General features: G+C 64.4%; 59 protein-coding genes, 1 tRNA gene and 3 pseudogenes (1 of these 63 running past the window's edge). 43 read left to right on the forward strand and 20 right to left on the reverse strand.

Annotated elements, in window-relative coordinates; genetic code table 11:
- Positions 1-125 (forward strand): NAD(P)(+) transhydrogenase (Re/Si-specific) subunit beta (locus ACYCUK_RS06915; protein WP_461594130.1); only part of this gene is annotated, 125 nt, incomplete at its 5' end.
- A gap of 130 nt (positions 126-255) precedes the next feature.
- Entirely contained in the window at positions 256-558 is a 303-nt protein-coding gene (locus ACYCUK_RS06920; protein WP_461594131.1) for an H-NS histone family protein, read from the forward strand.
- Between the two features lie 426 nt (positions 559-984).
- Here ACYCUK_RS06920 and ACYCUK_RS06925 read toward each other — a convergent pair whose 3' ends face one another.
- The gene (locus tag ACYCUK_RS06925) at positions 985-1,263 is read right to left on the reverse strand and encodes a hypothetical protein (protein WP_461594071.1); all 279 of its coding nucleotides are present in this window, start codon (positions 1,261-1,263) and stop codon (positions 985-987) included.
- A 91-nt stretch (positions 1,264-1,354) separates the two neighbouring features.
- Between ACYCUK_RS06925 and ACYCUK_RS06930 the strand changes: the two genes are divergently transcribed.
- A complete protein-coding gene (locus ACYCUK_RS06930) occupies positions 1,355-1,633 on the forward strand; it encodes a hypothetical protein (RefSeq protein WP_461594072.1) in 279 nt (92 codons plus the stop codon).
- Between the two features lie 121 nt (positions 1,634-1,754).
- On the opposite strand, the gene ACYCUK_RS06935 is transcribed toward ACYCUK_RS06930, so the two are convergent.
- The 6 genes from ACYCUK_RS06935 to ACYCUK_RS06960 form a co-directional block, all read right to left on the reverse strand.
- Positions 1,755-2,600: an ABC transporter ATP-binding protein gene (locus tag ACYCUK_RS06935; protein ID WP_461594073.1), complete on the reverse strand. Its 846-nt coding sequence runs from the start codon at positions 2,598-2,600 to the stop codon at positions 1,755-1,757.
- A gap of 135 nt (positions 2,601-2,735) precedes the next feature.
- A complete protein-coding gene (locus ACYCUK_RS06940) occupies positions 2,736-4,076 on the reverse strand; it encodes an ABC transporter substrate-binding protein (protein WP_461594074.1) in 1,341 nt (446 codons plus the stop codon).
- Between the two features lie 66 nt (positions 4,077-4,142).
- Positions 4,143-5,207 carry a branched-chain amino acid ABC transporter permease gene (locus ACYCUK_RS06945; protein ID WP_461594075.1) on the reverse strand — a complete coding sequence of 355 codons (1,065 nt, stop codon included), beginning with the start codon at positions 5,205-5,207 and terminating at the stop codon, positions 4,143-4,145.
- Between the two features lie 12 nt (positions 5,208-5,219).
- Positions 5,220-6,116 (reverse strand): branched-chain amino acid ABC transporter permease, encoded by an 897-nt coding sequence (locus ACYCUK_RS06950; protein ID WP_461594076.1) that lies wholly within the window; start codon positions 6,114-6,116, stop codon positions 5,220-5,222.
- 24 nt (positions 6,117-6,140) lie between these two features.
- Positions 6,141-7,001, reverse strand: coding sequence for an ABC transporter ATP-binding protein (locus ACYCUK_RS06955; RefSeq protein WP_461594077.1), 861 nt, complete (start codon positions 6,999-7,001; stop codon positions 6,141-6,143).
- A gap of 26 nt (positions 7,002-7,027) precedes the next feature.
- Entirely contained in the window at positions 7,028-8,995 is a 1,968-nt protein-coding gene (locus ACYCUK_RS06960) for an AMP-dependent synthetase/ligase (RefSeq protein ID WP_461594078.1), read from the reverse strand.
- A gap of 166 nt (positions 8,996-9,161) precedes the next feature.
- Between ACYCUK_RS06960 and ACYCUK_RS06965 the strand changes: the two genes are divergently transcribed.
- Positions 9,162-9,905 carry a Crp/Fnr family transcriptional regulator gene (locus tag ACYCUK_RS06965; protein WP_461594079.1) on the forward strand — a complete coding sequence of 248 codons (744 nt, stop codon included), beginning with the start codon at positions 9,162-9,164 and terminating at the stop codon, positions 9,903-9,905.
- A gap of 34 nt (positions 9,906-9,939) precedes the next feature.
- On the opposite strand, the gene ACYCUK_RS06970 is transcribed toward ACYCUK_RS06965, so the two are convergent.
- Positions 9,940-10,560 (reverse strand): methyltransferase domain-containing protein, encoded by a 621-nt coding sequence (locus tag ACYCUK_RS06970; protein ID WP_461594080.1) that lies wholly within the window; start codon positions 10,558-10,560, stop codon positions 9,940-9,942.
- A 213-nt stretch (positions 10,561-10,773) separates the two neighbouring features.
- On the opposite strand from ACYCUK_RS06970, the gene ACYCUK_RS06975 reads away from it, so the two are divergent.
- The 23 genes from ACYCUK_RS06975 (at position 10,774) to tatC (ending at position 27,472) form a co-directional block, all read left to right on the forward strand.
- Positions 10,774-11,598 (forward strand): ABC transporter ATP-binding protein, encoded by an 825-nt coding sequence (locus ACYCUK_RS06975; protein ID WP_461594081.1) that lies wholly within the window; start codon positions 10,774-10,776, stop codon positions 11,596-11,598.
- A complete protein-coding gene (mlaE, locus tag ACYCUK_RS06980) occupies positions 11,595-12,383 on the forward strand; it encodes a lipid asymmetry maintenance ABC transporter permease subunit MlaE (RefSeq protein ID WP_461594082.1) in 789 nt (262 codons plus the stop codon). Before ACYCUK_RS06975 ends, mlaE begins: the two co-directional genes overlap by 4 nt.
- Before the next feature lie 57 nt (positions 12,384-12,440).
- A complete protein-coding gene (gene mlaD, locus ACYCUK_RS06985; protein ID WP_112487623.1) occupies positions 12,441-12,929 on the forward strand; it encodes an outer membrane lipid asymmetry maintenance protein MlaD in 489 nt (162 codons plus the stop codon).
- A gap of 4 nt (positions 12,930-12,933) precedes the next feature.
- A complete protein-coding gene (locus ACYCUK_RS06990) occupies positions 12,934-13,896 on the forward strand; it encodes an MlaA family lipoprotein (protein ID WP_461594083.1) in 963 nt (320 codons plus the stop codon).
- Positions 13,897-13,959: 63 nt separating this feature from the next.
- The gene (locus ACYCUK_RS06995) at positions 13,960-14,601 is read left to right on the forward strand and encodes an MlaC/ttg2D family ABC transporter substrate-binding protein (protein WP_461594084.1); all 642 of its coding nucleotides are present in this window, start codon (positions 13,960-13,962) and stop codon (positions 14,599-14,601) included.
- A gap of 4 nt (positions 14,602-14,605) precedes the next feature.
- Positions 14,606-14,911 carry an STAS domain-containing protein gene (locus tag ACYCUK_RS07000; protein WP_461594085.1) on the forward strand — a complete coding sequence of 102 codons (306 nt, stop codon included), beginning with the start codon at positions 14,606-14,608 and terminating at the stop codon, positions 14,909-14,911.
- 41 nt (positions 14,912-14,952) lie between these two features.
- Positions 14,953-15,897: an ABC transporter ATP-binding protein gene (locus ACYCUK_RS07005; RefSeq protein ID WP_461594086.1), complete on the forward strand. Its 945-nt coding sequence runs from the start codon at positions 14,953-14,955 to the stop codon at positions 15,895-15,897.
- Positions 15,894-16,649, forward strand: a complete 756-nt coding sequence (locus ACYCUK_RS07010) for an ABC transporter permease (protein WP_461594087.1) — start codon at positions 15,894-15,896, stop codon at positions 16,647-16,649. The genes ACYCUK_RS07005 and ACYCUK_RS07010 overlap by 4 nt, the downstream gene beginning before the upstream one ends.
- Before the next feature lie 45 nt (positions 16,650-16,694).
- The gene (locus ACYCUK_RS07015; protein WP_112488499.1) at positions 16,695-16,937 is read left to right on the forward strand and encodes a BolA family protein; all 243 of its coding nucleotides are present in this window, start codon (positions 16,695-16,697) and stop codon (positions 16,935-16,937) included.
- Positions 16,938-17,017: 80 nt separating this feature from the next.
- Positions 17,018-18,286, forward strand: coding sequence for a UDP-N-acetylglucosamine 1-carboxyvinyltransferase (gene murA, locus ACYCUK_RS07020; protein ID WP_461594088.1), 1,269 nt, complete (start codon positions 17,018-17,020; stop codon positions 18,284-18,286).
- 74 nt (positions 18,287-18,360) lie between these two features.
- Entirely contained in the window at positions 18,361-19,029 is a 669-nt protein-coding gene (gene hisG, locus ACYCUK_RS07025; RefSeq protein WP_461594089.1) for an ATP phosphoribosyltransferase, read from the forward strand.
- Positions 19,026-20,366, forward strand: a complete 1,341-nt coding sequence (gene hisD / locus ACYCUK_RS07030; protein WP_461594090.1) for a histidinol dehydrogenase — start codon at positions 19,026-19,028, stop codon at positions 20,364-20,366. The genes hisG and hisD overlap by 4 nt, the downstream gene beginning before the upstream one ends.
- A gap of 76 nt (positions 20,367-20,442) precedes the next feature.
- Entirely contained in the window at positions 20,443-21,537 is a 1,095-nt protein-coding gene (hisC, locus tag ACYCUK_RS07035) for a histidinol-phosphate transaminase (RefSeq protein WP_461594091.1), read from the forward strand.
- A 65-nt stretch (positions 21,538-21,602) separates the two neighbouring features.
- Positions 21,603-22,190, forward strand: a complete 588-nt coding sequence (hisB, locus tag ACYCUK_RS07040; protein WP_461594092.1) for an imidazoleglycerol-phosphate dehydratase HisB — start codon at positions 21,603-21,605, stop codon at positions 22,188-22,190.
- A 69-nt stretch (positions 22,191-22,259) separates the two neighbouring features.
- Positions 22,260-22,931 carry an imidazole glycerol phosphate synthase subunit HisH gene (gene hisH, locus ACYCUK_RS07045; protein WP_461594093.1) on the forward strand — a complete coding sequence of 224 codons (672 nt, stop codon included), beginning with the start codon at positions 22,260-22,262 and terminating at the stop codon, positions 22,929-22,931.
- Positions 22,932-22,977: 46 nt separating this feature from the next.
- Entirely contained in the window at positions 22,978-23,727 is a 750-nt protein-coding gene (gene hisA, locus ACYCUK_RS07050; RefSeq protein ID WP_112487607.1) for a 1-(5-phosphoribosyl)-5-[(5-phosphoribosylamino)methylideneamino]imidazole-4-carboxamide isomerase, read from the forward strand.
- A 32-nt stretch (positions 23,728-23,759) separates the two neighbouring features.
- A complete protein-coding gene (gene hisF, locus ACYCUK_RS07055; protein ID WP_461594094.1) occupies positions 23,760-24,545 on the forward strand; it encodes an imidazole glycerol phosphate synthase subunit HisF in 786 nt (261 codons plus the stop codon).
- Between the two features lie 70 nt (positions 24,546-24,615).
- On the forward strand, positions 24,616-25,005 hold the full coding sequence (gene hisI, locus ACYCUK_RS07060; protein ID WP_461594095.1) for a phosphoribosyl-AMP cyclohydrolase: 390 nt from the start codon (positions 24,616-24,618) through the stop codon (positions 25,003-25,005).
- Positions 25,002-25,364 carry a phosphoribosyl-ATP diphosphatase gene (locus ACYCUK_RS07065; protein WP_461594096.1) on the forward strand — a complete coding sequence of 121 codons (363 nt, stop codon included), beginning with the start codon at positions 25,002-25,004 and terminating at the stop codon, positions 25,362-25,364. Before hisI ends, ACYCUK_RS07065 begins: the two co-directional genes overlap by 4 nt.
- 81 nt (positions 25,365-25,445) lie before the next feature.
- The gene (locus ACYCUK_RS07070; protein ID WP_461594097.1) at positions 25,446-25,796 is read left to right on the forward strand and encodes a histidine triad nucleotide-binding protein; all 351 of its coding nucleotides are present in this window, start codon (positions 25,446-25,448) and stop codon (positions 25,794-25,796) included.
- 21 nt (positions 25,797-25,817) lie between these two features.
- Entirely contained in the window at positions 25,818-26,063 is a 246-nt protein-coding gene (gene tatA, locus ACYCUK_RS07075; protein ID WP_112487600.1) for a Sec-independent protein translocase subunit TatA, read from the forward strand.
- A gap of 77 nt (positions 26,064-26,140) precedes the next feature.
- Positions 26,141-26,635, forward strand: a complete 495-nt coding sequence (gene tatB, locus ACYCUK_RS07080) for a Sec-independent protein translocase protein TatB (protein WP_461594098.1) — start codon at positions 26,141-26,143, stop codon at positions 26,633-26,635.
- Positions 26,636-26,662: 27 nt separating this feature from the next.
- Positions 26,663-27,472, forward strand: coding sequence for a twin-arginine translocase subunit TatC (gene tatC / locus ACYCUK_RS07085; protein WP_112487596.1), 810 nt, complete (start codon positions 26,663-26,665; stop codon positions 27,470-27,472).
- Between the two features lie 111 nt (positions 27,473-27,583).
- On the opposite strand, the gene ACYCUK_RS07090 is transcribed toward tatC, so the two are convergent.
- The gene (locus ACYCUK_RS07090) at positions 27,584-28,765 is read right to left on the reverse strand and encodes a S1C family serine protease (protein WP_461594099.1); all 1,182 of its coding nucleotides are present in this window, start codon (positions 28,763-28,765) and stop codon (positions 27,584-27,586) included.
- 17 nt (positions 28,766-28,782) lie between these two features.
- Here ACYCUK_RS07090 and ACYCUK_RS07095 point away from each other — a divergent pair, with 17 nt between their 5' ends.
- Both ACYCUK_RS07095 and pdxA read left to right on the forward strand, forming a co-directional pair.
- The gene (locus tag ACYCUK_RS07095) at positions 28,783-29,532 is read left to right on the forward strand and encodes a Nif3-like dinuclear metal center hexameric protein (RefSeq protein ID WP_461594100.1); all 750 of its coding nucleotides are present in this window, start codon (positions 28,783-28,785) and stop codon (positions 29,530-29,532) included.
- Positions 29,529-30,554 (forward strand): 4-hydroxythreonine-4-phosphate dehydrogenase PdxA, encoded by a 1,026-nt coding sequence (gene pdxA / locus ACYCUK_RS07100; protein WP_461594101.1) that lies wholly within the window; start codon positions 29,529-29,531, stop codon positions 30,552-30,554. Before ACYCUK_RS07095 ends, pdxA begins: the two co-directional genes overlap by 4 nt.
- Positions 30,555-30,561: 7 nt before the next feature.
- On the opposite strand, the gene mscL is transcribed toward pdxA, so the two are convergent.
- A complete protein-coding gene (gene mscL, locus ACYCUK_RS07105) occupies positions 30,562-30,984 on the reverse strand; it encodes a large conductance mechanosensitive channel protein MscL (protein ID WP_461594132.1) in 423 nt (140 codons plus the stop codon).
- 287 nt (positions 30,985-31,271) lie between these two features.
- Between mscL and petA the strand changes: the two genes are divergently transcribed.
- The 12 genes and pseudogenes from petA to ACYCUK_RS07165 form a co-directional block, all read left to right on the forward strand.
- Positions 31,272-31,850: a ubiquinol-cytochrome c reductase iron-sulfur subunit gene (gene petA / locus ACYCUK_RS07110; protein WP_461594102.1), complete on the forward strand. Its 579-nt coding sequence runs from the start codon at positions 31,272-31,274 to the stop codon at positions 31,848-31,850.
- Positions 31,851-31,873: 23 nt separating this feature from the next.
- Complete coding sequence (locus ACYCUK_RS07115; protein ID WP_461594103.1) at positions 31,874-33,283, forward strand: cytochrome b; 1,410 nt, start codon at positions 31,874-31,876, stop codon at positions 33,281-33,283.
- A gap of 8 nt (positions 33,284-33,291) precedes the next feature.
- Positions 33,292-34,080, forward strand: a complete 789-nt coding sequence (locus ACYCUK_RS07120; protein ID WP_461594104.1) for a cytochrome c1 — start codon at positions 33,292-33,294, stop codon at positions 34,078-34,080.
- A 114-nt stretch (positions 34,081-34,194) separates the two neighbouring features.
- Entirely contained in the window at positions 34,195-34,806 is a 612-nt protein-coding gene (locus ACYCUK_RS07125) for a glutathione S-transferase N-terminal domain-containing protein (RefSeq protein ID WP_461594105.1), read from the forward strand.
- Positions 34,807-34,826: 20 nt separating this feature from the next.
- Positions 34,827-35,381, forward strand: coding sequence for a ClpXP protease specificity-enhancing factor (locus tag ACYCUK_RS07130; protein ID WP_461594106.1), 555 nt, complete (start codon positions 34,827-34,829; stop codon positions 35,379-35,381).
- Between the two features lie 48 nt (positions 35,382-35,429).
- Positions 35,430-35,505 (forward strand) — tRNA-Thr (locus ACYCUK_RS07135).
- Between the two features lie 342 nt (positions 35,506-35,847).
- A complete protein-coding gene (locus ACYCUK_RS07140; protein WP_461594107.1) occupies positions 35,848-36,276 on the forward strand; it encodes a gamma-butyrobetaine hydroxylase family protein in 429 nt (142 codons plus the stop codon).
- Entirely contained in the window at positions 36,266-37,015 is a 750-nt protein-coding gene (locus ACYCUK_RS07145) for a class I SAM-dependent methyltransferase (protein WP_461594108.1), read from the forward strand. The genes ACYCUK_RS07140 and ACYCUK_RS07145 overlap by 11 nt, the downstream gene beginning before the upstream one ends.
- An 82-nt stretch (positions 37,016-37,097) precedes the next feature.
- Entirely contained in the window at positions 37,098-37,997 is a 900-nt protein-coding gene (locus ACYCUK_RS07150; RefSeq protein WP_461594109.1) for a Tim44 domain-containing protein, read from the forward strand.
- Positions 37,998-38,344: 347 nt separating this feature from the next.
- Positions 38,345-38,959, forward strand: a complete 615-nt coding sequence (locus ACYCUK_RS07155; protein WP_461594110.1) for a ubiquinone biosynthesis accessory factor UbiJ — start codon at positions 38,345-38,347, stop codon at positions 38,957-38,959.
- Between the two features lie 3 nt (positions 38,960-38,962).
- Positions 38,963-40,534 carry a ubiquinone biosynthesis regulatory protein kinase UbiB gene (gene ubiB, locus ACYCUK_RS07160; protein WP_461594111.1) on the forward strand — a complete coding sequence of 524 codons (1,572 nt, stop codon included), beginning with the start codon at positions 38,963-38,965 and terminating at the stop codon, positions 40,532-40,534.
- A gap of 4 nt (positions 40,535-40,538) precedes the next feature.
- Positions 40,539-40,964 (forward strand): annotated as a pseudogene (locus tag ACYCUK_RS07165) (aldo/keto reductase); the annotation flags it as partial.
- Between the two features lie 193 nt (positions 40,965-41,157).
- Here the strand turns inward: ACYCUK_RS07165 and istB are convergent.
- Positions 41,158-41,922: an IS21-like element helper ATPase IstB gene (gene istB, locus ACYCUK_RS07170; RefSeq protein ID WP_461594112.1), complete on the reverse strand. Its 765-nt coding sequence runs from the start codon at positions 41,920-41,922 to the stop codon at positions 41,158-41,160.
- 64 nt (positions 41,923-41,986) lie between these two features.
- Positions 41,987-43,525 carry an IS21 family transposase gene (istA, locus tag ACYCUK_RS07175; RefSeq protein ID WP_461594113.1) on the reverse strand — a complete coding sequence of 513 codons (1,539 nt, stop codon included), beginning with the start codon at positions 43,523-43,525 and terminating at the stop codon, positions 41,987-41,989.
- A 182-nt stretch (positions 43,526-43,707) separates the two neighbouring features.
- Between istA and ACYCUK_RS07180 the strand changes: the two genes are divergently transcribed.
- The gene (locus tag ACYCUK_RS07180; RefSeq protein ID WP_461594133.1) at positions 43,708-44,142 is read left to right on the forward strand and encodes an aldo/keto reductase; all 435 of its coding nucleotides are present in this window, start codon (positions 43,708-43,710) and stop codon (positions 44,140-44,142) included.
- A gap of 25 nt (positions 44,143-44,167) precedes the next feature.
- Here ACYCUK_RS07180 and ACYCUK_RS07185 read toward each other — a convergent pair whose 3' ends face one another.
- The 4 genes and pseudogenes from ACYCUK_RS07185 to ACYCUK_RS07200 all read right to left on the reverse strand — a co-directional run.
- Positions 44,168-44,425 carry a putative quinol monooxygenase gene (locus ACYCUK_RS07185; RefSeq protein ID WP_461594114.1) on the reverse strand — a complete coding sequence of 86 codons (258 nt, stop codon included), beginning with the start codon at positions 44,423-44,425 and terminating at the stop codon, positions 44,168-44,170.
- A 29-nt stretch (positions 44,426-44,454) separates the two neighbouring features.
- Positions 44,455-47,751 carry a fused isobutyryl-CoA mutase/GTPase IcmF gene (gene icmF, locus ACYCUK_RS07190; protein WP_461594134.1) on the reverse strand — a complete coding sequence of 1,099 codons (3,297 nt, stop codon included), beginning with the start codon at positions 47,749-47,751 and terminating at the stop codon, positions 44,455-44,457.
- Between the two features lie 353 nt (positions 47,752-48,104).
- Positions 48,105-48,491, reverse strand: a pseudogene (locus ACYCUK_RS07195) (aspartate/glutamate racemase family protein); the annotation flags it as partial.
- 76 nt (positions 48,492-48,567) lie between these two features.
- Positions 48,568-48,828 (reverse strand): annotated as a pseudogene (locus ACYCUK_RS07200) (cytosine permease); the annotation flags it as partial.
- A 143-nt stretch (positions 48,829-48,971) separates the two neighbouring features.
- On the opposite strand from ACYCUK_RS07200, the gene ACYCUK_RS07205 reads away from it, so the two are divergent.
- Positions 48,972-49,757, forward strand: a complete 786-nt coding sequence (locus ACYCUK_RS07205; protein ID WP_461594115.1) for a type III pantothenate kinase — start codon at positions 48,972-48,974, stop codon at positions 49,755-49,757.
- Positions 49,758-50,012: 255 nt separating this feature from the next.
- Here the strand turns inward: ACYCUK_RS07205 and hslU are convergent, their stop codons facing one another.
- From hslU to dksA, 4 genes are all read right to left on the reverse strand, one after another.
- The gene (hslU, locus tag ACYCUK_RS07210) at positions 50,013-51,338 is read right to left on the reverse strand and encodes an ATP-dependent protease ATPase subunit HslU (RefSeq protein ID WP_461594116.1); all 1,326 of its coding nucleotides are present in this window, start codon (positions 51,336-51,338) and stop codon (positions 50,013-50,015) included.
- 93 nt (positions 51,339-51,431) lie between these two features.
- Positions 51,432-51,971, reverse strand: a complete 540-nt coding sequence (gene hslV / locus ACYCUK_RS07215; RefSeq protein ID WP_461594117.1) for an ATP-dependent protease subunit HslV — start codon at positions 51,969-51,971, stop codon at positions 51,432-51,434.
- 59 nt (positions 51,972-52,030) lie between these two features.
- Positions 52,031-53,881, reverse strand: coding sequence for an STAS domain-containing protein (locus ACYCUK_RS07220; RefSeq protein ID WP_461594118.1), 1,851 nt, complete (start codon positions 53,879-53,881; stop codon positions 52,031-52,033).
- A 37-nt stretch (positions 53,882-53,918) separates the two neighbouring features.
- Positions 53,919-54,245, reverse strand: the 3' portion of a protein-coding gene (gene dksA, locus ACYCUK_RS07225; RefSeq protein ID WP_461594119.1) for an RNA polymerase-binding protein DksA. 162 nt of this gene lie beyond the right edge of the window; the window shows 327 of its 489 coding nt (coding positions 163-489); the start codon falls outside the window, past its right edge — the gene reads right to left on this strand; its stop codon occupies positions 53,919-53,921.

Raw genomic sequence — 54,245 nt, forward strand, 5'->3', positions numbered from 1 at the left:
ACAAGCGCTCCATGGCCACCGGCTATGCCGGCCTGGATAATGACCTGTTCTACCTCGATAAAACCATGATGGTCTTCGGCGACGCCAAAAAGGTCATCGAGGACATTACTCGGGCTATCGAATAGGCGCCGCAGTCGTGCCCCGTATCAAGCCACCTCCGGGTGGCTTTTTTCATTTTCTGGAATATCGATTATTATGCGGACATTGCGTATGAAGATTCTTGTTCGTTTTTTGTTCACACCCAAGGAGGTTCTGATGTCGTCCTATAAAGATTTGCTCTCCCAGATTGAAACCCTCAAGCAGCAGGCTGAATTGCAGCGCAAGTCGGAAATCTCCCATGTCGTAGCTGATATTCGCAGAAAAATGCAGGAATACGGTATCAGCCTGTCGGATCTTGGCGCTACCGGCCGTGGTTCGCGCAGCAAGGGCACGACGGTTGCGGCCAAATACCGCAACCCCAAGACTGGCGACACCTGGACCGGTCGCGGCAAGATGCCGAAATGGCTGCAAGCCGAAGTGGGCATGGGCAAGCGCAAGGAAGATTTCCTGATCGCTTGAGATCCGCAGTGATGCTCGGCGACAAGCTTCTGCCTGTATCACCGTGCTATTTCGCCGCGCTATTGCTCTCTGCAACAGCGCGGCGGCGCCCTGGAGCTTGTTGATCTGGGGCACTCGATGAACGGATATGCAGGCCTGTTGCAAGCGGGCCCACAGCAAGGAAAGGCAGGCTTGTTCCCAAGCTTCCTTGACCCCGGTGGAGGCAGGCACATACCACACCAGGGGTGCTCAGTTCAGTTGTCCTTGCCGTGCAAGGCGGCAGGTGCTGCGTAAGCAGCCATGGACTTTCGCATGGCGCGGAGATTTCAGTCGGCACGTCCGCATCGATACTGATTCTCGGCGATATTCAACCCGTATCGCCAATTCCATTCGAGCGCGGTTGCGCTCGACGATCCATACGACGATCGCCAATGCGCGCGGCGCTGATCAGCCGGATATGAATGGGCGCTGATCGATGATGAGTTTGCCGTCATCGGGCAGCGTTGCCGGTGTGAACCATTGCACTTGCGCGCGCAATTTTGTGCATTCGCGCACGCTGCTTCGAATCGCCTGCTCCAGTGCATGACTTGGCTGCTCGCATTCGCATTGCAAGGTCATTTGACCTTCGCCTGCGTGCTGCGAAATTTGCCAACGCGCACGCTGAATCTGCGCATGTCGTTTCACAATATCTCGCACCTGCTGCGGATGGACGAAAAGCCCGCGCACCTTGGGGTTCGAACAGCGGCCCGGGCGAACAGAACACCCGCAGCGGGGCCGCAGAGCCCAGCGGCCGTGCCGTGCCCCAGCCGATCGCGGCGTGACCGCCGAACACATCGCCGCCTTGCTCACGGCTGTCGCGCTGCGATTGCGGCAACTGGGCTTTGCGCAGCACCGGGAGTTGCGCCAGCGCTTCGGGGTGGTTCAGGCTGTCGGGGTCGATGTCGCGCAAGCGTTCGCGCCAGGCCGGCGCGTGTGTTTTGGCATGTGCCGCGATGCGTGGCAGAGCGGACCAGAAGTCCGCCGTGCGCGACTGCGGGCTGCGGGTTTCCAGGGCGTCGTAGGGGGCTTCATGAATTGCGTTGAAGCCGGCGTCTGAATGGGCCATGTCGATGGGACGACGATGCGGTGGAATGTGTATGCGGGCGCGTGGCGAGTGGTTCGAGCGCGTTCTATAGATGGCCGGATGGGAGGTCACAACACCGCAGCGTGAGCGCCGCTCAGCTTAGCCAGCGCTTGCGCCGGCGGTAGCTGCGGACGTCGCGGAAGGATTTCTGCTCCTTGCCGGAAAGGCCGAGGTAGAACTCGCGCACGTCGTCGTTCTCGGCCAGGGCCGAGGCCGCGCCATCGAGCACGACACGCCCGTTTTCCAGGATGTAGCCATGGTCGGCGTAGCGCAAGGCCATGCGCGTGTTCTGTTCGGCCAGCACGAAGGTCGTGCCTTCGCGCTGGTTGAGTTCACGCACGATGCCGAAAACCTCGTCCACGACTTGCGGTGCCAGGCCCATCGAAGGCTCGTCCAGCAGGATGAGTTTCGGGCTGGCCATCAGCGCACGGCCGATGGCGCACATCTGTTGTTCGCCGCCCGAGGTGTAGGCCGCCTGCGTGCGCCTGAGGGTTTTGAGTCGCGGGAAAAAGGTGTAGACCTTCTCCAGCGAGTTCTGGATTGCAGCCCGGCCGTCGCGCCGGCTGTAGGCGCCCGCCAGCAGGTTGTCCTCGACGCTCAGATGGGCGAAGCAATGCCGGCCTTCCATCACCTGCACCACGCCACGCCGAACCAGCGCCGGAGCATCGTCCTGGTCGATGCGCCGGCCGTCGAAATGGATGCTGCCTTTGGTGACCTGGCCGCGCTCGGCGCGCAGCAGGCAGGAGATGGCGCGCAAGGTGGTGGTCTTGCCCGCGCCGTTGCCGCCCAGCAGGGCGACGATGCGCCCGGCGGGCACGCTCAGCGACACGCCTTTGAGCACCAGGATGACATGGTTGTAGATGACTTCGATGCCGTTGACGTGCAACAAGGCGGCCTGCGTGGCCACGGACTGTGCCGTGCTGGGGAGGGTCGGTGTCATGGCGGAGGGGAGAGGAGTGGAGGCCAGCGGGAATGAACGTTTCGGACACTGCGGAGACGGCTGCCGGGGCCTGGTGCGGCAGCTGCCGGGCGATGCCGGCAAGCGCCTTGTTCAGGCCCTGCAGGGCTTGCGTTTTCAGGTGCCCGAGGTTTCCTTGGCGCAGTCACGCGGCGTGATGTCGCGCTCCTTCGCATACTTGGCCGCTGCCTGCCGCACCATGGGCTTGATGATCTGCATGTCGGCATCCAACCACTCGGGCGACATCACCCACTTGGCGCCGTCCCAGGTCTGCACCCGCGCCCAGCTCGAACCCAGATGGTTCTCGCAGGTGGTGCGCAGGGCGCGCAACTGGCCGTCCACGCCCAGGCGCTTGAGCGCGGCGTCGTTCAGGTCGAGGTTTTCCAGGCCCCAGCGCACCTGCTCGCCGGTCATGGGCTTCTTGCCGTATTGCTCCTGCGCGCGGCGCACGCCCTCCACCGCCAGGATGGCCGAATACACGCCGCGGTTGTAGAGCACCTGGCCCACCAGGTCGCGCGGACCGGTGCCCTGGTTCTTGTCGTACACCTGCTTGAGGATGTCCTGCTGCACCCGGCCGATGCCCGAGCCGTATTGCATCGCCAGCGCGCGGTAGCCCTTGGCGTCGGCGCCCACGTCTTTCACGTCAGGCTCGGCCCCCGACCACCACACGCCGTACAGGTGATCCAGCGGGTAGGCGGTGGCGATGGCTTCCTTCAAGGCGGTGGAGTTCATCACCCCCCAGCCCCACAGCAGCACATAGTCGGGGCGGTCGCGCCGCACCTGCAGCCAGGTGGATTTCTGCTCGACCCCGGGCGCCGTCACCGGCAACTTGTCCAGCGTGAAACTGTGCATCTTGGCGCGCTCTTCCAACAGCGCGATGGGCTCCTTGCCGTAGGGCGAGTCGTGGTAGACGAGGGCGATTTTCTTGCCCTTGAGCTTGGCCGCGCCGCCTTCGCGCTTGATGATGTCCTGCATGATGATGTCGGCCGCCGTCCAGTAACTGCCCAGCAGCGGGAAGTTCCACTTGAACACCGCGCCGTCCTGCGATTCGGAGCGGCCGTAGCCGGCGGTGATCAGCGGAATCTTGTCTTTCGGTGCCTTTTCCGTGAGGGCGAACGTCACACCGGTGGACAGCGGCTGGAATACGGCTGCGCCCGTCGGGCCCTTGCCCTTGAGGCGTTCGTAGCACTCCACGCCGCGATCGGTGGCGTAGCCGGTTTCGCACTCCTCGAACGTGATTTTCACGCCGTTGATGCCGCCATCGCGGGCGTTGATCATCTTCAGGTAATCCACATAACCGTTGGCCCAGGGCACGCCGTTCGGGCCGTAAGGGCCGGAGCGGTAGACCAGCACCGGGAAAAATTGCTCGGCTGGCGTTGCCTGTACTGGGGGTGCGAGCAGTGCGCCGGACAGAGCCAGGACCAGTGCGGCATAGCGCAGGGATGGATGAGGTTTCATGGTGTCTCCTTCGTGGTGTGGGTGAAAAAATTCTTGGGGTCGGGCAAGGGTCAGACAAACCCGCGCTCAATGCGGGAAGGGCCAGATGCGCAGTTTGTTCTTGGCCGTGATCCACAGCCGCGCCAGGCCATGCGGCTCGACGATCAGAAAGAACACGATCAGCGCGCCGAACACCATCAGTTCCAGGTGCGACACCAGGCTGGTCGAGAGTTGCAGCCCGACCATGGCCGGCAGGCGGTTGAGGGCGATGGGCAGCAGCACGATGAAGGCAGCGCCGAAAAAACTGCCCATGACCGAGCCCAGGCCGCCGATGATGATCATGAACAGCAGCTTGAACGACATGTCGATGTTGAACGCCGCCGGCTCCCACGAGCCCAGGTGGACGAAGGCCCACAGCACGCCCGCGATGCCGGCGATGAAGCTGCTGACGCCAAAGGCCGAGAGCTTGGCGCGCACTGGTGAAATGCCGATGACGCTGGCAGCCACGTCCATGTCGCGCGTGGCCATCCACTCGCGGCCCTTGCGTCCGCGCACCAGGTTTTTCACCGCCAGCGCGACGACGCACAGCAGGGTCAGGCACAGCAGGTATTTGCGTACCGGCCCCTCGATCGCCAAACCGAAAACGTCAAGGTGTGGCGCCGTGACCGAACCCGAGGCGGAGCCGTGGGTCAGCCAGGCCACATGCGAGAACACCCAGTCGGCCAGGAACTGTGCCGCCAGCGTCGCCACCGCCAGGTACAAGCCACGGATGCGCAGGCTGGGCAGACCGAACACCATGCCCACGGCGGCGGCGATCAGCCCGGCGAGCAGCAGCGCCAGCAGCAGGGGCATGCCGGGCAGGCGCGCCATGAGGTTGAAGGCGGCGTAAGCGCCCACCGCCATGAAAGCGCCGGTGCCCAGTGAAATTTGGCCGCAATAGCCCACCAGCACGTTCAGCCCCAGGGCGGCCAGCGCCAGGATGAGAAAGGGGATGAGCAGGGCGCGCAGCAAATAGTCCGAGCCCCAGGCCGGCACCAGCACGAAGGCCGCGAGCAGCAAAGCCAGGATGAACAGCCGGTCTTGCAGGATGGGGAAGAGCTGTGCATCGGCGGCGTAGCTGGTTTTGAACTGGCCGTTTTCGCGGTAGAACATGGTTTGCCTTCCTCAGACGCGGTCGATGATGCGTTCGCCGAACAGGCCCTGCGGCCGCAGCAGCAGGAAGCCCAGCGCCAGCAGATAGGCGAACCAGCTCTCGATGCCGCCACCCAGCATCGGGCCTAGGTGGACCTCCGCCAGCTTCTCGCCGACGCCGACGATCAGCCCGCCGACGATGGCGCCCGGCACCGAGGTGAGCCCGCCGAGGATGACCACCGGCAGGCCTTTGAGGGCGATGAGCGAGAGCGAGAACTGCACCCCCAGCTTGGAGCCCCAGATCATGCCCGTGACCAGGGCCACCAAGCCGGCGATGGACCAGACGATGACCCACATGCGCGACAGCGGAATGCCGATGGATTGCGCCGCCTGATGGTCGTCGGCCACCGCCCGCAGCGCGCGGCCGACGTCGGACTTCTGGAAGAACAGGGTCAGCAGCGCCACCAGCAGGGCCGCTGCCAGCGTGGCGATCAGGTCTTCGCGGCTCAGCAGCAGGCCGCCTGGAATCAGTCCGCCCAGAACCACCGTGGGCTGCTTGGGCAGGCCCAGGTCGATGCGGTAGATGTCGCCGCCCCACACCATTTGCCCCAGGCCTTCGAGAAAGTAGGCAACGCCCAGCGTCGCCATCAGCAGGGTCACGCCTTCCTGGTTCACCAGATGGCGCAGCACCAGGCGCTCGATCAGCCAGGCCAGCGCCACCATCACGCCGAAAGCCAGCAAAAACGCCAGCGGCCAGGGCATGTGTTCCTGCAGCCGCGCCATGGCCAGCGCGGCGAACAGCACCATCGCACCCTGGGCGAAATTGAACACGCCGCTGGCTTTGTAGATGAGCACGAAGCCAAGGGCGATGAGGGCGTAGAGCACCCCGGCCATCAGTCCGGCGATCAGGGTTTCGAGCAAAAATCCCATCGTGGGCTCCGGTCGGGTCTTGGATCAGGCGGCATCGCTGCCGAGATAGGCGCGAATGACTTCGGGATCGGCGCGCACGGCATCGGGCGTGCCATCGGCGATGAGGCGGCCGTAGTCCAGCACGACGACGCGGTCCGACAGGTCCATCACCACCCCCATGTCATGCTCGATCAGCACGACGGTGGTGCCGAACTCCTCGCGCACGTCGAGGATGAAGCGGCACATGTCCTCCTTCTCCTCCAGGTTCATGCCGGCCATGGGCTCGTCGAGCAGCAGCAATTGGGGTTGCATCGCCAGCGCCCGCCCCAGGTCCACCCGCTTTTGCAGGCCATAGGGCAGACGCCCCACCGGCTGCTTGCGCCAGGCCTGGATTTCGAGGAAGTCGATCAGGCGCTCGACCACCTCGCGCTGGGCGATTTCCTCACGCAGCGCCGGCCCCAGGCGCAGCGCCTGCGCCAGCAGTCCGCAGCGCATATGCAGGCTGCGCCCGGCCATGATGTTGTCGAGCACGCTCATGCCCGAAAACAGCGCCAGGTTCTGGAAGGTGCGGGCGATGCCCAAGCGCGCGGCCAGGGCCGGCTGCATGCGGGCGGGGCTGCGGCCGTCGAAACGCACCCTCCCCCGCTGCGGCTGGTAGACGCCCCCGACCACATTGAGCAGCGAACTCTTGCCCGCGCCGTTGGGCCCGATAATGGCGCGAATCTCGCCGCGCCGCACATCGAAGCCCACGCCCTGCAGCGCCTTGATGCCACCGAATGCCAGGTGAATGTCGGCCAGTTCGAGCAGCACGTCGGCGCGGCCCGCTGATGTTGTGGCGGCTTGCGTGCCAGCCGTGGGGGCAGGTGATTGCTGCGTGGGATTGGACAGACGCAGGGCGAGGTTCATCGCGTGGGCTCTTGGCGGGGATGGGTTCAGGCGGCTTGGCGCAGCGCGGGGTGAACGGTGGCGTCAACCAGGGGCAGATCCGCCTGCACCGAGCCGGTGCGGCCATCGTCGAAACGCACCTGCACGTGGATGTGCTGCTGCTGGCGGCTCGGGTCGTACAGGGCTGCCACCAGTGCGGCGTATTTCTGCGCGACGAAGCGCCGCCGCACCTTGCGGGTGCGGGTGAGTTCTTCGTCGTCCGGGTCCAGTTCCTTGTGCAGCACGGCGAAGCGGTGCACCTGCACCCCGGCCGTGTGCGGGTCGGCGGCGAGGTCGGCGTTCACACGCGCCACGCAATCCGCCAGCAGCGCCAGCACCTCGGGCTTGGCGGCGAGGTCGGCGTAGCCGCTGTACGGCAGGGCGCGCTTTTCCGCCCAGTTGCCCACGGCCGCGAAGTCGATGTTCAGCAGCGCCACCACATGCGCGCGTTCGGCACCGAAGGCCACCGCTTCCTTGATCGCCGGGTAGAACTTGAGCTTGTTCTCGATCAGCTTGGGCGCGAACAGGGTGCCGTCCGCCAGCCGCGACACGTCCTTGGCGCGGTCGATGATGCGCAACTGGCCGTCGGGCTCGATCCAGCCGGCGTCCCCCGTGTGATACCAGCCGTCGGCGTCGAGCACCTCGGCGGTGGCCTCCGGATTGCGGTAGTACTCGCGCAGCAGCCCCGCGCTGCGCAACACGATCTCGCCGCTGTCACTCACGCGCAATTCCACTCCCGGCGCGGGCAGGCCGACGCTGTCGCTGCGCGCGCCGGAATCGGGCTGCATGCAGACGAACACCGCGGTTTCGGTCGAGCCGTAGAGCTGCTTGAGATTGATGCCGATGCCGCGGTAGAAGCGGAACAGCTCGGGGCCGATGGCCTCGCCCGCGGTGTAGGCCACGCGCACCCGGCTCAGGCCGAGCCCATTGCGCAGCGGCGCCAGCATCAGTGCGTTGACCAGGGGCAGCAGCAGGCGGTCGCGCAGCGCCGGGTGGCCGCCCGCGTCGCGTGCCCCCTGCACCCGTTCGGCCAGGGCGATGCTGGCGCGATACAGCCAGCGCTTGAAGCCTGCGGCGTCGTCCATGCGCACCTGCACCTTGGTGAGCAGGGCCTCGAACACGCGTGGCGGGGCGAAGTAGTAGGTCGGGCCGATTTCGCCCAGGTCGATGGCCACGGTGGATGGCGACTCCGGGCAGTTCACCGTGTAGCCGCAGACCAGATGCTGGGCGTAGGAAAAGATGTTCTGCCCGATCCATGCCGGAGGGAGGTAAGCCAGCACGTCCTCACGCGCGGTGAGCCGGTCGAACGCGGCGCCGGCGCGGGCGCGGTCGATCAGGCTGGCGTGGGTGTGCACCACGCCCTTGGGGTGGCCGGTGGTGCCGGAGGTGAAGAACAGCGCCGCCACATCCTCCGGCCGGCCTTGTGCCACCACTTGCTCGAACAGATCGGGGTGCAAAGCGTGGTGCTGCCGGCCCAGCGCCTCGACCTCGTCCAGGCTGAGCAAACCTCGGGCCGTGTTCTGGCGCAGGCCTCGCGGGTTGTGGAACAAAATATGGTCGAGCAGCGGCAGCGCCCCGCGCATGTCCAGCAACTTGTCCACCTGCTCCTGGTCTTCAACGATGGCAAAACGCATCGCCGCCAGTTCCAGTGGATAGGCCAGTTCGGCCGCAACGGCGTCTTGATAGAGCGGGGCTGGAATGGCGCCGAGGGTTTGCGCCGCCAGCATCACCGCGTACAAGCGTGGCCGGTTTTCGCCGACGATGGCCACATGCTCGCCGCGCTGCAGGCCCAGGGCCGCCAGGCCACAGGCCAGGCGCCGCACCCAGTCCAGTCCCTGCGCCCAGGTGATGGATTGCCAGACGCCGAGGTCTTTTTCGCGCCAGGCCACGCCGCTGGGTTGCCGCCTTGCATGCTGCAGCAGCAACCGGGGAAAGGTTGATGCGTCCTCGGATCGACCTGCTTGCAACTCGCCCATGTCTCCTCCTGGCGCTGCGTGTTGCGGGTTGGTATTAGCCCGCAATCGTCATGCTTGGCTGCCCATCTCGTCGTTTTGGTGGGTTTGCTCGAAGCGTTTACATTTTGTCATGGAGTTTAGGCTGGAATTTGGCGCATATTTGTCCCCAAAACGACAATCAAGCGCCATGAAGCCTAGGGATTACACCGAATTCACCCAGTCCTGCCCGTGGATGGCCGAGCTGCAGGACAGCGAACGCCTGCGCGTGCACCACGATTTGCGCGTGCAGGTGTTCGAGCCCGGCGCCCCCGTCTGCCAACGCGGCCAGAGCGCCGAGCATTGGGTGGGCGTGCTCAGCGGCCTGGTCAAGGTATCTTCGGTCTCGCTCTCGGGCAAGACCATCACCTACACGGGCGTGGCGCCAGGAGGCTGGTTCGGCGAGGGCACGCTGCTCAAGCGCGACGTCTGGAAGTACGACGTGATCGCCCTGCGCAAAAGCCGTATCGGCCTGCTGCCGGCCGAGACCTTTTTTTGGCTGCTCGACCGGAGCCTGGCGTTCAACCACACCATCGTCAACCAGCTCAACGAGCGTCTGGGCCAGTTCATCGGGCAGTTGCAGATCGACCGGCTTGCCGGTTCGGACGAGCGCGTGGCGCACACCCTGGCCGCCATGTTCCATCCGGTGCTGTATCCGGGCGTGGGGCAGCTGCTGCGCGTGACGCAGGAGGAATTGGGCTATCTCTGCGGCCTGTCGCGCCAGCGCGTGAACCAGGCCTTGCAGCGCCTCTCCAGTCTCGGCCTGCTGCGGCTGCGCTACGGCGGCATCGAGGTCCCCGACGCCGCCCGGCTGCGAGCCTTCGAGTCGTCCCACGTCGAGGTTCATGAAGCGGCGCGTGGGGTGCAGCGCGTGACGCAGCACGAAGCTGGTTGAGCCGGCTTGGGCAGCGCCGGCACCCCAGGCGCTGCTATGCGGCTGGCTTGGGCTGCAGCAGGATGCCGATTTCGAAGATCCCCAAAGGGTGGGGAACATGGGCGAAGGGCGGCGCCGGCCAGTCCCAGCGCGACGCGGGAAACAGCGCGCGCATGGCGTGAATGTCGCAGTGATAGGGCGGCCCCTGGATCAGGCCCTGGGCCGCGCCATCCTTGAGCGTTTGCATGAAGAGAGCGAACAGCCGCCCTCCAGGCCGGAGCCAGGCATGCAGCCGCGCGGCATAGCTCATCCAGTCGTCCGGATGCAGCGCACACAAACAGGTTTGCTCGTAAATCGCATCGAACAGGCCATCATCCGGCGTCCATTCGCGCACATCAGCCTGCAAAACGCTCCCACGTAGGTCTGCTGCCCGGAGCTGCGCAGCAACCCGTTCGACCGCAGCCGGGGCGTAATCCAGCGCCGTGACCTCGAAACCCGCTGCAGCCAGGGCCAGAACTTCGTACCCGTTGCCACAGCCGGGAACCAGAATGCGGCAAGGGCTGAGCGTGCCGCTTTCCAGCCACGCCAGCAGTTGCGGACTGGCCGAACCGCGATCCCAGGGGGTGATGTTTTGCTCGAACAAGCGCTGCCAAAAAGGACGATCGGGTCCGGTCATGGCAATGGTTTCCAGTGTGGTGTGGCATGCGGGAGCGAACCTGAGAGCTGCAATCATAGGTTTTGATTGGGAAATATTGCCCAGAGCACAGCACATTCAACGACTTTGGCGTCGAAGAACCCGGTGTTGGCAGGCCGCCAACGGCACATTGATGCAGTCTCAATAGAATGCAGGACTTCCTTCGGGGCAACCCGGATACCCAACTTCCAACGTATGACCCATACGCCCAAGCAGCCGCTGGTCGAATTCGACGCCGTCGAGTTTGGCTACGACGCGCGCCCTGTGCTTACGCAGGCTTCGCTGCGGGTGATGCCTGGCCAGGTGGTGGCGGTCATGGGCGCCTCCGGAGGCGGCAAGACCACGACCCTGCGCCTGATCGGCGGCCAGATCCGGGCCACTGCCGGCACGGTGCGCTTTGACGGCCAGGACGTGGGCGCGATGCGGCATGCCGAGTTGTACGCCGCGCGCCGGCGCATGGGCATGTTGTTCCAGATGGGCGCGCTGTTCACCGATCAGACGGTGTTCGAGAACGTGGCTTTCGCCTTGCGCGAGCACACCCGCCTGCCCGAAAGCATGATTCGCGACCTGGTGCTGATGAAGCTCAACGCCGTGGGCCTGCGCGGCGCGCGCGACCTCTATCCCGCCCAGCTCTCCGGTGGCATGGCCCGGCGCGTGGCACTGGCGCGTGCCATCGCGCTCGATCCCGCGCTGGTGATGTACGACGAGCCGTTCGCCGGGCTCGACCCCATTTCGCTGGGCATTTCCGCGCGGCTGATCCGCACCCTGAACGACGCACTGGGCCTCACCAGCATCGTCGTCTCGCACGACGTGGATGAAACCTTCGCCATCGCCGATCGCGTGTTCATTCTGGGCAACGGCACCCTCATCGCCGAGGGCACGCCGGCCGAGTTGCGCGCCAGCGCCGATCCGCTGGTGCACCAGTTCGTGCGCGGCGAGCCTGACGGGCCAGTCGGCTTCCACTACCCGGCTGCGCCGCTGCAGGCCGACTTTCTCGACACACCGGCAGCACGGCCATGAACGCCATCCTCGGTTTCGTCGCATCCATCGGCTTCGGCACCCGTCGCCTGCTGGCCAACCTCGGCTACGGCCTGCGTCTGTTCCTGCGTCTGTTGGCGCTGCTGCCAAGCGCATTGCGCCGCCCGCAGCTCATCGCCCAACAGGTGTTTTTCCTGGGCAACTACTCGCTGTCCATCATCGCCGTGTCGGGCCTGTTCGTCGGCTTCGTGCTCGGGCTTCAGGGCTACTACACGCTGTCGCGCTACGGCGCAGCCAACTCGCTCGGCCTGGTCGTGGCGCTCAGCCTGGTGCGTGAACTCGGCCCGGTGGTCACGGCCTTGCTGTTCGCCGGACGCGCCGGCACTTCGCTGACCGCCGAGATCGGGCTGATGAAGGCGGGCGAGCAAATTTCGGCGATGGAGATGATGGCGGTCGATCCCATGGCGCGCATCCTGGCGCCGCGCTTCGTCGGTGGCCTGATCGCCATGCCCTTCCTGGCCGCCGTGTTCAGCGCCGTGGGCATCGTCGGCGGCTATGTCGTCGGCGTGCTGATGATCGGCGTCGATTCGGGGGCCTTCTGGTCGCAGATGCAAAGCGGCGTGGACGTGTTCAAGGACGTTGGCAACGGCGTCATCAAGAGCCTGGTGTTCGGCGTGGCCGTCACCTTCGTCGCGCTTTACCAGGGCTGGCGCGCCCAGCCCACGCCCGAGGGCGTGTCGCGCGCGACCACCCGCACCGTGGTGGTGGCATCGCTGGCCGTGCTGGGGCTGGATTTCATTTTGACGGCGCTGATGTTCAGCACTTGAACGCACAGGCTCGGCGCCGCCACTGCAAAGCGTGGCGCCGAGCGACAAGGAGCAGGCATGGAAAGCAAGAAAATCGACGTCTGGGTGGGGCTGTTCGTGCTGATCGGCGCGGCGGCCCTGCTGTTTCTGGCACTGAAGGCCGGCAATCTGCTGAGCCTGAATTTCGGCCCGACCTACGACGTCACCGCCCAGTTCGACAATATCGGCGGCCTCAAGTCCGATGCCCCCGTGAAAAGCGCAGGCGTGGTGGTCGGTCGTGTCGCCGGTATCCAGTTCGACAACCAGACTTTTCAGGCCAAGGTCACGCTGGCCTTGGATCAGCGCTATAAATTCCCCACCGACACATCGGCCAAGATTCTCACCTCGGGCCTGCTTGGCGACCAATATCTCAGCCTCGACCCCGGCGCTTCCCAGAAGAACCTTCAAAATGGTGGCGTGATTCAAAACACGCAATCAGCCGTGGTTCTGGAGAATCTGATTGGCCAGTTCCTCTACAACAAGGCCGCATCGAGCAATAGCGGCCATAGCAACGCGGCCGCGAAATAAACCCATGGAGCGCATATTGTCCTCAGGCTTGTCTGTCCAACCCGCCCAAGCTGCTTCAGGGCGGCCGCTCAAGTATGCCGCCATTGGCCTTGCACTGGCCACGAGTCTGTTGGCCGGGTGCGCCACCAACAACCCGCAAGACCCGCTGGAGCCTTACAACCGCGCGATGTTCAAGATCAACCAGAACGTCGACAAAGCCGTGCTCAAGCCGGTGGCCACGGGCTATAAGGACGTGGTGCCGATTCCCATGCGCAAGGGCGTGACCAATTTCTTCGGCAATCTCGGCGATGTCTGGTCGATGGCCAACGACTTCGCCCAGGGCCACGTCGTGGAGGGTTTGAACGGTTTCATGCGCGTGGGCGTCAACACCGTGTTCGGCGTGCTCGGCGTGCTCGACATTTCCTCGGAGATGGGCTTGTACAAGCAGCCGAATGACTTTGGCCTCACACTGGCACGTTACGGCATCGGCTCCAGCCCGTATTTCGTCATACCCCTGCTTGGCCCCAGCACCATCCGCGACGCTGCCGGTACCGGAGTGGCCATTTTTTACGCGCCCTTCAACTACACCACCAACAACGCGGCCGTGCGCAACTCGGCGGCCGTGCTGCAACTCGTCAATACCCGCGCCAACATGTTGAGCACCACGGCCTTGCTCGAACAAATCGCGCTCGACCCCTACGTTTTCACGCGCGATGCTTTCATGCAGCAGCGCAAGTCGCAAGTCAAGGCCGTGCGCAGCGAAGGCATTTTGTCTCCCGGACCGCTGGATTCGGGCGGCAACTATTCAGATGCCGACGCTGCCGGCGACGTCAGCGACACGATGGACAGCGGGGCTCAAGCGCAGCCGGCCCCAGCCCCAGCCCCTGCGATCAGTCCCGCCAATACCCCTCAACAGGCGCCATCATCTCCAGCGGCGCCCTCGGTTTCGCCCACGGCAAGCCCGGCCGCTTCGGCCGCACGCCCCTGACCCTGTCATCTGTCGCGCTTGCTGCCCGTTAAGGCAGGGAGCCGAACACCTTTGGAGAACTCCATGTTCCGAACATTCAAAACCGCTTTACTGCTGCCCGCTCTGGCCCTGGGCTTGTTGGCTGCCGCGCCCGCTGCGCGGGCCGATACGCCAGCCCCGGTGCAGGTCATCCAGAAGCTGACGGATTCCGTCATGGACGCAGTCAACAACGACCCGGCGCTGAAGTCTGGCGACCCCCAGAAGGTCATGCAACTGGTCGAGACCAAGGTCCTGCCTTTCGTCGACTTCCAGCACATGACGGCCTCGGCCGTCGGCCGCTACTGGCGCCAGGCCACCCCCGCGCAACAGAAGGAATTGCAGCAGCAGTTCAAACTCCTGCTCATCCACACCTACTCGGGCGCGGTGAGCCAGATCAAGAATCAAAAGGTGGAATACCTGCCATTTCGCGCCGCGCCGAATGCGACCAACGTCGTGGTTCGCACCCGCGTGCTCAATAACGGCGAGCCCATCCAGCTTGACTACCGTTTGGTGAAAATGGACAACGACTGGAAGATCGCCGACGTCAACGTCATGGGCATCTGGCTGGTGGACAACTACCGCGGCGTGTTCGCTCAGGAAATCGGTCAAAAAGGCGTTGAAGGCCTGATCCAGACCCTCACCACGCGCAACAAGGAACTGGCTCACGCCAGCAGCGCCAAGGGTTGAGGCGATGGCGCACTTCGTTCTGCCTGCCAGCGTGACTGTCGCCGAAGCCGGGGCGGTGGTGCGGCAGGCGCTCGGCGCACTGCGCGCCGAGCCCACCGCGCAGCTGTGGGAGGTGGATGCCGCAGCGCTGCGCGATTTCGACTCGGCCTGCCTGGCATTGCTTCTGGAGCTGCGCAGGCAGGCGGGTGACCGTGCGCTGCGCGTGCTCTCAGCGCCGCCGCGCCTGGCCCATCTGGCCACCGCCTACGGGCTGGATTTCGCCCTCGGCGAGGCCGCCGCAGCTCCACCTGGGCCAGAGCTGCATTCCTGAGCCTTTGCGGCTGGTGGTCCAACACCCTGGCCGACTTTTGCATGACCGCTTCCAGCACACACCCCGCAGTTCGATTCGAGGCCATCGTCAAGCGCTACGGCGGTCGCGCCGTGGTCGACGGCGTCGATCTCGACATTGCGCAGGGCGAATTCTTCGCCCTTCTCGGTGCCAATGGCGCGGGCAAAACCACCCTCATCAGCATGCTGGCCGGGCTGACGCGCGCCAGTGGCGGCCGAGTGCAGGTGCTTGGGCGCGACGTCGCCACCGACCCCATCGCCACCCGCCGCCTGCTCGGCGTCGTGCCGCAGGAATTGGTGTTCGATCCCTTTTTCACGGTGCGCGAAACCTTGCGTCTGCAGTCCGGTTACTTCGGCCTGGGCAAGAACGACGCCTGGATCGACGAATTGCTGCACCACCTCGGCCTCGCATCCCAGGCCGAACAAAACACCCGCACTCTTTCCGGCGGCATGAAGCGCCGCGTCATGGTGGCGCAGGCGCTGGTGCACAGGCCGCCGGTCATCGTGCTCGATGAACCCACCGCGGGGGTGGACGTGGAGCTGCGTCAAAGCCTGTGGGCGTTCATCACCGGCCTGAACCACCAGGGCCACACGGTGTTGTTGACCACCCACTACCTGGAGGAGGCGCAGGCTCTCTGTAGCCGCATCGGCATGCTCAAGCTCGGCCGCCTCGTGGCGCTGGACTCCACCCATGCATTGTTGTCGCGCTTTGCCTCGACGCAAATGCTGTTTCGCGTTGCAACCGGTATTTTGCCGGCGGAGCTTGCCGCACGCTGCAAGCCGGAAGGGCACCGCATCGTCTGCGTGGTGCGCGATGCGGCCGAGGTCGAGCACATCCTCGCCGCGCTACGCGCTGCGGGCTGTGTGGTGGACGAACTGGAAGTTCGCCGTGCCGACCTGGAAGACGCGTTCATGCAGGTCATGAATGGCAGCGAACATGTGGCTGAACGCGTCAGGCAAGCCGCATGACCGGCCTGTCCACCCTGTTTCGCAAGGAGTTGCTGCGTTTCTGGAAAGTCAGCCTGCAGACCGTGGCCGCGCCCGTGCTCAGCAGCCTGCTCTACCTGCTGATCTTCTCGCACGCCATGACCGCGCACATCAAGGTGTTCGGCAGCGTGCCTTACACCGCTTTTCTCATTCCCGGCCTGGCGATGATGAGCGTGCTGCAAAACGCGTTCGCCAACACCTCCTCGTCGCTGATCCAGTCCAAGATCACCGGCAATCTGGTGTTCGTGCTGCTGTCGCCTCTCAAGTCCTGGGAACTGCTCGCCGCCTATGTCGGCGCCTCGGTGGTGCGGGGTTTGAGCGTGGGGCTTGGGCTGACGCTGGTGGCGCTGTGGTTCGTGCCGCTGGAGTATCGCCATCCCATGTGGATTCTGGTGTTCGCCGTGCTGGGGGCATCCATGCTGGCGTCGCTGGGCGTCGTCGCCGGCATCTGGGCCGAGAAGTTCGATCAGATGGCGGCGTTCCAGAACTTCATCATCGTGCCGGCCACGTTTTTGTCGGGCGTGTTCTATTCGGTCAAGAGTTTGCCGCCGTTCTGGATGGCGGTGTCGCATTTCAACCCGTTTTTCTACCTGGTCGACGGATTTCGCTACGGTTTTTTTGGCGTCTCCGACATCTCGCCCTGGACCTGCCTCCTCGCAGCCCTGATCGGCAATGCCGTCTGCGGCGGGTTGGCCTGGTCCTGGCTGCATCGCGGCTATAAATTGCGCAACTGACCATTGCGCCGCGCCCATCGTCATCTCTCGTTTTCGCCCACCATCATGGCTCTCCCCACCCCCGAACATCTGCGCGACCTCATCGCCGCCGGTCTGGATTGCACCCATTTGGAGGTGCAGGGTGACGGCCAGCATTTCTACGCCACCATCGTCAGCCCCGCTTTCACCGGGCAGTCGCGCCTGGCCCGGCATCGCTTGGTCTACGCTGCCCTGGGAGACCGCATGCGCGCTGAAATTCACGCGCTGTCGATGCGCACCGTCGCCCCCGGCGAGCCCATGCCCGACTAGAGCGCGCCTTCAGGGCGCACCAGGGCGGCGCCTAGAATCCACAAGTCTTTCTCCGGCACGGCCGGATCACATCATTCCCCATGGACAAACTCCGCATTCAGGGCGAGCGCCCGCTGCATGGCGACGTGCAGATCAGTGGCGCGAAAAACGCTGCGCTGCCGCTGATGGCGGCCTGCCTGCTCACCGACCAGCCCGTCGTGCTGTCCAACGCGCCCGAGTTGATGGACGTGCGCACCCTCGGCCAGTTGCTGGCCGGCATGGGCACGCAGGTGGCGCAAGAAGGCGCCAGCATCCGCCTGCAGGCCGACGCCATCACCGCCTGCGTCGCGCCTTACGAGCGGGTGAAAACCATGCGCGCCAGCGTGCTGGTGCTGGGGCCGCTGGTGGCGCGCTTCGGCCATGCCCGCGTCAGCTTGCCCGGTGGTTGCGCCATTGGCGCGCGGCCGGTGGATCAGCACATCAAGGGCTTGCAGCAGCTCGGCGCCGAGGTGCATGTGGAGCATGGCGACATCGTCGCCGGCGTGCCGGGCGGGCGGCTCAAGGGCGCGCGCATCAGCACCGACATGATCACCGTCACCGGCACCGAGAACCTGATGATGGCCGCCTGCCTGGCCGAGGGCGAGTCGGTGATCGAGAACGCCGCGCAGGAGCCCGAGGTGGCCGACCTGGCGGCGATGCTGCTGAAGATGGGCGCGCGCATCGACGGCGCCGGCAGCTCGCGCATCCGCATTCAGGGCGTGGAGCGCCTGCATGGGGCCGAGCACGCCATCGTGCCAGACCGCATCGAGGCCGGCACCTTCTTGTGCGCGGCGGTGGCCACGCGTGGCGACGTCACGCTGCGCGGCTGCGTGCCCGAACATCTCGACAGCCTGCTGGACAAATTGCGCGAGGCCGGCGCCACGCTCACCAGCGGCACGGACTGGATCCGCGTGCAGGCCGACGCCATGCCCGGCGGCCGGCCCCGTGCGGTGTCGGTGCGCACCTCCGAGTACCCCGGTTTCGCCACCGACATGCAGGCCCAGTTCATGGCCGTGAACTGCCTGGCGCAAGGCGCTGCGCATCTGACTGAGACCATTTTCGAGAACCGCTTCATGCATGTGCAGGAGCTGGTGCGCCTGGGGGCGAATATCGCCATCGAGGGCAATACGTGCGTGGTGCAAGGCGTGGAGCGCTTGTCGGGCGCCACCGTCATGGCCACCGATCTGCGCGCGTCCGCCGGGCTGGTGATTGCCGGGCTGGCGGCCGAGGGCGAAACCCTGGTGGAACGCATCTATCACCTCGACCGCGGTTATGCCGGCATGGAGCACAAGCTCGCCGCGCTGGGCGCCAGCATCGCGCGGGTGCGTTGAGCTGGCCGCAACCGACCCCGCCCTTCACCCCGCGTCCTGCAAGTCTCTACGCATCCGGTAATCTTTCGTCCACCATGCTCACTCTCGCGCTGTCCAAAGGCCGCATCTTCGACGACACCCTGCCGCTGCTGGCACGGGCCGGCATCACCGTGGCGGAAGATCCCGAAGCCACGCGCAAACTCATCCTGCCGACCAACCGGCCGGACCTGCGCGTGGTGCTGGTGCGCGCCAGCGACGTGCCCACCTATGTGCGCTACGGCGGCGCCGATTTCGGCGTGGCCGGCCTCGACGTGCTGCTCGAAGCCGACGCCGCGCTCGGCGGCGACGGCCTGTACCGCCCGGTGGACCTCGGCATCGCCCGCTGCCGCCTGAGCGTGGCCACGCCGCAGGGCTTCGACTACGCCCACGCCGTGCGCCAGGGCGCGCGCCTGCGCGTGGCCACCAAGTATGTGCATCTGGCGCGCGAGCACTTCGCCGCCAAGGGGGTGCATGTCGATCTCGTCAAGCTCTACGGCTCGATGGAACTCGCGCCCCTCATCGGCCTGGCCGATGCCATCGTCGACCTGGTCTCCAGCGGCGGCACGCTCAAGGCCAACGGCCTGGTCGAGGTCGAATCCATCATGGACATTTCGGCGCGGCTCATCGTCAACCAGGCTGCGTTCAAGACCAAGACCGCCGCGCTCAAACCTTTGGTCGACGGCCTGCGCGCCGCCGCTGCATCCAACGCATCCATTCCCGCATGAACGCCCCCGCTTCCGACTTGCTGCTGCGCCGTCTCGACACCGCAAGCCCTGACTTCGAGGCGCAGTACGCCCAGCTCTTCGCCCGCATGGCCGAGGAGAATGCCGAGATCGACGCCCGCGCCGCCGACATCCTGGCCGATGTGCGCGCCCGTGGCGACGCCGCCGTGCTGGACTACACCCGCCGCTTCGACCATCTCGACGCACCGAACATGGCCGCGCTCGAAATCTCCCAGGCCGAGCTGCGTGCCGCGCTGGCGCAGATTCCCGCCGAGCAGCGCCACGCGCTGGAGCAGGCCGCCGAGCGCGTGCGCGACTACCACCAGCGCCAGATGCAGCAGGTTGGCCAGAGCTGGGAGTATGTCGACGCCGACGGCACCCTGCTGGGGCAGAAGGTGACGCCGCTGGACCGCGTCGGCATCTACGTGCCGGGCGGCAAGGCGGCCTATCCGTCCTCGGTGCTGATGAATGCCGTTCCTGCCCATGTGGCCGGCGTGGTCGAGATCATCATGGTCGTGCCCACGCCCGGTGGCGAGCGCAATCCCCTGGTGCTGGCCGCAGCGGCCGTGGCCGGTGTCAGCCGCGCCTTCGCCATTGGCGGCGCCCAGGCCGTGGGTGCCTTGGCATTTGGGACAGCCACCGTGCCCAAGGTGGACAAGATCACCGGCCCCGGCAACGCCTATGTGGCCGCCGCCAAGCGTCGCGTGTTCGGCATTTGCGGCATCGACATGATCGCCGGGCCTTCGGAAATCCTGGTCATCGCCGATGGCACCACCCCGCCGGAATGGGTGGCGATGGATTTGTTCTCCCAGGCCGAGCACGACGAACTCGCGCAGAGCATTCTGCTGTGCCCGGACGCTGCATATATTGACGCCGTGGCCGCCGAAATCCGCCGCCTGCTGCCGGGCATGAGTCGGCAGCCCATCATCGCCGCATCGCTGTCCGGCCGTGGTGCCCTCATCCAGGTGCGCAATCTGGACGAGGCCTGCGAACTGGCCGACCGCATCGCCCCCGAGCACCTGGAAGTGTCGGCCGCGCAGCCGCGTCCCATCGCCGATCGCCTGCGTCATGCCGGCGCCATCTTCCTCGGCGCCTACACCTCCGAGTCGCTCGGCGACTATTGCGCCGGCCCCAACCATGTGCTGCCCACCTCGGGCACGGCGCGCTTCTCCTCGCCGCTCGGGGTGTACGACTTCATCAAGCGCACCAGCTTGATCGAGGTCAGCCACGCCGGCGCGCAGCGCCTGGGCCGCATCGCCTCGGTGCTGGCACATGGCGAGCGCCTGCAGGCGCATGCGCTGGCGGCCGAAATGCGCCTGGATCACGACCTCAAGGCCTAGGCATGAGCCTGCAGAGCCGCCTCAAAGGCGCATACCCTCTCGGAGGGATGGCGCGCAGCGCCTGGGGAGCCAATTCATGAGCCGATACTGGAGCGAGGTCGTGCACGGCCTCACACCCTATGTGCCGGGCGAGCAGCCGAAGATCGCCGGCCTGATCAAGCTCAACACCAACGAGTGCCCCTACGGCCCCAGCTTGCGCGTGCTGCAGGCCATCCGCGAGGCGGCAACGGAAGACCTGCGCCTGTATCCCGACCCCGAGGCGCGGGCGCTGAAAGACGCCATCGCCGTCCATCATGGCCTGCAGGCCGAGCAGGTGTTCGTCGGCAATGGTTCGGACGAAGTGCTGGCCCATGTGTTTCAGGCGCTGCTCAAGCACGACGCGCCGCTGCTGTTCCCCGACATCAGCTACAGCTTCTATCCGGTCTATGCCCGGCTGTACGACATGGCCACGCGCCTGATGCCCTTGCGCGACGACTTCAGCCTCGGCGTGGACGACTATTTGCAAGCCGGACGCGACGGTCGCGTCGGCGGCATCATCTTTCCCAACCCCAACGCGCCCACCGGCATGGCGCTGGCCCTGGCCGAAGTCCAGCGCCTGCTGACAGGCTTTCCCGACGCGGTGGTGGTGGTCGACGAGGCGTATGTCGATTTCGGCGCGCAGACCGCCGCCGCGCTGATCGACCGCCATCCCAACCTGCTGGTGGTGCGCACCTTGTCGAAAGCCCGCGCCCTGGCTGGTTTGCGGGTGGGTTACGCGCTGGGCCATGTCGATTTGATCGAAGCCCTGGTGCGGGTGAAGGACAGCTTCAATTCCTACCCGCTGGACCGGCTGGCCATTGCCGGCGGCGTGGCCGCCATGCAGGACGAAGCCTGGTTCGAGCGCACCCGCGCACTCATCACCGCCAGCCGCGACAAGCTTGTCGCCGGTTTGCAGCAACACGGCTTCGAGGTGTTGCCATCGGCCGCCAACTTCGTTTTTGCGCGCCACCCACGGCATGCTGGCACCGAGTTGGCTGCCAAGCTGCGCGAACAGCGCATCCTGGTACGCCATTTCCGTCAGCCCGAGCGCATTGCGCCGTTCCTGCGCATCACCGTCGGGACCGAGGCGCAGTGCGAGGCCTTGCTGCTGGCGCTGGCCGACATCCTGCAGCCAGCGTCTGCGCTTCGGTAACATCGCGTCATACCGCTTTCTTCGCGGTTCCATCACGGCCAAACCCGTTTTCCCAGCCTCCAAGCATGCGCACCGCCCAGGTCACCCGCCAAACCGCTGAAACCCGCATCAGCGTCGAACTCAATCTCGACGGCAGCGGGGTGTCCAAGCTTGCCACCGGCATCGGTTTTTTCGACCACATGCTCGATCAGATCGCGCGTCATGGCCTGGTCGATCTCACGGTGCAGGCCGAGGGCGATCTGCACATCGACGGCCACCACACGGTGGAGGACGTCGGCATCACCATCGGCCAGGCCCTGGCCAAGGCGATTGGCGACAAAAAAGGCGTGCGCCGTTACGGCCACGCCTATGTGCCGCTGGACGAAGCGCTGTCGCGCGTGGTGATCGATTTTTCCGGCCGTCCAGGGCTCGAATGGCATGTGCCTTTCACCCGCGCCATGATCGGCGAGTTCGACGTCGATCTCGCCCACGAATTTTTCCAGGGCCTGGTCAACCATGCCTTCATCTCGATGCATGTCGACAATCTGCGCGGCGACAACGCCCACCACCAGTGCGAAACGGTGTTCAAGGCTTTCGGCCGCGCGCTGCGTGCGGCGGCCGAAATCGACCCGCGCATGGGCCAGGCCATCCCCTCGACCAAGGGCTCGCTGTGACCACGCCTGCGGCGCGGATCGTCCGCACCTGATTCGCCACACCACACCACCGTTCCTTCCGACGCCCGCATGAAAACGGTCGCCATCGTCGATTACGGCATGGGCAATCTGCGCTCCGTGTCGCAGGCCGTGCAGCATGTCGCCAAGGGTCTTCCCTGGCAGGTGGTGGTCACGTCCGACGCTCGGGTGGTGCGCGATGCCGACCGCATCGTGCTGCCCGGCCAGGGCGCCATGCCGGACTGCATGCGCGAGCTGCGCGACTCCGGCCTGCAAGCACCGGTGCTTGAAGCCGCAGGCGGGCAGGCGCGCAGCGGCAAGCCACTCTTTGGCGTCTGCGTCGGCATGCATATGCTGCTCGACCGCAGCGAGGAAGGCCCGACACAAGGTCTGGGGCTGATCGCCGGCGAGGTGCGCCGCTTCCAGCTCGCTGGCCAGAACCAGCCCGACGGCAGCCGCTACAAGGTGCCGCATATGGGCTGGAACGCGGTGCACCCGGTGGCGCACGACGGCCGGGCTCACCCTTTGTGGGCGGGCGTGGACGATGGCGCGGCGTTCTACTTCGTGCATAGTTTCTATGCGCAGCCGACAGCGGAGCGCAGTATTGCGGGCCGCTCCGAGTATGGCGTGACCTTTGCCAGCGCCATCGCCCGCGATACGATTTTCGCCACCCAGTTTCACCCTGAAAAAAGCGCCGCGGCAGGCCTTGCGCTCTACCGCAATTTCCTCGACTGGAATCCCTGACCCGGCTACCCGGCAGGATGTCCCGAACTCGTTGTCGACCCGTCCCATGTTGCTGATTCCCGCGATCGATCTCAAGAACGGCCAGTGCGTTCGCCTGGAGCAAGGCGAAATGCAGGCCGCCACCGTGTTTTCCACCGAGCCCGCCGCCATGGCCCGGCACTGGGTGGAGCAGGGCGCGCAGCGCCTGCATCTGGTGGACCTGAATGGCGCCTTCGCCGGCCGGCCGGAAAACGAGCCCGCCATCCGCGCCATCCTGCGCGAGGTGGGCGAAGACATTCCGGTGCAACTCGGCGGTGGCATTCGCGACCTCGAGACCATCGAGCGCTATCTGGACGATGGCCTGAGCTTCGTCGTCATCGGCACCGCCGCGGTGAAAAACCCCGGCTTCCTGAAAGAGGCTTGCAGCGCCTTCGGCGGCCACATCATCGTCGGCCTGGACGCGCGCGACGGCAAGGTCGCCACCGATGGCTGGAGCAAGCTCACCGGCCATGAGGTGGTCGATCTGGCGCGCAAGTTCGAGGACTATGGCGTCGAGGGCGTGATCTACACCGACATCGGCCGCGACGGCATGCTCACCGGCCTGAACATCGACGCCACCGTGCGCCTGGCCGAGGCGCTGTCCATCCCCGTCATCGCCTCCGGCGGCCTGGCCGGCATGGCCGACATCGAACGCCTGATTGCGGTGGAAAGCAGTGGCGTCGAAGGCGTGATCTGCGGCCGGGCCATTTACACCGGCGCGCTCGACTTCAAGGCGGCGCAGCAGCGCGTCGCGGCCGCGGCCGCCGGCTCGGCCTGATCACGGCGCAAGGCCCAAGCTCTCCCACTTCCATGCTATTCAAACGCATCATCCCCTGCCTGGACGTGACCGGCGGCCGTGTGGTCAAGGGCGTGAACTTCGTCGGTCTGCGCGACGCCGGTGATCCGGTGGACATTGCCGCGCGCTACAACGAACAGGGCGCCGACGAACTCACCTTCCTCGACATCACCGCCACGTCCGACGGCCGCGACCTGCTGCTGCACATGATCGAGGCGGTGGCGTCGCAGGTGTTCATTCCACTCACGGTCGGCGGCGGCGTGCGCACGGTGGACGACGTGCGCCGTCTGCTCAACGCCGGCGCCGACAAGGTCAGCTTCAATTCCGCCGCCGTCGCCAACCCGCAGGTGATTGCCGACGCTTCCGCCAAATACGGTGCGCAGTGCATTGTCGTCGCCATCGACGCCAAACGCCGCGCTGGCGACGACCTCGCCGCGCGCGGCGCCGGCTGGGACGTCTACACCCACGGCGGCCGGCGCAATGCCGGCCTCGACGCGGTGGACTGGGCCTGCCGCATGACCGCAGCCGGCGCCGGCGAAATCCTGCTCACCAGCATGGACCGCGACGGCACCAAGGTCGGCTTCGATCTCGACCTCACCCGCGCCGTGGCCGACGCCGTCCCGGTGCCCGTCATCGCCTCAGGTGGCGTCGGCGGCCTGCAAGACCTCGCCAATGGCATCACCCAGGGCCATGCCGACGCCGTGCTGGCCGCGAGCATCTTCCACTACGGGCAACACACCGTCGGCGAGGCCAAGCGCTTCATGGCCGGCCTGGGCATCCCGATGCGCGTGAACGCATGATGAAGGCACAAGCCATCCGGGGCGCCTGGGTCAACGCAGTCCATAGCAGCATGATGACTACACTTCCAGCATGAACTGGCTCGACGAGATTTGCTGGGACGCCAGCGGCCTGGTTCCCGCCATTGCGCAGGAAGCGGGCAGCAAGGACATTCTCATGGTGGCCTGGATGAACCGGCAGGCGCTGCAGCGCACGCTGGAACTGGGCGAGGCCGTGTATTGGTCGCGCTCGCGCAAGCGCCTGTGGCACAAGGGCGAGGCCTCCGGCCATGTGCAGAAGGTTGAATCCATCCGGCTCGATTGCGATGGCGACGTGGTGCTGCTGACGGTGCGCCAACTCGGCCACGACCCCGGCATTGCCTGCCATACCGGACGCCATTCCTGTTTTTTCCGCGAGTTGCGCCAAGGCGAATGGACCACGGTCGAATCCGTGCTGAAAGATCCTGAGCAAATCTACACATGAAGCCATCTTCACCAGCGCCCGACACGCCGGGCTGCGACGTGCTCGACCGCCTCGCCGCCGTGATCGAAGCCCGCAAACAGGCCGATCCAGCCTCGTCCTACGTGGCCCGTCTTTTCGCCAAGGGCGACGATGCCATGCTCAAGAAGGTTGGCGAGGAAGCCACTGAATTCGTCCTCGCGGCGAAGGGCGGAGAGCGCCAGTCCATCGTTTATGAAGCGGCCGATTTATGGTTTCACACCCTCCTGGCCTTGGCCCATCACGGTATTTCGCCGCGTGAGGTCTTGGCCGAATTGGCGCGGCGCGAAGGTTTGTCGGGTATCGAGGAATTCGCGCGCCGCGGTGCGTCGTCACCCAAGTAGCCAAGCTTGACAGCAGCCCATCGTGAGCGCCTCATTCGAGTTTGCATCCAAACCCTGATTTGACTCGTACTGTTCATCAACATGCACGATCCCAACTGTATTTTCTGCAAGATCATTGCCGGCACCATCCCGTCGAACACGCTGTACGAGGATGATGAGGTCGTGGCTTTTCATGACATCAACCCTGCAGCACCGGTCCATTTTCTGCTGGTGCCCAAGCGCCATATCGCCACGCTGGCGGCAGTGGAACCTGGAGACCAGGCCTTGCTCGGTAAAATGCTGGCGTTGGTTCCGCGACTGGCCGAGCAGCTAGGCTGTGGCGATGGTTTCAAAACCGTCATCAACACCGGACCGAATGGCGGGCAGGAGGTTTATCACCTGCATCTTCATGTCTTGGGCGGCCCTCGCCCCTGGAAACGCGCGACGATCTGAAAGTCGCTAAGGAGTATCGAAATGGGCTCATTGAGCATTTGGCATTGGCTGATCGTCCTGGTCATCGTGATGATGGTCTTCGGCACGAAAAAGCTGAAAAACATGGGTTCCGACCTGGGGTCAGCCGTCAAGGGTTTCAAGGACGGCATGCGCGACGGCGATGCCGAGGCCACCCCGGGCACAACGGCTGCCGACAAGCAGCTGGGTGCCCAGGCCGGCGCGGTGAAGAAGGACACCATCGACGTCGAGGCCAAGGAAAAATCCTGATCTCCGGACAGCGGCGCCGGGCCGGCCATGTTGCCGGCTTTTTTATTCATCGGCACCGCAAGGTCTGAGCAACAGCCATGTTCGATATCGGCATCTCGGAACTGGGCGTCATCGGCGTGGTCGCGCTGATCGTGCTCGGCCCCGAAAAACTCCCCAAGGTGGCGCGCACGGTGGGCAATCTGCTCGGCCGGGCGCAGCGCTACATGGCCGACGTGAAATCCGAAGTGAACCGGCAAATGGAGCTGGACGAGTTGCGCAGCATGAAGTCCACGGTCGAGTCGGCAGCGCAGGACATCCACAACACGGTTTCCAAGAACATCGGCGACGTCGGCCAGGAATTCGACTCGGCCTGGAAGGAAGCCACCGCAGGCCTGGAGGACGGATCGCAAACATCGTTCGATGCTCCCTCCATTGGCGACGGTCTGGGTTTCGAGAACCATAAGCCCAAGCGCCTGAAAAAATCCACCGTCCAAGCCGTTCCGCTCTGGTATCGCCGCCAGGCCCGGGTACGCAGTCACGCCCTGTCTGGCGCGGCCCGCGTGGCGCGCCACCGTCCCCGCTCCGGCCTCTGAAGCCCGCACTCCTTTCCTGCCGCACACGTGACTGATCCCAAGCCGTCCGACTCCCCGAATCCGGAAGCCGAGCAGCCCTTCGTGACCCATCTGGTCGAGCTGAGAAATCGGCTCATCCGCGCTGTGGCCGCCATAGGCATCGTTTTCGCCATCCTGGCCATCTATCCCGGCCCTTCCGGCTTGTTCGACCTGTTCGCCAAGCCGCTCATTGCACACCTGCCGCACGGCTCGGGCCTCATTGCCATCGGCGTCATCACGCCCTTCCTGGTGCCGCTCAAGCTGACCATGCTGACGGCGTTGATGATCGCCCTGCCCGTCGTGCTGTATCAGCTCTGGGCCTTTATCGCGCCGGGATTGTATGCGCACGAGAAACGACTGGTTGTCCCCCTGGTGTTCATCAGCACCATTCTTTTTTACCTGGGCGTGGCCTTCGCGTATTTCATCGTTCTGGGAAGATTGTTTACCTTCATCCAGGACGTGGCGCCCAAGGTGGTGACGGCCGCACCCGATATCGAGTCTTACCTGAGCTTCGTGCTCACCTTGTTCATGGCTTTTGGCACCGCGTTCGAGGTGCCGGTGGTGCTGATGCTGCTGGTGCGTTTCGGCATGCTCACCATCGAGCAGCTCAAGGCCTGGCGCAGTTACTTCATCGTCGTGGCCTTCATCATCGCCGCCGTCATCACCCCGCCAGACGTGTTTTCGCAAACCTCGTTGGCCGTGTCCATGATTTTGCTGTACGAGGTGGGCATCATCGGATCGCGGGTGCTGGGCAAGTACGCACGGCCGCCCGATGAAGACGCCGATCAACCCAAGGATTCGGATCCGCCGGCCTCGTGACCACTGCTGCAGCCCAAGGTGCCGCAGCCAAGTGATCCGTTCCGAATGCCCTCAGGCTGCTCCGATGAGGTTGAGAAAACTTCTGAGCGCGCGCGTTCTCTCACGCGCCTCCTAGGGTGCGCCACTCCCGGCGCTTCCGCTTTCCTCATCCCGCAGCATGGCTGGCCCTTGCGGGCGGGTGCCAATCTTGACCCGAAGTTGCTGCTCATGCCCTTGGCGCAAGATGCGCACTGCGGTGGCGCTACCGGGTTTGAGGGCAGCCACGGCGTTGAGCAACTGGCCCGTGTTGCGCACCGCCTGCCCGGCAACGTCGAGCACCACATCGCCCGCGCGCATGCCGGCTCGGTCAGCAGGTCCGTGGCGTAACACCGCGGCAACAATCACTCCGTCGGCCACGGGCAGGCTCAGGGCCTGGGCCAGTTGCGGGCTGATGTCCTGTGGCTCCACGCCAATCCAGCCGCGCACCACATGCCCGCTCTGCACGAGTTGCTGCAGCACGTTGCGCGCGGTGGACGCCGGCACGGCGAAGCCAATGCCGAGCGAGCCGCCCGAGCGCGAGAAGATCGCGGTATTGATGCCCAACAAATTGCCGTTCACGTCCACCAGCGCCCCACCCGAATTGCCGGGATTGATGGCAGCGTCCGTCTGGATGAAGTTCTCGAAGGTGTTGATGCCCAGTTGCGTACGCCCGAGAGCGCTGACGATGCCCTGCGTCACCGTCTGCCCGACGCCGAAGGGGTAGCCAATGGCCAGCACCACGTCGCCGACACGCGCCTTGGTCTCGTCGCCGAAGGCCAGCGTGGGCAGATCGCGCAGCTTGATCTTGAGCACCGCCAAGTCGGTGTCGGGGTCGCGCCCCACGACCTGAGCGGCGGCTTCGCGTCCATCCGCCAGCTTGACCTCGATTTCCTCCGCACCCTCGATCACATGGTTGTTGGTCAGCACATAGCCCGTGGGGCTGACGATCACACCCGAGCCCAGCCCCACCGTGGGGGCGCGTGCGTCGGAGCCACCGAAAAAGCGCCCCGACAGCGATCCCCGGCCCGGCTTGGGGGCACGCGTCGTGGTGACGGATACCACCGCCGGCATGGCCTTCTGCGCCGCGCCGCTGTAGGAGCCCGCCGCAGGCGCGGCAGCCGGTCCGGGCGCGGCCTGCAACAGTTGCAAGACCGCCGTTTGGCCAGGAGCGCCGGCGCTGCGTTCCAGCCATTGCGGCGCCAGCATCCGTACCGCGAACACCACGCCCAGTGCGATCGTTGTCGCCTGAGCGAAAATCAACCAAAACCTGCGCATATCCACCTTCCCTGAACATGATCGATCGTGAGCAATTGGCCGCCTATCTGCGCGATTTTCTGCGCACCGATGGCTTTGAGGATTATGGCCCAAACGGCTTGCAAGTCGAGGGCAGGGCGCGCATCCGCCGCGTCGTCAGTGGCGTCACGGCAAATCTCGCGCTGATCGAACGTGCCGCCCGGCAGGGCGCCGACGCCATCCTCGTGCATCACGGCTGGTTCTGGCGTGGTGAAGACCCGCGCGTGGTGGGTCAAAAGCGCAAGCGCCTGGCCGCGCTGATGGCGGCTGACCTCAATTTGTTCGCCTATCACCTGCCCCTGGACGCGCATCCCCTGGTGGGCAATAACGCCCAATTGGCCGCGCGCATGGGGTGGCGGACCGATGGTCGTTTTGGCAAACAGGATCTGGGCTGGCTGGGCTCGGCACCCGCGCAGGAAACGCTGGCCGATCTTGCTGCTGAACTCGGACGCAAGCTCGAGCGCGCGCCCGTGCTGGTGGGCGATCCCACCGCGCGCGTCGGCCGCCTGGCCTGGTGCACCGGAGCCGCGCAAGGCTGGGTCGAGCAGGCCCATGCCGCCGGTGCGAACACCTACATCAGCGGCGAGATTTCCGAGCCCACGGCGCACTTCGCCCGCGAGATGGGCATCGCCTATCTCGCCTGCGGCCACCACGCCACCGAACGCTACGGCGTGCAGGCGCTGGGCGAGCACCTGGAACGCAGTTTCGGCATCGAGCACCGCTTCATCGACATCGACAATCCGGCATGAACCCGACACAGCCCCTGGCCATCACCATGGGAGATGCCGCCGGCATCGGCCCGGAAATCATCGTCAAGGCCTTCGCCGCGGGGCAGGCGCAGGATTGCGTCGTGGTGGGCGATGCCCAAGTCATCGCTGCGGCCGCCGCCCGTCTGGACATTTCCGGGGCCTTGGGGCCGAGCGTGGCGCGCATCGAGCAAGTGGCGCAATGGCACGGCCTGCCTCCCGGCGTGATCCCCGTGCTGCAGGCCCATGGCCTGGAGCCCGGATCGCTGCGCGACCTTGTGCCTGGACGGGTGGATGCACGCGCCGGCGCGGCGGCGCATGCCGCCATCGTCACCGCCGCGCAAGCGGCGCTGCGCGACGAGGTCGCCGCCATCGTCACGGCGCCCATTCACAAGGAGGCCTTGCATGCAGCGGGTGTGCCTTTCCCTGGCCACACCGAGTTGCTGCAGCATCTGGCGGGGGGCGCGCCGGTGCGCATGATGCTGGCCAATGACGAGCTTCGAACCGTGCTCGTGACCATCCACATGAGCGTTCGCGAGGCGATCGATGCCGTCACGTTCGAAGCCGTTCTCGACACCTTGCGCATCACGCACGCAGCCGCACAGCGCTGGGGTCAGGCGCACCCGCGCATTGCAGTGGCGGGTTTGAACCCGCATGCGGGTGAGGGCGGTTTATTCGGCGATGAAGAGATTCGCATTCTTGCCCCGGCCATCGAGCAGGCCCGAGCCGAGGGAATCGATGCCAGCGGGCCGCATGCGCCCGATACGGTGTTCATGCGCGCCCGCAATGCCCCTGGGCATGCGGGCGCGTTCGATGTGGTGGTCGCCATGCTGCACGACCATGGCCTGATTCCGGTGAAGTACATGGGGCTGGACGCAGGCGTGAACGTCACTCTCGGCTTGCCTTTCGTGCGTACCAGCCCGGACCACGGCACGGCATTCGACCTGGCAGGGCGTGGATGCGCCAATCCAGCCAGCCTGGTGAGTGCCATCGCCATGGCGCGGCAACTCATCAGCCGCGCCTAGTTCGGTTTCAGCGTCTGAGCGAGTCGCGAATGTCTCGCAGCAGCAAGATTTCCTCGGGGTCGGCTGCGGGAGGTGCCGGGGGTTGCGCGCGCTTGAGCTTGCTGATGAGCCGGACCATCATGAAAATGATGAATGCCAAGATCAGAAAGTTGATGGCGATGGTGATGAAGCCGCCATAGGCCAGCACAGGAACGTTCGCCTTTTTCAAGGCGGCGAGCGTCATTTCCGTTCCTGCGGGAACCGTCCCCAACGGAATAAAAAAATTCGAGAAATCGATCTTGCCGATGATGGCTCCAACCACCGGCATGATGATGTCGCCCACCAGGGCTTCGACGATCTTGCCGAAGGCGCCGCCGATGATCACGGCAACAGCCAGATCGATCACATTGCCTTTGACGGCAAACTCCTTGAAATCAGTCAGCAAGCTCATCGCGTCACTCCCGTAGTCAGTGGTTAAGGGTGACCCAATGTACCGCCCAGCGCTTGGATTGGACACCTTTGTAAAGCCCGGCTGGCGGGTCGCGACCCATGGAAGTTGGGTCGATTTCGTGAGATGACCAGCCGCTGTCACAGCGCATTTTTGCGGTGCAGCAAGGCGTTTATTGATGAAACGCAATACATCATCCCTAAATCAGTGAGTTCTTATACATGCTTTTCCTAATGCGAAATTCGTGCTGGGGGACCAGAATTCCATCGCTTCACTACCGCTCCGAAACGATGGATTCCCAACGCCGCATTTGGTTGATTGCCACAGGTGCCGCCACCTGCTTTGCAGGCGCGGCAACCGCCGTCCCTTTTATTGAATCGATGGAGCCATCGGCCAAAGCCAAGGCCGAGGGTGGGCCGATCGAAGTCGAAATCGGCCAGCTGCGTCCCGGTGAAAAACTGACCGTGCTGTGGCGGGGGCAACCGGTGTGGTTCTTGCGCCGCACGCCGCAGATGCTGGCTTCGCTGAACGTGACGCAATCGCTGGTGGCCGATCCACTGTCCAAACGCATGGCCTTTCCCACGCCGGCCTGGGCGCAAAACCAGTGGCGCTCCATCAAACCCGAGTTCCTCGTGGTCATCGGCATTTGCACGCATCTGGGCTGCTCGCCTGTCGACCGATTCACACCGGGCGCCCAGCCCTCCTTGCCAAGCGACTGGCAAGGCGGTTTCCTCTGCCCTTGCCATGGTTCCGAATTCGATCTCGCGGCGCGCGTGTTCAAGAACATGCCGGCGCCGGACAACTTGTCCGTGCCCCCGTATCACTACATCAACGACCGAAAAATTCTTCTCGGTGAATACAAGGCCTGAAGGCCCCAAACGGAGATCAAGCCATGGCTGATCAGACTTTGCCGGATCCCGGCGTGCTTGCCGAAACTCCACGCGGCGGCTTGCGTCAATGGATCGACGACCGCTTCCCGTTCTCCGCGCTTTGGGCTGCACACCTGAGCGAGTATTACGCGCCGAAGAACCTGAATTTCTGGTACTACTTTGGCTCACTCGCCATCGTCGTGCTGGCCATCCAGATCATCAGCGGCATTTTTCTGGTGATGCACTACAAGCCCGATGCCGCACTGGCGTTCGGCTCGGTCGAATACATCATGCGCGACGTGAGCTGGGGCTGGCTGATTCGCTACATCCACTCCACCGGGGCATCGGCGTTCTTCGTCATCATTTACATGCACATGTTCCGCGGCCTGCTCTACGGCTCATACCGCAAGCCGCGCGAGCTGGTGTGGATTTTCGGCTGTCTCATTTTCCTGTGCCTGATGGGCGAGGCTTTCTTCGGCTACCTCCTGCCCTGGGGTCAGATGTCGTTCTGGGGTGCGCAGGTCATCGTCAACCTCTTTTCCGCCATTCCCTTCATCGGTCCCGACCTCTCGTTGTGGATTCGTGGCGACTATGTGGTGAGCGACGCCACGCTCAACCGCTTCTTCGCCTTCCACGTCATTGCCATACCGCTGCTGCTCATCGGGCTGGTGGGGGCACACATCATCGCGTTGCATCAAGTGGGCTCCAACAACCCGGACGGCATCGAGATCAAGGCCAACAAGGACGCCCGCGGCAATCCGCGCGATGGCATTCCCTTCCATCCCTATTTCACCGTGCACGACCTCTTCGGGCTGTCGGCTTTCCTCACCATCTTCAGTGCCGTGCTGTTCTTCGCGCCGACCTTCGGTGGCTACTTCCTGGAGCACAACAACTTCATCCCGGCCGATCCGCTGAAAACCCCGCCGCACATCGCCCCGGTCTGGTACTTCACGCCCTTCTACTCCATGCTGAGGGCCACCACCACCACCTCTGTCCATCTCTGGATGGCCGTGCTTGCAGCCGCTGCGTTATGGGGAGCCTGGCGCCTGCGGCGCAGCCCCCTGCGTTTGGCCGCGCTGGCTGCAGGCATGGCCTTTCTGCTGTGGGCCATGGCCACGGTCGATGCCAAGTTCTGGGGCGTCTTGGTGATGGGCGGCGCCGTCATCTCGCTGTTCTTCCTGCCTTGGCTGGATCACTCCCCGGTCAAGTCCATCCGCTACCGCCCGAAATGGCATTTTTCGCTGTTGATTCTGTTTGGGCTTGACTTCATCGTGCTCGGCTATTTCGGCATCTCCGAACCGTCTCCCGTCGGTTACTGGATCTCGGTGACCTGCACCTTCATCTACTTCGGCTTCCTTTGGCTCATGCCCTGGTGGAGCCGTCTCGGCGTGTGCAGAGCGGTGCCCGAACGCTTGGTCTATCACCCCCACTGAGCATGATCATGATCCATCCATTCCGCTGGTTGCTGCGCCTGGCGCTCGCACTGGGGCTGAGTTGCGCTGCCTTGACGGCACACGCGGCAGCCGAACAAGAAAGCATCGCGCTACAGCATGCTCCCTACCGGGTCAACGATTTGCTCGCTCTGCAAAACGGTGCGAAGCTTTTTGTCAACTACTGCCTCAACTGCCACAGCGCCAAGTACATGCGCTACGAGCGTTTGCGCGCCATTGGCTTGACGGCAGACCAGGTGCAGAAAAACCTGATGTTCAGCGAATCCAGGCTCGGGGACACGATGAAAGTCGCGATGACGCCAGCCCAGGCCGAGGCCTGGTTCGGCGCTTCCCCGCCGGACCTGAGCGTGATCGAGCGGGCACTGGCCTCCCATCGTGGTTCTGGCGCCGATTACCTGTACACCTACCTGCTTTCGTTTTACCGCGACCCCACGCGCCCGACGGGCTGGAACAACCTGGTGCTCCCCGGAGTCGCCATGCCCAACCCGTTGTGGCCCTTGCAGGGCGAGCGCGCAGCGAAGTTTGCGCTCACGAAAGACCCAGCCGCCGCGGGCCTCCAACTCAAGCGCTTTGTCGCGTACGAACAGCTCACGCCTGGAAGTTTGAGCCCGACGCAGTATGATTCACAGATTGCCGATCTTGTGGCCTACATGCAATGGATGGCCGAACCGGACCAACTCGAACGCAAACGACTGGGCGTTATTGTCTTGCTCTTTTTGGCCCTGCTCACCTTCATCACCTGGCGCCTCAAGTCCGAATACTGGAAAGATGTGAGTTAGTTGAGCCGAGTCCCTCCAGGGACTCGGCAGCAGTGTCCATAGGCCCGCCTTTTTGGCCGGCTGTCGCGGGGGTGAGCATGCTCACTCCCTTCGCTTTTTCAGGAGTCGCCTCTCATGATGGTGCTTTATTCAGGCACGACCTGCCCGTTCTCGCAGCGTTGCCGTTTTGTCCTGTTCGAAAAGGGCATGGATTTCGAGATTCGTGATGTCGATCTCTTCAACAAACCTGAAGATGTGAACGTCATGAACCCCTATGGCCAGGTGCCCATTCTGGTCGAGCGTGACCTCATCCTGTACGAATCCAACATCATCAACGAGTACATTGACGAGCGTTTTCCGCATCCCCAGCTCATGCCGGGTGACCCGGTGGCGCGTGCCCGGGTGCGTTTGTTCCTGTTCAATTTTGAAAAGGAATTGTTCGTGCACGTCTCCACGCTCGAGTCTCGTGCCAGCAAAGCCAATGAGAAGGCCATGGAAAAGGCCAGGACCGCGATTCGTGACCGCCTGACCCAGCTGGCGCCGATTTTTACCAAGAATCGTTTCATGCTGGGTGACGATTTCTCCATGCTCGACGTCTCCATCGCGCCCCTGCTCTGGCGCTTGGACCACTATGGCATCGATCTGCCCAAATCAGCCGCACCGCTTTCCAAGTATGCCGAGCGCATTTTTCAGCGCCCTGCCTACATCGAGGCGCTCACGCCTTCGGAAAAGGTCATGCGCAAGTAATTCCGGCAGCAGGAAGAGTCATGACCAACTCGGCTGAAAATCCAAGTTCGACCAAGCCCTACCTGTTGCGCGCCCTCTACGAATGGTGCACCGACAACGGACTGACACCCTACCTGGCAGTTCACGTGGACAGCCAGGTGCGGGTGCCGCGCGAGCATGTCAAGAATGGCGAAATTGTGCTCAACATCAGTTTCGGCGCGACCACGGGCCTGAAGATCGGACATGACGACGTGCGTTTCAAGGCGCGCTTCGGCGGAGTTGCCCGCGACATACTCGTGCCCGTGAGCCACGTCACTGCGATCTACGCCCGCGAGAATGGGCAGGGCATGGCGTTTCCCATGCCCGAATCCGGCGCTGGTGATCCTGCTGCCGCCGGCTCAGTCGAAGGCGAAGATGCGCAGACGCCTGAGACAGCGCCAGCAAGCCATCTTCATGCCGTGCCCGACAGCACTCAAGCCGCCGCAGAGATCCCTGAGCAAGCTTCCCGCTCAGTCGATGCATCCAAGGCCGAGGGCGAGCCGCCGGCTGATCCCCCCCCGCGGCCTTCCGGGGGACATCTCAAGCGCGTGAAGTGAACGTTTGAGATCGCAACCCGAAGTCGCCGTTTCACCAGGGAAGTCCCTGCCGCTTTAGCTCAGTTGGTAGAGCAATCGCCTTGTAAGCGATAGGTCGTCTGTTCGAGTCAGACAAGCGGCACCAAAAAACCCTGCAAATAGAACCTCGATATTGCATCGCTACCGGGTTTGAGTGGCTGGACAATGCAAACTTTCTGTATCAGAATGTGACTGAGTTCTAAACAGCTCTTTCAGGGAGTGTGCAATTCACCCGGGCTCTGCCCGGGTATTTTTTTGCTCGCCAGACTCGTGCAGCCCGGCAGAGTTCTCAGCCTTGCAAAAGTGCAGTTGGCTTGTCGCGCCGTTGCGCAGCCGCATGAGCGTGTCTTTCGAACGCTCCAGCAGTCCGACGGCTGTTGGCGTACACGCGCATGGACGCAGACGCATAATTCGCTATTGCAAGTCTGCACGACAAAGGTTCAAGTTCATGGCTCACACAGTCCCACACCCAACGCAATTGACGGTTCACCGCCAGTCGCGCGATCTGGAAATCGCCTTCGATGATGGCGCGGTGTTTCGGCTTCCGTTCGAACTGCTGCGGGTGTATTCGCCTTCAGCCGAGGTGCGTGGACACGGCCCCGGCCAGGAAACCCTGCAGACAGGGAAACGCGATGTCTTGATCAATCAGCTGGAATCCGTGGGCAATTACGCCGTGCAACCGACTTTTTCCGACGGTCACGACACGGGCATCTTCACCTGGGAATATTTGTATTTCCTGGGTTCGGAGCAGTCGCAGTTGTGGAGTGACTACCTGGAGCGACTTGCCGCGGCTCAAGTGGACCGCGATGCCGCAATGGTGACGGCTGATGCCCCATCGAGCGGTGGCTGTGGGCATGGAGCGCACCATGGCCATTGAGTCCGGTGAAGCAACTACACACTTTGGCTTCGAGACCGTGGCCGAGCGTGAAAAGGCGCAACGCGTGGCGCAGGTCTTTGACTCGGTCGCGCCCCGCTACAACCTGATGAATGACTTGATGAGTGCCGGCCTCCACCGGGGCTGGAAAGCCTTCACCGTGGCGCTGGCAGCCGTGCGTCCCGGGCATCGTGTGCTCGACATCGCCTCGGGCACTGGTGACTTGGCCCGTGCATTCGCGCCGCAAGTCGAACCGGGCGGCATGGTGGTGTCGACCGACATCAATGGTGCCATGCTGGCCGAGGGGCGAACCCAGCTGGAAGATGCAGGCTTGTGTGTGCCGGCAGCGCTCTGCGACGCCGAAGTCCTGCCATTTCCCGATGGCAGTTTTGACCGCGTGAGCGTGGCTTTTGGCCTTCGCAACATGACCCACAAGGACCTTGCGCTGGCGGAAATGCGCCGCGTGCTCAAGCCAGGCGGAAAATTGCTGGTGCTCGAGTTTTCTCGTCCCTGGGGACCGCTGCGCGGCATCTATGACTGGTACTCCTTCCGCATACTGCCACGCCTTGGACAATGGGTCGCGGGTGATGCCGACAGTTACCGCTACCTGGCTGAATCCATCCGCCAGCACCCGGATCAAGCCAGCTTGAAGACTCTGATGCTCGAGGCCGGATTCGCCAAGGTCGACTGGTATAACCTTTCGGCTGGAGTCGTCGCGTTGCATATTGGCCTCAAGGCTTGAGGGAACATAATTTTTTCGGGATGCGTGAACTTTTCCGGTGGTTTTAGTAACAAAATGTAGGCATCCACAACCGGGCATGATCATGAACAAGCATTGGACCCTTCTCGTTCTCGGCGTCAGCCTCGTGCTGGCCTCCACTCTTTTCGCGGCCGAGGCACAAGCCAAGCGCATGGGAGGCGGCAAAACCCTGGGGCGTCAAAACAGTGGATTGCTGCAACGTCAGCAGGCCACACCCGCCCCTGCCGTGGCGCCACGGCAGGCTGTCGCACCTGCGGCAGCCACCCCACGCCCTGCCAGTCGTTGGGGCGGCATGCTCGGCGGCTTGGCGGCCGGCATCGGGCTGGCAGCGTTGTTCCACGCCTTCGGCCTGGGCGCAGGCCTGGCCTCGTTCGTCACAGCACTGCTGATCGCAGGCTTGGCGGTGGTCGTGGGGATGTTCCTGCTCCGACTTTTCCGCCGTTCTGGCGCCTCATCCATGCCGCAACCGGCCGGAATGCCGCGTGGTGCTTATGACGCGGCCCAACTCGGGTCGGAGTCCTATCTACCCCCACAGCGTTTCGAGGGGATGCAAGCCCCAGTTGGAAGCGCCGCCACGGCTCAGGGCTCGATTCCGGCAGACTTCGATCAACGTGCATTCCTGAACAAGGCGCGCGAGCATTACTACCAACTGCAGAAGGCGTGGGATGCAGGCGACTTGCACGGCATCGAGTCGTACAGCACGCCGGAATTCTTCGCGCAGCTCAAGGCTGAGATCGAACAGCGTGGGGGTGCGCAGAATCAGACCGATGTGGTCACGCTCGAAGCCGTGCTGCTCGATCTGCAGGAGTTGGGCGGTGAATACCTCGCCAGCGTCGAATTCTCCGGGTTGGTCCGCGAGGAAAGCTGGGGTGGTGCGCAGCCCGTGCGCGAGGTGTGGAATCTGGTCAAGCCGGTTTCCGGCAATGGGGGTTGGCTGCTGGCCGGAATTCAACAGCTGGCCTGAACCCGTTGTCCAGGCCGCAACGTTTTCGCCGACCAGTTCGGGATTGACATTCCTAGTCGGGCCCATTCTTCGGGTACCGAGATGACTCAAGGGCGCATGGCCAGAATGGCCATGCGCCCTTGATCTTTGCTGGACGTCGCAAGCCAGTCTTGAGCGGCTTAGGGTGATGTCTTCTCCAGAGTTCCACAGGGCTTCGGATTTGGCTCGGCATGTACTTGGTACGCGACATGTGGCGCAACGCTGGCTTGCTGCTCTGGGGTTACTCCAGACTCCTAGAATGATCGCCGGATTGCACACTTCCTATGTCCAGCACAGACCCAAGCCCAACTTTGCAGTGGCCAGACCGCATGCAGCAACGCGCTGTGCTGCATGTGACCCAAGCCATCAACCACCTCATCCGCCAAGAGCCGCAGGCTGAGGAACGCATGCGAGCGCACATCGGCAAGCACCTGGCCCTGCATGTTGCCGGTCGAAGTGCCGTATTGCAGATATCCCCGGCGGGCGGGTTTGCACCGGGGCCGACCCAGGAGGTGGCTCAGCCTTCTGAGCTCAGGCTCGATATCGACGTCAGCGCCGTTTTGGCGGCTCAATGGCGCGGACAAGCACTGGGGCTGGCGGGAGTGCGCATCACGGGCGATGCCGAATTTGCCCAGGCGGTCTCCTGGCTGCTCGGCCATCTGCGCTGGGATGCGGAAGATGACCTTGCCCAACTTCTCGGCGACCTAGCTGCGCATCGGCTGGTACGCGCCGGGCGAGGAATGCTAGCCCAGGGGCGACGCCTACGCCGGCAAGTCGAAGCCGACACCAAGGACTGGCTGGCCGAGGCGCCACGCGCACTGGTTGGCCGCGCCGAGTACACGGCCTGCAGTGTCGAATTGGCGCAATTGCGTGACGCGACGGCCAGGCTCGACAAGCGCGTTCAAATGCTCGTGCGCCGCACCGATACAACGGCGCGGAACTGAGGGATGCGCCGCCTCCTGCGTTTGTTGCGCATTGCCACCGTTGCCCATCGCTACGGACTTGATCAGCTCGTGCTCAGCGGCTTTCGCCATCGCTGGCTGCGGCTCCTGGCGCGCATTCTTGCCGTTGGCCGCAAGCTCGATGCGCCGCGTGGGCAGCGCCTGCGCCTGGCGCTGGAAAGTCTGGGGCCGATCTTCGTCAAGTTCGGACAGATGCTGTCCACCCGGCGCGATCTTCTGCCCACCGATATCGCCGACGAACTCGCCAAGCTGCAGGATCGCGTCCCGCCGTTCGACTCCGATCAGGCCGTGATGCTGATCGAGCAGGCCTTGGGTCAGCCGTTGTCGCAGCTGTTTGCCAGTTTCGATCGCACACCGGTTGCCAGCGCCTCCATCGCCCAAGTGCATTTCGCGATGCTGCCGGCGGAGCAGGGTGGACACGAGGTGGCGGTCAAGGTGCTGCGACCTGGCATGCGCAAAATCATCGACCAGGACCTGGAGTTGATGCAAACCCTGGCCGCCTGGGTTGAGCGCGCCTGGTCCGACGGCAAGCGCCTCAAGCCGCGCGAAGTGGTGGCCGAGTTCGATAAATATCTGCACGATGAGCTTGACCTCGTTCGCGAAGCGGCCAACGCGGCGCAACTGCGCCGCAATATGGACGGCCTGGGCCTGGTCCTGATTCCGCAGATGGTCTGGGATCTCTGCACCGAAAGCGTGATCGTGATGGAGCGCATGCATGGCGTGCCTATCAGTCAGATCGACCGCTTGCGTGAGGCCGGTGTGGACATCCACAAGCTGGCGCAGAGCGGGGTCGAGATCTTTTTCACCCAGGTGTTTCGCGATGGTTTTTTCCATGCCGACATGCATCCGGGCAACATCATGGTCAGTCTCGCGCCCGAAACTTTTGGCTGGTATATCGCGCTGGACTTCGGCATCATCGGCACCCTGTCAGAGTTCGACAAAGACTATCTGGCGCAAAACTTCATCGCCTTTTTCCGGCGCGATTACCGGCGCGTGGCTGAGCTGCATCTCGAATCCGGCTGGGTGCCGGCCGAGGTGCGTGTGGACGAGCTGGAGGCCGCTGTTCGCACCGTGTGCGAGCCGCAGTTCGAGCGTCCGCTGAAAGATATTTCCCTGGGGCAGATTCTGCTGCGCCTGTTCCAGGTGTCGCGCCGCTTCAAGGTGGAAATCCAGCCGCAGCTCGTGCTGTTGCAAAAAACCCTGCTGAATGTCGAAGGCCTCGGACGTCAGCTCGACCCCGACCTGGATCTCTGGAATACCGCCCAGCCCTTCCTCAAGCGCTGGATGCAAAGCCAGGTTGGCTGGCGCGCTTTGCGCGATCACCTGCAAAAAGAGGCGCCACGCTTCGCCCAGTACTTCCCGGCCTTGCCTCGCTTGGTTCATCACGCCTTGGAACAAGCGCAACAGCCAGTCGAGCGCGAGCTGACGCGCCAGTTGTTGCAGGAACAACGGCGCACCAATGCGTTGCTGCAGGGCCTGATCGGTTTCGTCGTCGGGCTGGTGGTGTTTCTCTTGTTGTTGGCCTTGTGGAATGCGCGCCACCGGCTTGGGGCATGAACCGATGAACCTCGTACAACTTGAGAGTGGAGAGCAGTGGCCCGCGCTCGGCCTGGGTACATGGCGCTTCGGTGAAGACACGGCACGCCATGCCAGCGAAATCGCCGCCGTGCGCCGTGCGCTGGAACTCGGCTACCGCGTGTTGGATACCGCCGAGATGTATGGCGAGGGCGGTGCCGAGCGCGTGGTGGGCGAGGCCCTGGCCGGTGCCATGCATGAGGGCGTGGTCAAGCGCGAGCAAGTGCTTGTGGTCAGCAAGGTCTATCCGCACAACGCCAGCGCAGCTGGAGTGCAGGCTGCTTGCGAGCGCAGTCTGCGCCGGCTCGGCTTGGACCAGATCGATCTGTACCTGTTGCACTGGCGCGGCAGTGTGCCCCTGGAAGAGACGCTGGAAGGATTCACCCGTCTGGTGGCTTCGGGCCGGATCCGCTGCGTATTTCAGCGATCGTGGACGCCTGTTTCAGGCTGATCGTGGACGGCGAAACGATGTTGCCGTGGCGGCGCTGGGGAAGCGCGCAGGAACTGGTGTGACTGTAGCGTAATCGTCCACGATCAGCCTGAAACGGTCTGGCGTGGTGCTGGTGTCGGGATTGGTTTGAGCGCGGTTTTATCGCTTCAAATCTTCAGGTCCCTGCCAGGGCGCCGCAGGCACCCCCCTCGGTCGACTCGCGCATGGACTTCGTGGTCTTGAGCACGATTTTGTGACTGCTGTGCACAACGCGGTCGAGGATGGCATCGGCCAGCGTCGGGTCGTTGAGGTCGGTGTGCCAATCCTTGACCGGCAACTGACTGGTGATCAGCGTGGATCGGGACCCTATGCGGTCGTCCAGCAACTCCAGCAAGTCGTTGCGTTCAGGTGCACCCATGGGCGAGATGGCGAAGTCGTCAATGACCAACAGGTCCAGCCTGGCGAGCTGCGTCAGGCGCCGAGCGAAGCTGCCGTCGCCATGCGCCACCTGCAACTCGTCGAACAGCCGGGCGGCCCGCACGTACAGCACCGAGAAGCCGCTGCGTGCGGCCTGATGCGCCAGTGCGCAGGCCAGCCAGGTCTTGCCGCTGCCGGTGGCGCCGGTGATGAGCAGATTGCGAGCATGGCGAAGCCAGTCGCCGCCGGCCATCGCGGTGATCAGGCCGCGGTCCAGCCCACGGCTGGCACGCCAGTTGATGTCTTCGATACAGGCCGCGCTCACCTTGAGCTTGGCAGCCTTGAGAAGTCGGGCTACGCGCCGGTCATCGCGCCAGGCGATCTCGCTTTGCACCAGCATGGTCAGCCGGTCGTCGAAGGGCAGTTCGTGCGCGGCAGTGCTGGTGGCCTGGTCTTCGATGGCTCGCACCATGCCGTCCAGGTGCAGGGCGCGCAGTTGATCCAGGGTGTGTTCGCTCAGCATGGGATGGGTCCTCGGTTAAGGGGTTGGGGGTTGGGGGTTGGGGGTTGGGGGTTGGGGGTTGGGGTCAGTGGTAGTAGTCGGGGCCGCGCACGTTCTCGTGCTCAATGACCGGGTTGGCCGCTGAGGTGAACAGCGCAGGTTGGCTGTCCAGGCCGCACTTGAGGATGTTGGTCACGCTGCGCAGCGTGGGCGCGCGGATGGCCATGGCGCGGGTGCACGCGGCCTCCAGGCGCTCAGGGGTGTACTTGCGCGCCAGCGCCAGAAGGCCCAGGCAGGCGCGGTAGCCCTGCTCGGGGTGCGGGCGCCGCTCCAGTTGCCACGTCACCAGCGCGGCGGTGCTCAGGCCGATGCGCTCACCCCAGGCAATCAGCTTGGCCGGTGTCCACTCCAGGTGAGCCCGGTGTGAGGCCGGCATATGCTCTGGCGCCGTGGTGAAGCCTGCGCGCACGGTACTCACGGCGTGGCAGGCCACGCGCTGGTTCGACGCGAAACACTCCAGTAGCGCTGCGGTGACGCGCACATCCAGCCGAGCGCCGACCAAGCGGTGTGGCACGCTGTAGTAGTGGCCCTCGAACTCGACGTGGTAGTCGATGTTGACCTTCACCGTCTTCCAGCGACTGATGACGAAGCGCTCTGCCGGCAGCGCCCGCAACGCTGGCGCATCCAGTTGCGCGAAGGCGCTGCGTCGGCAGCCTGGCAGCTTCTTGAACGGCCGCTGATTGAGATCGAGCAGCAGCAGGCGAATAGCCTGGTTGAGCTCGTGCAAGGTGAAGAAGCGCCGGTTGCGCAGCCGCGCCAGGATCCAGCGCTGCACCAGCAGCACCGAGCCCTCGACTTTGGGTTTGTCACGCGGATGCGCGGGTCGAGCGGCCAGGATGGCGCAGCCGTAATGCTTGGCGAACTCCTCGTAGCTGCGATTGGGCTCGGGGTCGTAGCGGTCAGGGCGCCGGATCAGCGCGCGAGTCTGATCGGGCACGATCAGTCTCGGAGCCCCGCCGAAGAACTCCAGCGCCTGGACTTGGGCCACGATCCAGTCGGTGGTGGTCTGACGCGGCGTGGCGCAGGCGTAGGTGTAGTTCGATGCGCCCAGTGTGGCCACGAAGATCTGGGCCTGGGTGATCTCGCCCGTGGTGGCGTCGATGATGGGAACGGTGGAACCGGCGTAATCGACAAACAGCTTCTCGCCGGCGATGTGGATCTGCCGCATTGAGCGTGCCTGGGTCTTGGCGAACTCGCGGTACTTGACGCAAAAGCTGGTGTACTTGTAGGCCAGTGCGTTGCCGGTGGCGTATTCCTCCCACAGCAGCATCAGCGTGACACCGGGTCGCTTGAGTTCCTGGTGGATCAGGCCGAAGTCGGGGGCCAGTTGGTGGCTCGCTCGTGGCACCGCCGGGCGGTATAGCCGTGACTCCAGCTCAGCGTCATCGAGGCCATCGGCCACGGCGCAATCGACGCCAGCGACCTTGGCCAGGGAGACGTACTTGCCCACCACGCTCTTGGAAATCTTGAGCGCGCGGCCAACCTCGTTGTAGCTCAAGCCTGCCTGCAGGTGCAGGCGCAATGCCTCTCGGATACGGCGCATGATGACTCTATTTGTTGGCATTGGCTGGAACCGCAAAAAGCGGCCAGCCTATCCCGGTCAAAAATCACCTGTGCGCAACCCCCTTCGTCCACGATGGCGCTGAAACAGCGTCCACGATCAGACTGAAACGCCGTCCACCACTACGTTGAAATCCCGTCCACCATCAGCCTGAAATGCCGTCCACGATGGGCTGAAATACGCAGATCCGCCATTGGGGCGTGAGCAATTTCGACCTGCAGGACATGCACGAACTGCTGCGACTGGGCGGCGGTACCCATTGCGCGACGAACCAGGTTTATTACGCCGCCAGCAGTCGTGGCGTCGAATTCGACTTGCTGCCCTGGATGCAAAGCCAGCGCATGCCGCTGATGGCCTACAGCCCATTGGACGAAGGCAAACTCGCACACGACACGCGCCTGGCTGCGTTGGCTCAAGCGCTGGGGCTCAGCGCGGCACAACTCGCTCTGGCCTGGGTGTTGCGGCAGCCTGGGGTGATGGCCATCCCCAAAGCAGGCAGCCAGCAACACCTGCGCGACAACCTGGCCGCTGCCTCGACAACCTTGGACGCGGCCACCTGCAAAGCCATCGATCAGCTCTTTCCCTCGCCACGAGGCAAGCAGCCACTGGCCATGATTTGAGCCTTGATGTGTCGAGCGCCCCAGATCAAGCCAATGCGGTGTATTGGTGAATTTCGGGAGCTGCGGCCAAGTGCGGACCCGCCTGCACCATGGCTGCTGCAATATGCGCACTGCGCAAGTGGGCATCGGCGCTGGCTTGGTCGAGCCACTGCTCCACGGTCATGAAAACTGTTGGTTCATCTTCGCGCTGGAACAGCGTGCCGAGCTTGCAGCCGGGTTCCTGCCTTGTGTGTTTCACCAATCCGAGCAGAGCTGCGCGAATGCGTGCCAGGATGTGAATCATGGTTGTTTCCTCGATTCTTGGTTGGGGAACTACATGTTGCGCCGGTACTGCCCGCCGACTTCAAACAGTGCGGTGGTGATCTGCCCCAGGCTGCATACGCGCACCGCGTCCATCAGCACGGCGAACACATTGCGGTTATCGATCACCGCCTGTTGCAGCGCCTGCAGCATGGCCGGCGCTGCGCCGGCGTGGCGCTGGTGGAAGTCGGCCAGGCGGCGCAGCTGCGACTCTTTTTCGTCCTCGGTGGAGCGTGCCAGTTCGAGGTGAGCCGACACCGTGTCGCCATGCGGGTTGCGGAAGGTGTTGACGCCGACGATGGGCAACTCGCCGGTGTGCTTGAGCATTTCGTAATGCATGCTCTCTTCCTGAATCTTGCCGCGCTGGTAACCGGTTTCCATCGCCCCCAGCACCCCGCCACGGTCGGCAATGGCCTCGAACTCCTTGAGCACGGCTTCTTCCACGAGGTCGGTGAGTTCCTCGATGATGAACGCACCCTGGTTCGGGTTCTCGCACTTGGCCAGCCCCCACTCGCGGTTGATGACGAGCTGTATCGCCATCGCCCGGCGCACGCTTTCTTCCGTGGGCGTGGTGATGGCCTCATCGTAGGCGTTGGTGTGCAGGCTGTTGCAGTTGTCGTAAATGGCGATCAGCGCTTGCAGGGTGGTGCGAATGTCGTTGAACGCAATTTCCTGCGCATGCAGGCTGCGACCGCTGGTCTGCACGTGGTATTTGAGCTTCTGGCTGCGCTCGTTCGCGCCGTATTTGTCGCGCATCGCCACAGCCCAGATGCGTCGCGCCACCCGGCCCAGCACGCTGTACTCCGGGTCCATGCCGTTGCTGAAAAAGAAGCTCAGGTTGGGGGCGAAATCGTCGATGTGCATGCCCCGCGCCAGATACGCCTCGACGAAGGTGAAGCCGTTGCTCAGCGTGAAGGCGAGCTGCGAAATGGGGTTGGCCCCGGCCTCGGCGATGTGGTAGCCGCTGATGCTCACCGAGTAGAAATTGCGCACCTTGTGGTGCACGAAATACTCCTGAATATCGCCCATGACCTTGAGCGAAAACTCGGTGGAGAAGATGCAGGTGTTCTGCCCCTGGTCTTCTTTCAGGATGTCGGCCTGCACCGTGCCGCGTACGTTTTCCAGCACCCAGGCCTGGATTTTCTGCGCCTCGTCGTCGGTCGGTTCGCGGCCGTTGTCGGCTTGGAATTTGGCCAGTTGCTGGTCGATGGCGGTGTTCAGGAACATCGCCAGGATGGTCGGTGCGGGGCCGTTGATGGTCATGCTCACGCTGGTGGCAGGGTCGCACAGATCGAAACCGTCGTACAGCGCTTTGAGGTCGTCGAGCGTGGCGATGCTCACGCCCGAGTTGCCCACCTTGCCGTAGATGTCGGGGCGGCGGTCGGGGTCGGCGCCGTAGAGCGTCACCGAGTCGAAGGCGGTGGACAGGCGCTTGGCGGGCATGCCTGCGGAGAGCAGCTTGAAGCGGCGGTTGGTGCGGAACGGGTCGCCTTCGCCGGCGAACATGCGGGTGGGGTCTTCGCTGCCTTGACCAGAACCACTGCGCTTGAACGCAAAGGTGCCCGCGGTGTAGGGAAAGCTGCCGGGTACGTTGTCGCGCATCAGCCAGCGCAGCACCTCGCCGTGGTCTTCGTACTTCGGCAGCACGACTTTGCGCACCGTGGTGCCTGACAGCGTGGTGTGGGTGAGGGCGGTACGAATTTCACGGTCGCGGATCTTCACCACGTATTCACGGCCCGCGTAGGCCTGCTGCATCTGCGGCCACATCGCCAGCAGCTTGCGCGCAGCGGGCAGCATTTTCGTCTCGCGTTGTTCCGCCAGATCGGTGACGGCTTCGATCGCGGCGACCTTGGTGGGGTTGGCCGCGCGCAGCATGCGGCCGCTGGCGCGCAACTGCTGCGCTTCGCGTGCGAGTGCCGCCTGCGCGTCGACGCTGTGGTGATAGCTGCGCACGCTATCGGCAATTTCGGCCAGGTAGCGGCCACGCGCGGCGGGAACGATGGGGGTCTGGTGGGTGCTGTGGCGGGTGGCCACAATCGGCAAACGTCCCTCTTTGAACCTGAGGCCGTGCTCGGCCAGACGCGGCTTGATGGCCTGATACAGCGCAGTCACGCCGTCGTCGTTGAAGCGGCTGGCCATGGTGCCGAACACGGGTAGCTCTTCGGGCTTGGTGGTCCACGCTTCGCGGTTGCGCTGCAACTGCTTGGCCACGTCGCGCAGCGCATCCATCGCGCCCTTGCGGTCGAACTTGTTGATGGCGACAAAGTCGGCGAAGTCGAGCATGTCGATTTTTTCGAGTTGGCTGGCCGCGCCGAATTCTGGTGTCATCACGTACAGACTGGCATCGGCATGCGGCACGATGGCGGCGTCGCCCTGGCCGATGCCGGAGGTTTCGACGATGATGAGATCGAAGCCCGCCGCCTTGCATGCGGCGATCACGTCGGGCAGCGCCTTGCTGATTTCGCTGCCTGCCTCGCGTGTGGCGAGGCTGCGCATGAACACCCCTCGCCCGCTGGCCCACGGGCCAATGGCATTCATGCGGATGCGGTCGCCCAGCAGCGCGCCGCCGCTCTTGCGCCGCGAGGGGTCGATGCTGATCACGCCGATGCGCAGGGCGTCGTCCTGATCGAGCCGCAGGCGGCGAATCAGTTCGTCCACCAGGCTGCTCTTGCCGGCGCCGCCGGTGCCCGTCACGCCCAACACCACGCCATGCGCGGCTTCGGCCATGGCGTGCAGGTCGCGCAGCAGCGCAGCGTCGGTCGTCCCATTTTCGAGTTGGGTGATGACGCGCGCCAGCACGCTTGCATCCGCCCCAAGCGCCTGCAGCGCCTGTTTGCTGTCCAGCGCGGGCAGCGCCTTGTCTGCGCGCATCAGCATGTCGCCGATCATGCCCTGTAGCCCCAGGCGCTGGCCGTCCTCGGGGCTGTAGATACGGGTCACGCCATAGGCTTGCAGCGCGGCGATTTCGTCGGCCACGATCACTCCGCCGCCGCCGCCGAACACCTGGATATGCCCCGCGCCCTGCGAGCGCAGCCGGTCGATCATGTAGCGGAAAAATTCCACATGCCCGCCCTGGTAACTGGAAATGGCGATGCCGTGCGCATCTTCCTGAATGGCGGCGGTGACGATGTCATCGACCGAGCGGTTGTGGCCGAGATGCACCACCTCCGCGCCCATGCCGATGAGGATGCGCCGCATGATGTTGATGGCCGCGTCGTGCCCGTCGAACAGCGCCGCGGCTGTGACAAAGCGCAGCCGCTGCTGCGGACGGTAGGCGGCCAGCACTTTGGCGTCGGACAGGTCGGTCATCGCGGTCTCCTTGGGCACGGCGTGCATCGCACCGCGCGCTTCGGTGTTCATCGGCATCACCTACGGCTTGTCGCGGCAGGGGTTGTGATTGACGTATACTTCAATTTGGCAATGTAGCGGATTCCGTGACGTTCCGAAATGCCTGCTTTCTGCGGCGAACTACCGAAAAGGCGATGAATGTGGCTGCGAACACCAACGCATTCAGACGCAGCAGGCGGCGCCCCAGCGGTGCAATGCTTGAGATGGCCGGTCGATCAGCGACTTGGCCCTGAAGAGAGGCCGCATTCCGGCTTGGCTGGCGGCGTTGCCCAGTCGCCGAGTTTGCTGATGCGAAGGCTCAGGGTGGCAAGTGACTCCGCCAGATGCCAGGCCATGCCGACGGTACGCTCCAGGGTGGCGACGACACTGAAGGAGTTGGCCACCATGCAGGCGGCGTGCATGGCGGCTTCGGCTATGCCGATCACCGGGCCGCGGGCCTGCTCGCGTGCGGCGTCAAGGCCCGGATCGCCGAAGCAGGCGATGACGTAGCCGTCATAGCCCCGAGCCTCGCCTTCCTGAATGCAGCGCAGCAGGCCAGGCACACACAATGCCTCTTCGGTGTAGCACTCGATGGACGCTGGAGAGTCCGGCGGATTCACCGCCCTGACCGTCGTTCCCGGTGCGGCGATGCGGGCAGCCACCTCGCCGATTTTGTGAGTCATGCTGGCGGTGGAATTGGGATTGACAATCAGGATCTTCATGGTTTTTTCATGTGGGGGAACTGCGGTTGATGGCAACGTAGAGCACCGCGGCCATACCGCAATCGATGAGCCAGGTGAACTTGACCGAACCGAGATCCATATTGATGTTCGACAGGCCCATTTTGGACACCAGGTAAAAGGCGAGAGCAAACATCACCACACAAACCGCCGGGCCGGCCCAGTCGATGAAGATCCGCACGGCCTCCATCCCCTTCCAGAACACCAGGGCTTGCAGCACCCAGAGCACCATATAGGCCAACCAGCCGAGGCTGGACAAGCCAACGAAACCATATTGATGCACATCGGCATAGGGGGCCAACGCGGGCATGAGCGGCAAGGGTTTTCACGGATGACTTGTCAGCCTGAGACGCTGTCTGTAACGATTGATCGACTCGAATCCAGGTCCTTGTGCACGCGTCATGCGACATTTACTCGGATTGCGGCTCTGGTATGGTGCACGGGACTTCGCCTGTACTTCCTATGACTCATCTCCTTCTGCTCGACATCGGCAACACCCGTCTCAAGTGGGGCATCTGGGCGGGTGGGCGCGCGGCGCCGGAGCCTGAACTCCTGGCGCACGGGGCCATGCCGCAACAGTCCATCGAGCAGCTCGGCAAGGAGCTTCAGGCTCATCCCAGGCCGCAGGCGGCCATTGGCTGTGCCGTAGCCGGGGTCGTGGCCACGGCGCGGGTGGAAGCGCAACTCGCCAGCCTGGGTTTGCGCTGCGACTGGATCCACTCGCCGCCGCAGCAATGCGGCGTGCGCAACGGCTACACCAATCCTGGCCTGCTCGGGGCCGACCGCTGGGCGGCGCTGATGGGGGCCAGGGCGCGACATCGCGCCGAGCCGGTGCTGGTTGTGAGCGTGGGCACGGCCGTGACCATCGACTGCCTGGCGGCGGATGGGCGCTTTCTCGGCGGCGTCATCCTGCCCGGATTCGGGCTGATGCTCAAGGCGCTGGAAATGGGGACCGCGGGGCTGAACGTGCCCGAAGGCGCGTTGCGCGAGTTCCCCAACAACACCAGCGACGCGCTGATGAGCGGCGGCGCCTTGGCCATATCAGGCGCCGCACGGCAAATGCACGAGCGGTTGAGCCGCCTGGAGGGCAGGGTACCCGTGGTGCTGCTGACCGGCGGCGCAGCGCCCAAGCTGGAACTGGCGCTGGGCTTGCCGCATCAGACCGTGGACCATCTGGTGTTCGAGGGCCTGCTGTGCATTGCCCAGCAGCGCGGGTTGCTGCGGCCCGATTTGGCGCTGCGGGCTTAGGGCGACGCTGAACAAGTTCCCGTGATGCAGCGCGCCGCGCATCGGGATGGGATGCAAGGCGCAAACCACAGCCATAGTCCAAGCCATGGCGCGGATTTGCAACGCCGCAGACCGCCCGAGGCGGGGATGCGATGCGCACGCGGGACTGGTTCTGTGTTGTCTTGGCGCGCCCAAACCTGCCGCGTCGCGTCAGGCCCCCCGAGGAGCTCAAGAAACACTCGGGGCGGCCCGGCATGTATCTTGAGGGCACTCACCTCAGAGCACGAAGCGCGACAAGTCTTCGTCGGCGGCGATCTCGTTCAGACGCTGGTTGACGAAGGTCGCGTCGATCGTCAGGGTATGCGGCTTGCTGCCGTCAGCCTGAAACGACACATCCTCCAGCAAGCGTTCCATCACGGTGTGCAGACGGCGGGCGCCGATGTTCTCGGTTTTCTCGTTCACCGCATACGCCACCTCAGCCAGGCGGCGTATGCCGTCGGAGGCGAACTGCAGGCTCACGCCGTCGGTGTGGAGCAGGGCCTCGTACTGCTTCACCAGGCTGGCATCGGTGGCGGTGAGGATGGCGACGAAATCGTCCACCGAGAGGCTTTGCAGTTCCACGCGAATGGGGAAGCGTCCCTGCAACTCCGGAATCAGGTCCGAGGGTTTGGCAACGTGGAAGGCGCCGCTGGCGATGAACAGCACATGGTCGGTACGCACCATGCCGTACTTGGTGCTCACCGTGGTGCCTTCCACCAGCGGCAGCAGGTCGCGCTGCACGCCCTGGCGCGAGACATCGGCTCCCTGGGCGTTGCCGCGCGAGGCGATCTTGTCGATCTCGTCGAGGAAGACGATGCCGTTCTGCTCCACGCGTTGCACTGCCTGGCTGCGAATCTCGTCTTCGTTCACCAGCTTGGCCGCCTCGTCATCGACCAGCAGGCGCAGCGCTTCGCGCACCTTGAGCTTGCGGCGCTGGGTGCGGCTCTGACCCATGCCGGCGAACATCCCCTTGATCTGCTCGGCCATGTCCTCCATGCCGGGCGGGGTCATGATGTTCATCGTCGCCTGGGGCTGGGCGACATCCAGCTCGATCTCCTTGTCGTCGAGCTGGCCTTCGCGCAGGCGCTTGCGGAAAATTTGCCGCGTGTTCTCGTCCGACGTGGGCAGGGGCTGGCCGGCGGCGTCGCGCGGGCGCGGCAGCAGCACGTCGAGAATGCGGTCTTCGGCAGCGTCCTCGGCGCGGGCGCGATGCGCCTGCATGGCCTGCTCGCGCACCTGCTTCACGGCGATGTCCACCAGATCGCGCACGATGGTGTCGACGTCGCGCCCGACATAGCCGACCTCGGTGAACTTGGTCGCTTCGATCTTGATGAAGGGCGCGTTCGCCAGCCGCGCCAGGCGGCGGGCAATCTCGGTTTTGCCGACGCCGGTGGGGCCGATCATCAGAATGTTCTTCGGCGTGATTTCATGGCGCAGCGGCTCGGCCACCTGCTGGCGGCGCCAGCGGTTGCGCAGCGCCACGGCCACGGCGCGCTTGGCATCGGCCTGGCCGATGACGTAGCGGTCGAGTTCGGAGACGATTTCGCGTGGGGTCATGTTCATGGATCTGCTCGGCAGTGGGTGGCGCTCGGCGTTGTTCGCGCCGAGCGCCATGGGACGCGGTGGGACCGATGGATCGGGGAGCGAACCGCGCCCTCAGTCGCCCAGGGTTTCGATGCGCAATTCGTGGTTGGTGTAGATGCACAGATCGGCGGCGATGTGCAGCGATTTTTCGACGATGCTGCGCGCGTCCAGCTCGGTGTTCTCCAGCAGCGCGCGTGCCGCCGACTGCGCGTAGGCCCCACCCGAGCCGATGGCCAGCAAGCCATGCTCGGGTTCGAGCACGTCGCCGTTGCCGGTGATGACCAGTGAGGCGGTGGCGTCTGCCACGGCCAGCATGGCCTCGAGGCGGCGCAGCATGCGGTCGGTGCGCCAGTCCTTCGCCAGTTCAACGGCGGCGCGCAGCAGCTGGCCGCGGTGCTCGTCGAGCTTGGCCTCGAAACGCTCGAACAGCGTGAAAGCGTCGGCCGTACCGCCGGCGAAACCGGCCAGCACCTTGTCGTGGTGCAGGCGGCGCACCTTGCGGGCGCTGGCCTTGATGACGATATTGCCCAACGTCACCTGGCCGTCACCGCCAAGGGCGACACTGGCGCCGCGGCGCACGCTCAGGATGGTGGTGCCGTGATATTGCTGCATGGGATAGGAGGGTTGTGCGCGGCGGTGGGGCAGCGCGGAATCTGAACGCAGACTGGAACTTAAAACTTGCGCAACTGGATTTGAGCCACCGAGTTGATCCCGAGAATGACGAACAGCCCGGCGATGAGCCGGTGCGTGCCTTCGAACTGCACCGCGCGCCCGGCGCTGCTCTGCGACATCACCCAATTGAGCATGATGCCGGCGCTGGCGAAGTCGAGCCGGCGCAGTTCGCTGAGGTCGACGACCACGGCGCCATGGCCGGCTGCGGCCTGATCCAGCGGCTTGAGGAAGTCTTCGCTGCCGCCCTTGATGTCGCCTCGCAACTGGGTGAACGCCACGCCTGTGTCGGTGTTGCCAAAATGGGTGCTGAACTGGCTGGGAATCAGGCTGCTGGCCTGCGCTTGCGAGGGCCGCGAATGCTGCGACATGGGCCGGCTCAGGCCAGCGGCCGCGTCGGCAGTGAGCACATGGACCTTGGCGTGGCTGGGTTCCCAGGTCGGCGGAGAAATTTCGTAAGTGACGCAATAGTCCAGCGCGGCGTTCTCATAGGCCTCCTGTTCGCCCGCCATGCGCAAGGCCTCCAGGCGCAAACCCCACCAGCCCGGGTCGGCATCGCGCTGCATGGGAGGCGCGGCTGCGGCACAAGCCTCCGTCAGATTGGAAATTCCGGCCAGTTCGATGACGCAGCCACTGGATGCGTTCAGCACCTTGAAGGCCTCCAGCGAGAAGGTCTGGGCTCCCGGGGCGATACTGGTCAGGCCACTGAATTCGAGTACGACCTGACGCACCCCGCCCCGCGCCAGCAGCAGCAGGGCGCGTGACTGCGCCGCATCGAGCTCGCCCAGAGCGGTGAAATTGGACGAAGGCCCCGCAGCGGCAGGCTGAGCGGCGCGCGCGCGGGCGGCTGCATGCGCGGCGTGCAAATTCTGGGGTGCCGGCGTATCCCAGGACGGCGCCGAGGACTGGAAGCGATCGACGTAGTCGTTCACCAGAGCCTCGAATTTCGGGTTGTCGCCGCCGGCGCGATAGAGGTCGAACAAGGCCAGCCAGAACTCGTTCTCCAACTCGCGCTCGGGAGAGCCGGAGATGGCGTCGAGCAAGGCGCGCTCGGCGTCGCGGTCGTGGCCATTGGCGAAGTCGATACAGGCCTGGTCGAACAGCGGGCTGGACGATACGCCTTCCTGCACGTCCACGGCCATGGGACTTGAGGATGCGAAGCCGCCGGTTTTCATCCAGGTATCCATCGGCGGATGATCGGCGGCGAGTTGCGTCATGCCCATCATGGTCGGTGCCATCTGGGTTGGAGCCATCTGGGTCGGGGCCGGCATGGTGGCCTGGATGATCTCGCCGGGCGCGGCGGGCGTAGATACAACCGGCGGCGGTTGCAAATGCCGCGAGAGATGGTCGGTCGGTTGGAAGCCTAGCCCCGGCTCCATCCCGGGCTGGGGGGCGAATGCCTGTTGTGCGCCTGGCCCAGATGCGGGCGCCTGGGGTGCTCCAGTGCCCAAGCGAATCTGCTTGGCCTGCGGGCCTGGCCGGCTGGGACCACCGCGCCCCTGTTGCCCGGTTTCCTGCACCATGGACTGCTCGATCTCGTTGATCTTGCGCAGCGTGGCTTCGCGCTCGGGCGCAGATGGGCCGGTACCGGTGCCGGTGTCGGGCACGTCGGTGTAGGCGTCGTCGATCGGCAGGCCGTCGGCCTGGCGCTTGCGCAGGCGCCGCAGCGAGGCCAGCTCGCGGCGGCGGATGAAGGTATCGAGCTTGCGCTGTTCTTCTTTCGCCTTGACCTGCTCTTGCTCCTGCATGTCGCGCAGGGCGTTTTCGTGGCGTGTGAGCGACCAGTCCTGTGTCGGGTTTTTGACGAACTCACCGACCCGGCCCCAGAAGCTGCGCGGTTTCGAATCACTCATCGGCATGCCTGTGCTTGAAGCGGGGTGGCGACCAGGTTCAGTCCCCGAACATCTTTTGCTTCATCTCGCGCCGCTGCTGCGCTTCCAGCGACAAGGTGGCCGTGGGCCGTGCCAGCAGGCGGCCGATGCCGATGGGCTCGCCGGTTTCCTCGCACCAGCCGTACTCGCCAGCGTCGATGAGCAAGAGAACCTGCTCAACCTTCTTCAGCAATTTGCGCTCGCGGTCACGTGCGCGCAGCTCCAGCGCATGTTCTTCCTCGATCGTGGCGCGATCGGCGGGGTCCGGCACCAGCAGGGTGTCTTCGCGCAAGTGCTCGGTGGTTTCGCCGGCGCTACGCAGGATGTCGTTGCGCAGGGTGCTCAG

It is taken from the genome of Thiomonas sp., assembly GCF_054608695.1.

Bases quoted from the DNA above. Each gene is read 5' to 3' on its own strand.
- ACYCUK_RS06940 (WP_461594074.1), bottom strand. From the start codon at position 4,076: ATGAAACCTCATCCATCCCTGCGCTATGCCGCACTGGTCCTGGCTCTG.
- ACYCUK_RS06935 (WP_461594073.1), bottom strand. From the start codon at position 2,600: ATGACACCGACCCTCCCCAGCACGGCACAGTCCGTGGCCACGCAGGCC.
- ubiB (WP_461594111.1), top strand. From the start codon at position 38,963: ATGCGCCGCCTCCTGCGTTTGTTGCGCATTGCCACCGTTGCCCATCGC.
- ACYCUK_RS07015 (WP_112488499.1), top strand. From the start codon at position 16,695: ATGGCTCTCCCCACCCCCGAACATCTGCGCGACCTCATCGCCGCCGGT.
- mscL (WP_461594132.1), bottom strand. From the start codon at position 30,984: ATGAGCTTGCTGACTGATTTCAAGGAGTTTGCCGTCAAAGGCAATGTG.
- ACYCUK_RS07185 (WP_461594114.1), bottom strand. From the start codon at position 44,425: ATGATTCACATCCTGGCACGCATTCGCGCAGCTCTGCTCGGATTGGTG.
- ACYCUK_RS07000 (WP_461594085.1), top strand. From the start codon at position 14,606: ATGGCGCACTTCGTTCTGCCTGCCAGCGTGACTGTCGCCGAAGCCGGG.
- ACYCUK_RS06950 (WP_461594076.1), bottom strand. From the start codon at position 6,116: ATGGGATTTTTGCTCGAAACCCTGATCGCCGGACTGATGGCCGGGGTG.
- ACYCUK_RS06975 (WP_461594081.1), top strand. From the start codon at position 10,774: ATGACCCATACGCCCAAGCAGCCGCTGGTCGAATTCGACGCCGTCGAG.
- ACYCUK_RS07095 (WP_461594100.1), top strand. From the start codon at position 28,783: ATGATCGATCGTGAGCAATTGGCCGCCTATCTGCGCGATTTTCTGCGC.
- ACYCUK_RS07150 (WP_461594109.1), top strand. From the start codon at position 37,098: ATGAACAAGCATTGGACCCTTCTCGTTCTCGGCGTCAGCCTCGTGCTG.
- ACYCUK_RS06945 (WP_461594075.1), bottom strand. From the start codon at position 5,207: ATGTTCTACCGCGAAAACGGCCAGTTCAAAACCAGCTACGCCGCCGAT.
- ACYCUK_RS06960 (WP_461594078.1), bottom strand. From the start codon at position 8,995: ATGGGCGAGTTGCAAGCAGGTCGATCCGAGGACGCATCAACCTTTCCC.
- ACYCUK_RS07115 (WP_461594103.1), top strand. From the start codon at position 31,874: ATGGCTGATCAGACTTTGCCGGATCCCGGCGTGCTTGCCGAAACTCCA.
- hisD (WP_461594090.1), top strand. From the start codon at position 19,026: ATGAACGCCCCCGCTTCCGACTTGCTGCTGCGCCGTCTCGACACCGCA.
- pdxA (WP_461594101.1), top strand. From the start codon at position 29,529: ATGAACCCGACACAGCCCCTGGCCATCACCATGGGAGATGCCGCCGGC.
- ACYCUK_RS07145 (WP_461594108.1), top strand. From the start codon at position 36,266: ATGGCCATTGAGTCCGGTGAAGCAACTACACACTTTGGCTTCGAGACC.
- hslU (WP_461594116.1), bottom strand. From the start codon at position 51,338: ATGAACATGACCCCACGCGAAATCGTCTCCGAACTCGACCGCTACGTC.
- ACYCUK_RS07010 (WP_461594087.1), top strand. From the start codon at position 15,894: ATGACCGGCCTGTCCACCCTGTTTCGCAAGGAGTTGCTGCGTTTCTGG.
- hisG (WP_461594089.1), top strand. From the start codon at position 18,361: ATGCTCACTCTCGCGCTGTCCAAAGGCCGCATCTTCGACGACACCCTG.
- hslV (WP_461594117.1), bottom strand. From the start codon at position 51,971: ATGCAGCAATATCACGGCACCACCATCCTGAGCGTGCGCCGCGGCGCC.
- tatB (WP_461594098.1), top strand. From the start codon at position 26,141: ATGTTCGATATCGGCATCTCGGAACTGGGCGTCATCGGCGTGGTCGCG.
- ACYCUK_RS07065 (WP_461594096.1), top strand. From the start codon at position 25,002: ATGAAGCCATCTTCACCAGCGCCCGACACGCCGGGCTGCGACGTGCTC.
- ACYCUK_RS07220 (WP_461594118.1), bottom strand. From the start codon at position 53,881: ATGAGTGATTCGAAACCGCGCAGCTTCTGGGGCCGGGTCGGTGAGTTC.
- ACYCUK_RS06995 (WP_461594084.1), top strand. From the start codon at position 13,960: ATGTTCCGAACATTCAAAACCGCTTTACTGCTGCCCGCTCTGGCCCTG.
- ACYCUK_RS07140 (WP_461594107.1), top strand. From the start codon at position 35,848: ATGGCTCACACAGTCCCACACCCAACGCAATTGACGGTTCACCGCCAG.
- ACYCUK_RS06970 (WP_461594080.1), bottom strand. From the start codon at position 10,560: ATGACCGGACCCGATCGTCCTTTTTGGCAGCGCTTGTTCGAGCAAAAC.
- mlaE (WP_461594082.1), top strand. From the start codon at position 11,595: ATGAACGCCATCCTCGGTTTCGTCGCATCCATCGGCTTCGGCACCCGT.
- ACYCUK_RS07120 (WP_461594104.1), top strand. From the start codon at position 33,292: ATGATCCATCCATTCCGCTGGTTGCTGCGCCTGGCGCTCGCACTGGGG.
- hisF (WP_461594094.1), top strand. From the start codon at position 23,760: ATGCTATTCAAACGCATCATCCCCTGCCTGGACGTGACCGGCGGCCGT.
- murA (WP_461594088.1), top strand. From the start codon at position 17,018: ATGGACAAACTCCGCATTCAGGGCGAGCGCCCGCTGCATGGCGACGTG.
- ACYCUK_RS07130 (WP_461594106.1), top strand. From the start codon at position 34,827: ATGACCAACTCGGCTGAAAATCCAAGTTCGACCAAGCCCTACCTGTTG.
- tatA (WP_112487600.1), top strand. From the start codon at position 25,818: ATGGGCTCATTGAGCATTTGGCATTGGCTGATCGTCCTGGTCATCGTG.
- ACYCUK_RS07125 (WP_461594105.1), top strand. From the start codon at position 34,195: ATGATGGTGCTTTATTCAGGCACGACCTGCCCGTTCTCGCAGCGTTGC.
- icmF (WP_461594134.1), bottom strand. From the start codon at position 47,751: ATGACCGACCTGTCCGACGCCAAAGTGCTGGCCGCCTACCGTCCGCAG.
- ACYCUK_RS07205 (WP_461594115.1), top strand. From the start codon at position 48,972: ATGACTCATCTCCTTCTGCTCGACATCGGCAACACCCGTCTCAAGTGG.
- ACYCUK_RS06990 (WP_461594083.1), top strand. From the start codon at position 12,934: ATGGAGCGCATATTGTCCTCAGGCTTGTCTGTCCAACCCGCCCAAGCT.
- mlaD (WP_112487623.1), top strand. From the start codon at position 12,441: ATGGAAAGCAAGAAAATCGACGTCTGGGTGGGGCTGTTCGTGCTGATC.
- hisC (WP_461594091.1), top strand. From the start codon at position 20,443: ATGAGCCGATACTGGAGCGAGGTCGTGCACGGCCTCACACCCTATGTG.
- ACYCUK_RS07090 (WP_461594099.1), bottom strand. From the start codon at position 28,765: ATGCGCAGGTTTTGGTTGATTTTCGCTCAGGCGACAACGATCGCACTG.
- ACYCUK_RS07070 (WP_461594097.1), top strand. From the start codon at position 25,446: ATGCACGATCCCAACTGTATTTTCTGCAAGATCATTGCCGGCACCATC.
- istA (WP_461594113.1), bottom strand. From the start codon at position 43,525: ATGCCAACAAATAGAGTCATCATGCGCCGTATCCGAGAGGCATTGCGC.
- hisI (WP_461594095.1), top strand. From the start codon at position 24,616: ATGAACTGGCTCGACGAGATTTGCTGGGACGCCAGCGGCCTGGTTCCC.
- hisH (WP_461594093.1), top strand. From the start codon at position 22,260: ATGAAAACGGTCGCCATCGTCGATTACGGCATGGGCAATCTGCGCTCC.
- istB (WP_461594112.1), bottom strand. From the start codon at position 41,922: ATGCTGAGCGAACACACCCTGGATCAACTGCGCGCCCTGCACCTGGAC.
- ACYCUK_RS06965 (WP_461594079.1), top strand. From the start codon at position 9,162: ATGAAGCCTAGGGATTACACCGAATTCACCCAGTCCTGCCCGTGGATG.
- ACYCUK_RS07155 (WP_461594110.1), top strand. From the start codon at position 38,345: ATGCAGCAACGCGCTGTGCTGCATGTGACCCAAGCCATCAACCACCTC.
- hisB (WP_461594092.1), top strand. From the start codon at position 21,603: ATGCGCACCGCCCAGGTCACCCGCCAAACCGCTGAAACCCGCATCAGC.
- ACYCUK_RS07005 (WP_461594086.1), top strand. From the start codon at position 14,953: ATGACCGCTTCCAGCACACACCCCGCAGTTCGATTCGAGGCCATCGTC.
- hisA (WP_112487607.1), top strand. From the start codon at position 22,978: ATGTTGCTGATTCCCGCGATCGATCTCAAGAACGGCCAGTGCGTTCGC.
- petA (WP_461594102.1), top strand. From the start codon at position 31,272: ATGGATTCCCAACGCCGCATTTGGTTGATTGCCACAGGTGCCGCCACC.
- ACYCUK_RS06955 (WP_461594077.1), bottom strand. From the start codon at position 7,001: ATGAACCTCGCCCTGCGTCTGTCCAATCCCACGCAGCAATCACCTGCC.
- ACYCUK_RS06920 (WP_461594131.1), top strand. From the start codon at position 256: ATGTCGTCCTATAAAGATTTGCTCTCCCAGATTGAAACCCTCAAGCAG.